General features: G+C 41.7%; 46 protein-coding genes (1 of these 46 running past the window's edge). 32 read left to right on the plus strand and 14 right to left on the minus strand.

What is annotated here, in order from left to right; all coding sequences use genetic code 11:
- The 13 genes from M23134_RS05145 to M23134_RS05210 all read left to right on the plus strand — a co-directional run.
- Positions 1–579 (plus strand): BKACE family enzyme (locus tag M23134_RS05145; RefSeq protein ID WP_045113053.1); only part of this gene is annotated, 579 nt, incomplete at its 5' end.
- 159 nt (positions 580–738) lie between these two features.
- Complete coding sequence (locus M23134_RS05150) at positions 739–2,325, plus strand: phytoene desaturase family protein (protein WP_002694371.1); 1,587 nt, start codon at positions 739–741, stop codon at positions 2,323–2,325.
- A gap of 225 nt (positions 2,326–2,550) precedes the next feature.
- Positions 2,551–2,913 (plus strand): four helix bundle protein, encoded by a 363-nt coding sequence (locus tag M23134_RS05155; RefSeq protein ID WP_002694372.1) that lies wholly within the window; start codon positions 2,551–2,553, stop codon positions 2,911–2,913.
- 229 nt (positions 2,914–3,142) lie between these two features.
- Complete coding sequence (locus M23134_RS05160; RefSeq protein WP_002694374.1) at positions 3,143–3,958, plus strand: SDR family oxidoreductase; 816 nt, start codon at positions 3,143–3,145, stop codon at positions 3,956–3,958.
- A 617-nt stretch (positions 3,959–4,575) separates the two neighbouring features.
- On the plus strand, positions 4,576–6,252 hold the full coding sequence (locus M23134_RS05165; RefSeq protein WP_002694375.1) for an AMP-binding protein: 1,677 nt from the start codon (positions 4,576–4,578) through the stop codon (positions 6,250–6,252).
- 266 nt (positions 6,253–6,518) lie between these two features.
- The gene (locus M23134_RS05170) at positions 6,519–7,697 is read left to right on the plus strand and encodes an acyl-CoA dehydrogenase family protein (RefSeq protein ID WP_002694376.1); all 1,179 of its coding nucleotides are present in this window, start codon (positions 6,519–6,521) and stop codon (positions 7,695–7,697) included.
- Between the two features lie 188 nt (positions 7,698–7,885).
- Positions 7,886–9,424, plus strand: coding sequence for an acyl-CoA dehydrogenase family protein (locus M23134_RS05175; RefSeq protein WP_002694377.1), 1,539 nt, complete (start codon positions 7,886–7,888; stop codon positions 9,422–9,424).
- A gap of 502 nt (positions 9,425–9,926) precedes the next feature.
- The gene (locus M23134_RS05185) at positions 9,927–10,649 is read left to right on the plus strand and encodes a hypothetical protein (RefSeq protein ID WP_002694380.1); all 723 of its coding nucleotides are present in this window, start codon (positions 9,927–9,929) and stop codon (positions 10,647–10,649) included.
- 196 nt (positions 10,650–10,845) lie between these two features.
- Entirely contained in the window at positions 10,846–11,514 is a 669-nt protein-coding gene (locus M23134_RS05190; protein ID WP_002694381.1) for a hypothetical protein, read from the plus strand.
- Between the two features lie 25 nt (positions 11,515–11,539).
- Complete coding sequence (locus M23134_RS05195; protein ID WP_157558352.1) at positions 11,540–12,121, plus strand: hypothetical protein; 582 nt, start codon at positions 11,540–11,542, stop codon at positions 12,119–12,121.
- Between the two features lie 111 nt (positions 12,122–12,232).
- Positions 12,233–12,937 (plus strand): hypothetical protein, encoded by a 705-nt coding sequence (locus M23134_RS05200; RefSeq protein ID WP_002694383.1) that lies wholly within the window; start codon positions 12,233–12,235, stop codon positions 12,935–12,937.
- Between the two features lie 117 nt (positions 12,938–13,054).
- Positions 13,055–13,666, plus strand: coding sequence for a hypothetical protein (locus M23134_RS05205; protein WP_002694384.1), 612 nt, complete (start codon positions 13,055–13,057; stop codon positions 13,664–13,666).
- Between the two features lie 902 nt (positions 13,667–14,568).
- The gene (locus tag M23134_RS05210; RefSeq protein WP_002694387.1) at positions 14,569–14,925 is read left to right on the plus strand and encodes a hypothetical protein; all 357 of its coding nucleotides are present in this window, start codon (positions 14,569–14,571) and stop codon (positions 14,923–14,925) included.
- On the opposite strand, the gene M23134_RS42445 is transcribed toward M23134_RS05210, so the two are convergent.
- Positions 14,922–15,053 carry a hypothetical protein gene (locus M23134_RS42445; RefSeq protein WP_002694388.1) on the minus strand — a complete coding sequence of 44 codons (132 nt, stop codon included), beginning with the start codon at positions 15,051–15,053 and terminating at the stop codon, positions 14,922–14,924. The genes M23134_RS05210 and M23134_RS42445 overlap by 4 nt on opposite strands.
- A gap of 116 nt (positions 15,054–15,169) precedes the next feature.
- Between M23134_RS42445 and M23134_RS05215 the strand changes: the two genes are divergently transcribed.
- From M23134_RS05215 to M23134_RS05230, 4 genes are all read left to right on the plus strand, one after another.
- Positions 15,170–16,045: a hypothetical protein gene (locus M23134_RS05215; protein ID WP_002694390.1), complete on the plus strand. Its 876-nt coding sequence runs from the start codon at positions 15,170–15,172 to the stop codon at positions 16,043–16,045.
- A gap of 572 nt (positions 16,046–16,617) precedes the next feature.
- The gene (locus M23134_RS05220; protein WP_002694392.1) at positions 16,618–17,124 is read left to right on the plus strand and encodes an RNA polymerase sigma factor; all 507 of its coding nucleotides are present in this window, start codon (positions 16,618–16,620) and stop codon (positions 17,122–17,124) included.
- Positions 17,114–17,989, plus strand: coding sequence for a FecR family protein (locus tag M23134_RS05225; RefSeq protein WP_002694393.1), 876 nt, complete (start codon positions 17,114–17,116; stop codon positions 17,987–17,989). The genes M23134_RS05220 and M23134_RS05225 overlap by 11 nt, the downstream gene beginning before the upstream one ends.
- A 432-nt stretch (positions 17,990–18,421) precedes the next feature.
- The gene (locus tag M23134_RS05230) at positions 18,422–20,929 is read left to right on the plus strand and encodes a TonB-dependent receptor (RefSeq protein WP_082226520.1); all 2,508 of its coding nucleotides are present in this window, start codon (positions 18,422–18,424) and stop codon (positions 20,927–20,929) included.
- Between the two features lie 213 nt (positions 20,930–21,142).
- On the opposite strand, the gene M23134_RS05235 is transcribed toward M23134_RS05230, so the two are convergent.
- The 4 genes from M23134_RS05235 to M23134_RS05245 form a co-directional block, all read right to left on the minus strand.
- Positions 21,143–22,621: a PepSY-associated TM helix domain-containing protein gene (locus tag M23134_RS05235; RefSeq protein ID WP_045113056.1), complete on the minus strand. Its 1,479-nt coding sequence runs from the start codon at positions 22,619–22,621 to the stop codon at positions 21,143–21,145.
- 18 nt (positions 22,622–22,639) lie between these two features.
- Complete coding sequence (locus M23134_RS05240; RefSeq protein ID WP_198144981.1) at positions 22,640–25,003, minus strand: TonB-dependent receptor; 2,364 nt, start codon at positions 25,001–25,003, stop codon at positions 22,640–22,642.
- Positions 25,004–25,290: 287 nt separating this feature from the next.
- Positions 25,291–25,485, minus strand: coding sequence for a reverse transcriptase domain-containing protein (locus M23134_RS40425; RefSeq protein ID WP_198144985.1), 195 nt, complete (start codon positions 25,483–25,485; stop codon positions 25,291–25,293).
- A gap of 437 nt (positions 25,486–25,922) precedes the next feature.
- Entirely contained in the window at positions 25,923–28,433 is a 2,511-nt protein-coding gene (locus M23134_RS05245) for a COR domain-containing protein (protein ID WP_002694398.1), read from the minus strand.
- A gap of 251 nt (positions 28,434–28,684) precedes the next feature.
- Between M23134_RS05245 and M23134_RS05250 the strand changes: the two genes are divergently transcribed.
- The 4 genes from M23134_RS05250 (at position 28,685) to M23134_RS05265 (ending at position 36,261) form a co-directional block, all read left to right on the plus strand.
- Entirely contained in the window at positions 28,685–29,515 is an 831-nt protein-coding gene (locus M23134_RS05250) for an acyl-CoA thioesterase (RefSeq protein WP_002694399.1), read from the plus strand.
- Between the two features lie 515 nt (positions 29,516–30,030).
- A complete protein-coding gene (locus tag M23134_RS05255) occupies positions 30,031–31,050 on the plus strand; it encodes a hypothetical protein (RefSeq protein WP_002694402.1) in 1,020 nt (339 codons plus the stop codon).
- A gap of 28 nt (positions 31,051–31,078) precedes the next feature.
- Positions 31,079–34,054, plus strand: coding sequence for a WD40 repeat domain-containing protein (locus tag M23134_RS05260; protein ID WP_045113057.1), 2,976 nt, complete (start codon positions 31,079–31,081; stop codon positions 34,052–34,054).
- Between the two features lie 344 nt (positions 34,055–34,398).
- A complete protein-coding gene (locus M23134_RS05265; RefSeq protein ID WP_002694405.1) occupies positions 34,399–36,261 on the plus strand; it encodes a T9SS type A sorting domain-containing protein in 1,863 nt (620 codons plus the stop codon).
- A gap of 50 nt (positions 36,262–36,311) precedes the next feature.
- On the opposite strand, the gene M23134_RS05270 is transcribed toward M23134_RS05265, so the two are convergent.
- The 4 genes from M23134_RS05270 to M23134_RS05285 all read right to left on the minus strand — a co-directional run bounded on the left by M23134_RS05270 (position 36,312) and on the right by M23134_RS05285 (position 39,175).
- Positions 36,312–36,851: an NUDIX hydrolase gene (locus tag M23134_RS05270; protein ID WP_002694406.1), complete on the minus strand. Its 540-nt coding sequence runs from the start codon at positions 36,849–36,851 to the stop codon at positions 36,312–36,314.
- A 111-nt stretch (positions 36,852–36,962) separates the two neighbouring features.
- Positions 36,963–37,304, minus strand: coding sequence for a hypothetical protein (locus M23134_RS05275; RefSeq protein WP_002694408.1), 342 nt, complete (start codon positions 37,302–37,304; stop codon positions 36,963–36,965).
- Positions 37,305–37,311: 7 nt separating this feature from the next.
- Positions 37,312–38,244, minus strand: a complete 933-nt coding sequence (locus M23134_RS05280; RefSeq protein WP_002694409.1) for a hypothetical protein — start codon at positions 38,242–38,244, stop codon at positions 37,312–37,314.
- A gap of 241 nt (positions 38,245–38,485) precedes the next feature.
- A complete protein-coding gene (locus M23134_RS05285; protein ID WP_157558354.1) occupies positions 38,486–39,175 on the minus strand; it encodes a hypothetical protein in 690 nt (229 codons plus the stop codon).
- Between the two features lie 413 nt (positions 39,176–39,588).
- On the opposite strand from M23134_RS05285, the gene M23134_RS37550 reads away from it, so the two are divergent.
- A complete protein-coding gene (locus M23134_RS37550; protein ID WP_053337249.1) occupies positions 39,589–40,212 on the plus strand; it encodes a hypothetical protein in 624 nt (207 codons plus the stop codon).
- A 264-nt stretch (positions 40,213–40,476) separates the two neighbouring features.
- Positions 40,477–40,863 carry a DUF1987 domain-containing protein gene (locus M23134_RS05295; protein WP_002694414.1) on the plus strand — a complete coding sequence of 129 codons (387 nt, stop codon included), beginning with the start codon at positions 40,477–40,479 and terminating at the stop codon, positions 40,861–40,863.
- 33 nt (positions 40,864–40,896) lie between these two features.
- Here the strand turns inward: M23134_RS05295 and M23134_RS05300 are convergent, their stop codons facing one another.
- Entirely contained in the window at positions 40,897–41,514 is a 618-nt protein-coding gene (locus M23134_RS05300) for a leucine-rich repeat domain-containing protein (protein ID WP_002694415.1), read from the minus strand.
- A 125-nt stretch (positions 41,515–41,639) separates the two neighbouring features.
- Positions 41,640–42,227, minus strand: coding sequence for a phospholipid scramblase-related protein (locus tag M23134_RS05305; protein ID WP_002694416.1), 588 nt, complete (start codon positions 42,225–42,227; stop codon positions 41,640–41,642).
- Positions 42,228–42,589: 362 nt separating this feature from the next.
- Between M23134_RS05305 and M23134_RS05310 the strand changes: the two genes are divergently transcribed.
- The 8 genes from M23134_RS05310 to M23134_RS05350 all read left to right on the plus strand — a co-directional run bounded on the left by M23134_RS05310 (position 42,590) and on the right by M23134_RS05350 (position 49,415).
- Positions 42,590–43,129 (plus strand): RNA polymerase sigma factor, encoded by a 540-nt coding sequence (locus M23134_RS05310; protein WP_002694417.1) that lies wholly within the window; start codon positions 42,590–42,592, stop codon positions 43,127–43,129.
- A 3-nt stretch (positions 43,130–43,132) separates the two neighbouring features.
- Positions 43,133–43,975 carry a hypothetical protein gene (locus M23134_RS05315; protein WP_002694419.1) on the plus strand — a complete coding sequence of 281 codons (843 nt, stop codon included), beginning with the start codon at positions 43,133–43,135 and terminating at the stop codon, positions 43,973–43,975.
- Between the two features lie 223 nt (positions 43,976–44,198).
- On the plus strand, positions 44,199–45,107 hold the full coding sequence (locus M23134_RS05325) for a cell division protein FtsX (RefSeq protein ID WP_232296780.1): 909 nt from the start codon (positions 44,199–44,201) through the stop codon (positions 45,105–45,107).
- 179 nt (positions 45,108–45,286) lie between these two features.
- Positions 45,287–45,730: a hypothetical protein gene (locus M23134_RS05330; protein ID WP_002694423.1), complete on the plus strand. Its 444-nt coding sequence runs from the start codon at positions 45,287–45,289 to the stop codon at positions 45,728–45,730.
- A 263-nt stretch (positions 45,731–45,993) separates the two neighbouring features.
- Entirely contained in the window at positions 45,994–46,263 is a 270-nt protein-coding gene (locus tag M23134_RS05335; RefSeq protein ID WP_002694426.1) for a DUF3098 domain-containing protein, read from the plus strand.
- Positions 46,264–46,368: 105 nt separating this feature from the next.
- Positions 46,369–47,163 (plus strand): undecaprenyl-diphosphate phosphatase, encoded by a 795-nt coding sequence (locus tag M23134_RS05340; RefSeq protein ID WP_002694427.1) that lies wholly within the window; start codon positions 46,369–46,371, stop codon positions 47,161–47,163.
- Positions 47,164–47,418: 255 nt separating this feature from the next.
- Positions 47,419–48,153, plus strand: coding sequence for a tRNA pseudouridine(55) synthase TruB (truB, locus tag M23134_RS05345; RefSeq protein WP_002694428.1), 735 nt, complete (start codon positions 47,419–47,421; stop codon positions 48,151–48,153).
- Positions 48,154–48,482: 329 nt separating this feature from the next.
- Complete coding sequence (locus M23134_RS05350) at positions 48,483–49,415, plus strand: bifunctional riboflavin kinase/FAD synthetase (protein ID WP_002694429.1); 933 nt, start codon at positions 48,483–48,485, stop codon at positions 49,413–49,415.
- A gap of 63 nt (positions 49,416–49,478) precedes the next feature.
- Here the strand turns inward: M23134_RS05350 and M23134_RS05355 are convergent, their stop codons facing one another.
- Together M23134_RS05355 and M23134_RS05360 are read right to left on the minus strand one after the other, a co-directional pair.
- Positions 49,479–52,613, minus strand: a complete 3,135-nt coding sequence (locus M23134_RS05355) for an Ig-like domain-containing protein (RefSeq protein WP_082226521.1) — start codon at positions 52,611–52,613, stop codon at positions 49,479–49,481.
- A 121-nt stretch (positions 52,614–52,734) separates the two neighbouring features.
- On the minus strand, positions 52,735–53,220 hold the full coding sequence (locus tag M23134_RS05360) for a hypothetical protein (protein WP_157558355.1): 486 nt from the start codon (positions 53,218–53,220) through the stop codon (positions 52,735–52,737).
- Positions 53,221–53,500: 280 nt separating this feature from the next.
- Between M23134_RS05360 and M23134_RS05365 the strand changes: the two genes are divergently transcribed.
- Complete coding sequence (locus tag M23134_RS05365) at positions 53,501–54,655, plus strand: ABC transporter permease (protein WP_002694432.1); 1,155 nt, start codon at positions 53,501–53,503, stop codon at positions 54,653–54,655.
- Between the two features lie 421 nt (positions 54,656–55,076).
- Here M23134_RS05365 and M23134_RS37555 read toward each other — a convergent pair whose 3' ends face one another.
- Positions 55,077–57,671, minus strand: the 3' portion of a protein-coding gene (locus tag M23134_RS37555; protein ID WP_002694433.1) for an alpha-2-macroglobulin family protein. Its footprint extends 2,040 nt past the window's final position; only the last 2,595 of its 4,635 coding nucleotides appear in the window; its start codon lies beyond the right edge, outside the window; it ends in the stop codon at positions 55,077–55,079.

Here is a 57,671-nt window from a genome sequence, read left to right on the forward strand (position 1 = left end):
GCCGATATGGCGGCTTTTAATATGGGCAGTATGAACTATGCAATTTACTCTAAAAAAGCCAAAAAATTCCACTGGAATACCATCTTCCAAAACTCGTTTGACGACATGATATTTTATGTGGAAAAAATGAATGAAGCAGGTACCATTCCTGAAATGGAGTGTTTTGATACCGGACACATCCATAATGCCCAACCCTTGCGCGAAATGGGGCTTGTGCCCGATAATGCTGTATACAGCCTGGTAATGGGGGTATTGGGCGGCATTCCGGCAAGTACCGAAAACTTGATGCACCAAATAAGACAAGTACCCGATGGCAGACACTGGCAGGTGATCGGCATTAGCCGCAAGCAATGGCAACTTGCTGCTGTAGCCATTACTATGGGGGGCAGCTTTAGGGTTGGTTTAGAAGATAACTTTTACTTGCCTAACGGCGAAATGGCAAAATCGAACGGCGAGTGTGTAGATGCTGGCGTGCACCTGACCCATACAATGGGGCGCGAGGTGGCTACTATAGACGAAGCTAGAGAGATGTTGAACATTCCATTGGTTAGTCCACAGGCAACAGTCAACAGTCAATAGTTTAGTCGGGAGTCCGTAGTCAGGAGTTAGCCTGAAGCGATTTAACAATTAGTCCAGAGTTGGGAGTCCGTAGTCAGGAGTTAGCCTGAAGCGATTTCTCAACTATGAGAACAACTCCCAACTACGGACTCCTGACTAAAGAACTAAAAAACTAAAAAAATGATACAATCATACAAGAAAAACTACAAAGCACTAGATCATTACGACGCTATTTTTATAGGGTCAGGTTTGGGTAGTTTGACATCTGCCGCTTTGATGGCAAAAGAGGGTAAAAAAGTATTGGTGCTGGAGCGCCACTATACTGCTGGGGGGTTTACCCATATTTTTAAGCGCCGGGGGTATGAGTGGGACGTAGGGATTCACTATATAGGAGAAGTACACCGTGAGCAAAGCGTGCTACGCAAGTTGTTTGACTACATTACCGATAGCCAGCTCAAATGGGCTGACATGGGCGAGGTATACGACCGCATCGTAATTGGTGAGAAAATGTATGATTTTGTAAAAGGCACCGCCAATTTTAAAGAAAAGCTCAAGGAATATTTTCCGGCAGAAGCCGACGCTATAGACCAATATGTAGACTTGGTGTTTAAGGTAACCAAAACCAGTCGTAATTTTTATATGGAGAAGGCAATGCCCCCCATGGTAAGCAAGATGTCGGGTGGTTTGATGCGCAACCCTTACCTAAAATATGCCACCCGTACTACCCAGGATGTGCTCGAAGAAATCACCCAAAACCAAGAACTCATCAAAGTACTTACCGGGCAGTATGGCGACTATGGTTTGCCTCCCAAACAAAGTAGTTTTGGTATGCATGCTTCTTTGGTTCGTCACTATTTTTCGGGGGGTAACTTCCCTATCGGAGGGTCGTCGCAGGTGGTAGACACTATAGCCCCTGTACTGGAAGCGTCGGGCAGTACTATTTTGGTAAGTGCCGAAGTAGATGAGGTGATCATAGAGAACAACAAGGCAGTAGGCGTAAAAATGGCAGATGGCAAAGAGTTTCGCGCCGATAGAGTAGTGAGTGGAGCAGGGGTAATGACTACCTACAAAACCCTGGTGCCTGAAGCAGTGGTAAAAAAACATCAGCTCGATGAACAAGTCACCAAGGTAAACAATTCGGTAGCCCACCTTTCGCTGTATATTGGGCTCAAAGGTTCGCCCGAAGAACTTAAGTTGCCCAAGGCTAATTATTGGGTGTACCCCGGAGATTTAAGCCACGACGAATGTGTGGAACGTTACAGCCAAGATACCAGTCAGCCATTTCCTGTGGTATATGTATCTTTTCCTTCGGCCAAAGACCCTGATTGGAGCAACCGTTACCCTGGGCGCAGCACCATCGATATTATTACCCTAATGCCTTACAATGTGTTTGAAAAATGGGAGAACACCCGCTGGAAAAAACGAGGGGAAGAGTATGAAGCACTCAAAGAAGAATATTCGCAACGCCTGTTAGAGGAACTTTTCAAACTAGAGCCTCACTTGCGTGGAAAAATCGATTGCTATGAGCTATCAACCCCTATTACTACCAAGCATTTTATCAATTATGAGAAAGGCGAGATTTACGGTTTAGACCATAGCCCTGAACGTTTTAAGCACAAATTTTTGCGTCCGCATACGCCCATCAAAAACTTTTACCTTACTGGACAAGACATTGTAACAGCAGGCATAGGTGGGGCACTGTTTTCGGGCTTGCTTACAACCTCGGCCATTACCAAAAAGAATTTGCTGAAGAAAGTGATGGGGTAGTTTTTTAGTCCGTAGTTGGTAGTCAGTAGGCGAGAGTTAGGAGTTGGGAGTAATTATAGTCTCAAGCTTTTTGAGTAGTTTGTTAAATACTCCCGACCCCCAACTAAAAAACTAAAAACTATGGGTAGATACTCCCAACTATGGACTCCCGACTCTCAACTAAAAAACTAAAAACTATGGGTAGATACTCCCGACTATGGACTCCCGACTCTCAACTAAAAAACTATGGCATTCAAGTTTGAAAACCTAAAGGTATGGCAAAGAGCACTTGATTATACATTGGCAATACACGAAGTGACTTTGGGTTTCCCTAAAAGTGAGCTAAGCATTCTCACAAGACAGGTAAAACGAGCCACTGACTCCATAGCACTCAATATTGCCGAGGGTTCAACCAATCAAAGTAATGCTGAGTTTGGGCGATTTTTGGGATATGCAGCAAGGTCAGGTATAGAAGTCGTAAGTTGTTTACACATTGCCAAAAAACGTAATCTCATTGACCAATCAAAGTTTGAAGAATTGTACAATGAGATAACCGAAATCATTAAAATGATTTATGGCTTAAAGAGGTCAATAGCTGGGAGTCAGTAGACGAGAGGTGAGAGTCGGTATTTAGGAGACGGGGACAAAAATTTAAAAACGCGAGTCTATCAATACTACGGACTACCCCAAAGCTTATCGCTAAAAACTAAATACTGTAGAAGCTTCTATCTGTTTATCTTATAAATGTTTGATAATCAATGTTTTGTAAGATGGATGGTATGCTTGAAAGCTGTAGAAGCTACCAACTACCAACTATTGACTAAAAAACTAAAAAAACATGTTTCAAAAAGATTTATTCAAAGATAAAGTAGTATTGGTGACAGGTGGGCGTAGTGGCATAGGCTATGCCATTAGCCAGATGATGCTAGAGCTGGGCGCCAAGGTGGTCATTGCTTCACGCAAAGAAGATTTGCTCAAACAAGCCGCCGAAGAACTGAGTCAATATGGCGAGTGTAGTTACCTGGCTTGCGACATCCGCGAAAGCGACCAACGCACGGCACTGATGGAAAAAATAAAGGCAGATAATGGTAGACTCGATATATTGGTAAACAATGCGGGAGGTCAGTTTCCGGCACCTGCCGAAACCATTAGCGAAAATGGATGGGATGCAGTGATTAATAATAATTTAAACGGCACCTTTCACATGAGTAGTTTAATGGCTCGCCACTTTTTTATTCCGCAAAAAGAAGGCTGTATCATCAACATCATTGCCAATATTTATAGAGGGTTTCCTTCTATGGTGCACACTGGAGCCGCACGTGCCGGGGTAGAAAACCTGACCAAAACTTTAGCGGTAGAGTGGGGCGATTATAACATTAGGGTAAACGCCATTGCTCCTGGTACCATAGAGTCTTCCGGTTTAGACACTTACCCAAAACCGGTGCAAGATATTTTGGGCGAAGCCAGGGCAGCGGTGCCCCTCAAGCGGTTTGGTACGGTAACAGAAATAGCCAACACTACTTGTTTTTTGGCAAGCCCATTGGCAAGCTATATTAGTGGAGTAAGCTTATATGTAGACGGTGCCCAGCACCTAAACGGTGGCGACCCCATGAAGTTGACCCGTTTGATGAGGGCTTTTACTAAAAGTCGGTAGTTGTTAGTCGGGAGTCGGTAGTTAGTAGTCAGGAGTTAGCGCGAAGCGATTAGTCGGGAGTCGGTAGTTAGTAGTCAGGAGTTAGCGTGAAGCGATTAGTCGGGAGTCGGTAGTTAGTAGTCAGGATTTAGCATGAAGCGATTAGTCGGTAGTCGGTAGTTAGGGAAGCGAAAAAAATAACTTCCTTGACTTCTATTTTTGGCATACGGAATTAGGGTTGTGCGAAGTTTTTAAAATTATTGATATACAAACATTTATGCATAAATCAAGTAGGGGCTACCCTTGTGGTCGCCCTAGCGAAGGAGTGCATACGCCGGCGGAAAGAAAGGCGCTGTTGGTCAGACACGACGCAAATGAGTATACTGTTTCAAAGTACAAGTGTGTATGCCATTTTTTTAAGTTGGGTAATTAATTACTTTCTTATCCCTTAGTAGTCAGGATTTAGCGTGAAGCGATTAGTCGGGAGTCGGTAGTTAGTAGTCAGGAGTTAGCGTGAAGCGGCTTTATCAATTTTCAATTATGAGAAAGGCTATCGACCATCGATTAAAGCGTACCAAGGACTTTGCAACCTACAAGAACTCCCGACTCCCGACTAACAACTAAAAAAACTAAAAGTTATGAAAAATCACCTGGAAACCCACATAGAAGCCTTTTATCGCTGGGAAAAACAAAAAGCCCAGCAACCTTTTTTGCGTCAGCCTTACGGCAAGCAGTGGAAAACCCTTACTTATGCTGAAGCAGGGCAAGAAGCCCGTCGTATGGTCAGCGCTTTGCAAGCAATGGGTTTGCAAAAGGGCGACCATGTGGGCATATTGTCTAAAAACTGCTACCATTGGATATTGACTGATTTGGCAATAATGATGGGAGGATTTGTATCAGTTCCTTTTTATGCCAGTTTGCCCGCTGACCAACTCAAGGTAGTAGTAGAAAAAAGCCATATCAAAGCATTGTTTTTGGGTAAGCTGGAAGAGTGGGATGAAGACAAATCCTTGGTATTGCCATCCGAACTCAAGGTGATCAGGTACCCACATTATGAGGGCAATGCCCGCATTGAAGAGGGAGAAGCCTGGACTGATTTGGTGAACGATCATGAGCCAATGCAGGGCGATCCATTACCTGATCCAGACGATTTGTGGACCATACTATTTACTTCAGGCACTACCGGGCAGCCCAAAGGTGTAATGCATACTTATGGCAACCTGGCGCGGGTATTTCAAGCCGAGTTTGCCACCAACTGGATAGGCATAGCCAAGCTCAAAGCCCAGCGGTTTTTCTCGTTTTTGCCGCTCAACCACGTAGGCGAGCGAGTAGGCATAGAAGGCTCTTGCCTATATATAGGTGGCACTATGTCGTTTGGCGAATCGCTAGATACTTTTGCCCACAACCTACAGCAAACCCAACCCACGGTGTTTTTTGCGGTGCCTCGTATCTGGACTAAGTTTCAAATGGGGGTATTGGGTAAAATGTCTCAGGAAAGGCTGGATTTATTGCTTAAAATTCCGATTGTATCGGGTTTTGTCAAAAAGAAAATAAGAAAAGCCCTCGGAATGGGCAGTGTCGAAGTAGTGGCAACAGGTGCCGCCATTACGCCCGAACATCTCAAACAATGGTTTTTAAAACTGGGTATTCGCTTGCGCGAAGCCTATGGAATGACCGAAGTGTGTGGCTCTATTACCAACACCCCCAAAGACAGCAACCGACCAGGCAGTGTGGGTAAGGTGATTCCGTTGGCTGAGATAAAAATACATCCCGACACTGGCGAAGTACTCATGAAGTCGCCCCAAATGATGACAGGCTACTACAACGAACCCGAAAAAACTGCCGAAGTACTGAAGGGTGAGTGGTTGAGCAGTGGCGATAAAGGGGTAATAGATGAAGATGGTTTTTTACATATAGTGGGCAGGGTAAAAGACGCTTTTAAAACCTCTAAAGGCAAATACATTGTGCCTAACCCTTATGAAGAAGCCCTTGCTGACAATGATGTGATAGAGCAGGTATGTGTAGCTGGGCTAGGGCTGCCCAATCCTATAGTGTTGGTCAATTTGTCGGAAATAGGGCAGGCAATTGAAAAAGAAAAGATAGAAACAAGGCTAAGGGAAGATTTGAGCAAAATAAACGAAAGTTTGCCGGGTTTTCAGAAACTGGCAACTTTGGTGATTACTCAAGAAACCTGGAGCGAAGCAAATAATTTACTGACGCCTACGATGAAAATACGTCGAAGTGCAATTGATGACAGGTATGCCACCAAGTATGAGCAATGGTTCAATGGACGCAAGATGATTGTATGGGAGTAAACTGGTATATAGCCTCAAGCTTTTAGCGCCAAGTCCTTAGATACCGATGTATATCGGTGCTGCAAGTTGAAAGCTACTTTCCAAGTTTCTACGGTTTTACAACTATTTGACTTTTAGCAGTTTATAGATTCAGGGATAGAAGTTGGAAGCCGGAAAATGGTGACCAAACTTGTCACTTGCCCCTTTAATGTCTACAGAGTAATCACTTGTCGCTTATGCCTTGCCCCTTTAAAAGCTACCAACTAAATAACTAAAGAAAAAAAAGCATGAAATCATATTATTTTACAGAAGAACATCAGATGTTTCGCCAAAGCCTGCGCGATTTTTTGGCAAAAGAAGTAACCCCTCATATAGATGAATGGGAAACTAAAGGCGAAATACCACGCGAAATATTTAAACGCTTTGGCGATATGGGCTACCTGGGCATCGCCTTGCCCGAAGCCTATGGGGGAACCGACCTTGACTATTTTTATTCGATCATTTTTAACGAAGAAATGGTACGGGTAAACTCAGGTGGCTTTGGGGCAGCTATAGGTGCCCACGCCTCGCTTGCCCTGGTACATATGAATGCTGAAGGCAACGAAGCCCAAAAGCAAAAGTACCTGGAGCCTGGCATCAAAGGTGAACTGATTGGTTGTCTTGCCATCAGCGAACCCTTTGGAGGGTCGGATGTGGCAGGTATGCGCACTACTGCAGTGCGTGAAGGCGACCATTACATCATCAATGGATCTAAAACTTTTATAACAAATGGGGTAAGCAGCGACTTTATTGTAGCAGCAGTAAAAACCAATCCTGACGCAAAGTCGGGCGGCATTAGTATGATCGTGATAGACCGAGATACACCAGGCCTAACCGCCACCAAACTCAACAAACTGGGCTGGAGAGCATCTGACACCGGCGAGATTGCGTTTAGTGATGTAAAAGTACCCGTGACCAATTTGTTGGGAGGCGAAAACCAAGGGTTTTACTACATCATGCAGCACTTTGCCCTAGAGCGATTGATGTTGGCGATTGGTGGAATGGCTACCGCAGACTATGCCTTAGAGGTGACCCTAAAGTATATGGACGAGCGCGAAGCTTTTGGGCGAAAAATTAACCGTTTTCAAGCATTGCGCCACCGCGTGGCTCAAATGGCAAGCGAGATAGAAATGAACCGGATGTTTATATACGCCATTGCCGACCGCTACCAACAGGGCGACTATGTGGTAAAAGAGGCTGCAATGGCAAAACTACTGGGTACCCAACTAAGCGACCGGGTGGTGTACGATTGCCTGCAAATGTTTGGGGGCTATGGTTTTATGGAAGACTACCCGCTGGCGCGCATGTACCGCGATAGCCGCCTGGGTACTATAGGCGGGGGCACCTCTGAAATTATGTGCGAAATTATCTCTAAAATGATGATAGATGACAAGGCTTATGAGAAGGCTACTAGTCTCAAGGTATGAGCTACAAGCTACAAGTAATACTGATTTTGCCTGAATAAGTAGCAGTTTAGTGTGGATGCTATAAAAACGCAATTGGCGATAAAAAGATGGCTGGTTGCTACCTAATCCTAATAATATATAAATTAAAATCAATCGCAATAAGAACTTGAAGCTTGTCGCTTGCTCCTTATTGCTAAAAAAATAGAAATATGAAATCAAATCACTTTACCGAAGAACACGAAATGTTTCGCGAAAGCCTCCGGGCATTTTTAGATAAAGAAGCACGCCCTTATATAGATCAGTGGGAAGAAGAGCGTCGTACCCCACGCGACATCTGGAAAAAAATGGGCGAACAGGGCTACCTGGGCTTGGGCTACCCTGAAGAATACGGAGGTTCAGGGCTAGACTTTTTCTACGATGTGGTTTTCAACGAAGAAATAGGCAGACTCAATTCGGGCGGCTTTGCCATTACCCAACAGGTAACCCAATATATGTCGTCACCCTATATACTTAAGTATGGGTCTGAAGAGCTCAAACAAAAATACTTGCCTGGTATTATCTCTGGCGACTTGGTGTCTTGCATTGCTATCTCCGAACCAGGAGCAGGGTCTGATGCCGCCAACATTCAAACCCGTGCCGTGCGCGAAGGCGACCATTACATTGTCAATGGGTCTAAAACCTTTATTACCAATGGGGTATATGGCGACTTTATCATTACTGTGGTAAAAACTGACCCTGAAGCTGGATCTGCCGGGGTGAGCATGTTGGTCATAGACCGCAACGCTGAAGGAGTAACCGCCACCAAACTCAAAAAACTGGGCTGGCATTGTTCCGATACTGCCGAGTTGAGCTTTGCCGATGTAAAAGTGCCCGCCAGCAACCTGATTGGGCAAGAAGGACAAGGCTTTTATTATTTGATGAATGGCTTGCAACTTGAGCGCCTTTGTGCTGTACCTGCGGCGGTTTCGGCAATGGAAAATGCCATAGAAGTATCACTGCAGTATATGTCAGAGCGCCAGGCATTTGGTCGCCCCATCAACAAGTTTCAGGTATTACGCCACCGTATTGCCCAAATGTCGGCAGAGGTAACGGCATTAAAAGCCTTTAGTTACTACTGTTGCCAGCTATATGCCGATGGGGTGTACGACGTAAAACAATGTTCGATGGCTAAACTACTTGTCACCGAAAAGGCTGAAGAAGTGGCGACCAAGTGTCTGCAGTTTTTTGGTGGGTATGGCTTTATGGAAGACTACCCCTTGGCGCGTATGTACCGCGATGTAAGGGTGGGCACCATTGGAGGTGGCTCGTCAGAGATTATGCGTGAAATCATTGCCAAAATAGTGATAGACAGCGTAGGCTATAAGTCGGCACAAACCGATTATGCCCCACCCAAAGCCAAAAAAGCAAGCAATGGCAGTGCACCAGCCGCTCCTGCCAAAGAAGAGAGCGTAGGCTCCGCCGCCGAGATGTTGTCTGTGATTCAGAGTCAGGTAGAAAAAGTGTCGGCGTTGGGCAATACAGTCAAGTTTAATTTTGGTGCCGAACAATTATTTATTGATGGCACTGGAGCTGCCAACACGGTGTCAACAGACGACAGCGATGCAGATTGTACCGTGAGCGTATCTTTTGACGATTTTCAGGCGTTGATGCAGGGCAAGCTCAACCCAATGAACGCCGTAATGAGTGGACAAATGCAAATAGATGGTGATATGGGTGTAGCAATGAAGCTACAGTCTTTGTTTGGATAGAGACCTTTCAGGTTTTGCTACGCTTATGCAGCAAGCAAAGCTTTTTTTTTACAAAAATTAAAAAAAGCCGTTGTTTATACAAAACAACGGCTTTTGCTTTTTTACAAAAAAAAATGAGTACCCAAGTTATTCCGTCATGACGCGTTAAAAGTACTTGTATATTGTCACTTTTTGGGGCAAAATACCGTATACAAAACCAGTAGTGATCAAACAGTAAAAATAAGATGAAAAATAGCCTGTCTTTCAAATATTGGACAAACACACCCAATGTTTTTACTCTTCAAAAGAAACACCCTTTAAAATATTCTTATCTATTAACTACGTTTTTTGTAAGTTGCTGAAAATCAACGTGATACAAAAGTGTAGTTACCTGTGGAACAGGGTCTAGCTTGTGACTTGTCGCTTGAAGCTTGCCCCCTGTCGGGGCTATTAACTCCCTAAAAGACTTTGAGTAGTTTTAATTGAAAAAAACAAGGAAGTGATTTTAAACCAAACTTAAATTATGCCAAACCAACACCACAAACAAAAACAAGCGACTCAATTATGGGCGCATTATAATGTTACAGACGAACGTGTTTTCTGGAAAAACTACGAGGCATTGCTGACGGGTAATGAGAAAGCAATCAATGATAAACTCCAGGCAAATACTTCAACAATGATGGGGGTGTATCGCCCACCGTGGCATGCTTATGTGTGGCGGGTAGCTTTGGTAGTATCTGGTATAGCAGCTTACCTTTTTTTATGTATGGTCGAGTCAGAGCCTTTGCCAGAGTCTTTGAGGCCTTCTTTTTGGATTAAAATTGTGGTAGAAGTAATAATTTTTGGCATTGCTGTAGTTACCCCTATATCGTTATTGCTCGAGGCTACTGTTTTGGAAATTACTGACAAGTCGATGGTACTTACCAGTGCTTTTGTTTTTACAAAAAGCTTCGATTTAGAAAATATTGAGCAAATACAAGTAATAGAAACATATAACAGTGGGATAAAGTGGTCACATGATTTATTGGTTATCACTGCTGATAAACAATATACATTTTCATATTTTTTGAATAAAAAAAGGCATTGGCAATTCTTAGATTTTTGGAAAAGCCAAGGTGTCTCTACCAACTATGAAGGCTCTCACTATTATGGTTGGAAAAATATTAGAAAATATTATGAGAAGCAGGGGTATGTGAGTTGTGCCAATAAAAATGTTAGTAACCCAGCTTCCAAGCAGTTAAAGTAGAGGTGGGAACTAGCATAGCCTTAGCAGGTTTCTCCGAGGTTTAGTCTTATAGGTGGGTTGGTTTAGCTTTGATGAGTACCGATATTCATCGGTATCTAAGGACTCGTAAACTCGGTTGTGAAGGCACAAATCATGGCGAAAAATAGTAGGGTAGAGCACCAAGGAACCCCTTACATTCTAATAAAAATAATTAATTATGGAGCCACTTAACCCTCAAAAACCATCAGCCGAGCAGCTATGGGCAAGCTACCAACCGGGCAAGTCAAACGAAGAGAAGTTTTGGGCAAAGTATGAAGCGTTGTTGCAACAACCCGCTGCCTTGGCAAAAAACAATGTAAACAAAACCCTTGCTAAAACAGCGAAAAAAGCCCCCAGTGCTGGGGTTAATAAAAAAACCTCCAACTTTTACCCTCGTTTAGAGATTTATTTATTTAGAACACTTTTCGTTATACTAGGAGTGATTTTTACCCTTGTTTTTAGTATACTAGAGAAGCCTGCTCCCAACGCTGACCAATTGGGCTATCAGGTAATGCTTGCGGGTGGTATTTTTTTATTTGTGTTTTTGCCAATAAGTTTGTTGTTTAGACTGCCTATGCTTTCGTTCAAATCTTCGGGCATTTATTTAAGCAAAAACCTTTTATTACCTACACATTATATAGCTTGGAGTAAGGTGGTTTCGGTAAATATTAGAAAATATGATGGTTTAGGGAGCCACCTGTTAGTAGTAAAAACCCTGGATCATAAAAATTATGATATAAGCTATAGCATATCGAAACGGGCTCATCAACGTCTTTCTGCTTGGTTAGATCAACAGGCTATTCTGTTGATAGTAAACAACAACAGCCATTCCCGTTATAGGAATTAAATTGAGTGATTTGAATTGTATGTCTATGAATACACCACCACAAATATACTCGCTCGCCGAACAAGAAGCGGCTCAACTATGGGCAAGTTATTCTGATCAGAATGCTGTCCATTTCTGGAAGAAATACAACGCACTATTAAAGGCACAAAAAACCTCTCTAAAAACAACCATAATAGTAAACCAGCCCCCCAAGAGTTTGTCTACTCAAGTATACCACTCTTCGTTTTGGCGGTTGGTGTTTAATGCTGTCATAGTTAATGTACTGGTGATTTGGGTGTGGACATCAGTAGAGTTCGTTGAATATAAAATAGACCCAAAATGGCTGCTGTGGGGGTTCTTGGTTGCATCCTGGCTAGAAGTAATCTGGAAGTATAACGCCTTTAAATTAGATGATTACGGGCTTGTTGTAAGCAAAATGGGAGGCAATTTCAAAAAAATTGCCTGGGGGCAGATACAAAAGGCAGAGTTTGTTACAATCAAGCAAAATCAACATTTGAAATTAACTACTCATAAGGGAGCGGTGGCTTTTAGGGCAGCCATGTCACGTCACAAACGTACCCAATTGCAAGAAGCTATCCAGCAATACTTAGATAAATCTGCTCCCTAAGGAATAGAAATAATTGATTCGACTGATTGTACCAAGAAAGTACCCATGCACGAACAACCATCAAATACCAATAATGGATAGTGGAGTGTGTATTTAAAACACTGTATAAATATGAAGAATGCTACCCCTCAAAAACCATCAGCCGAGCAGCTATGGGCAAGCTACCAACCGGGCAAGTCAAACGAAGAGAAGTTTTGGGCAAAGTATGAGGCGTTGTTGACGCACGCCATTCAGTCCAATTTATCAATAACCCCTGTCGCTCCAACGGGGCAAACCCAGCCCAAAAACCCGGCAACATCTATTCCTGCTTTTCCTCCACCGGGTGAGCCTCGCCTGGCGGTTTTTAAACCTCGGAGCATCTCTTATACACCGCGTTTGCTGGCGTCTTTGAGCGTACCACTGGGCATTGCGCTCTATGTGTTTTTCGACACAGGAATTGTGTTTAGTAAAGACCTGACCCTTCTTTCTGTTGCCTTTATGTTAGTTTTTGGTGTGTTGACACCGCTGCTATATGCCAGTAGTGCTTATATATTTTCAATCACCCATTCGGGGCTTTATATCAAGCGGCTGCTTTTTTACTCTAACGAACATTACTTTGCCTGGCGAGATTTGTACAGTGTAGACATCATAGAAGAACACCCCAAGGGAAAAGAAATACGGGGGAAACATCGGTTGGACATAGTGCCTGTTCAAGGTAAAAAACAATCGTTTGTGTACCATTTGTCAGACGACAACCATCGAGATTTTGTCAAAGCAGTGAGGTTTCGTGTCATACACTTTAGTTGTCAAAGCAAGCATTATTACCCGGTAAAGTAAATGAAGTGAAAGTACAGAATAGCTGCGAATAAGTACGAGGTGAATTTTGTTTTTGATACGTTTTAAAAATCGTACATAATAGCCCAAGGAGCCTCCTTACATTCTATAAAATTAATTATGGAGCCACTTACCTTACAAGAACAACAAGCCAATCGGTTGTGGAAAACTTACCAACCAAATAATGAAGAGGAGTTTTGGAGACAGTATGAGCCACTGCTGGATAAAACCCAAAATCTCGTTGATTATGGTATAAAAAAAGTGTTTTGCCCCACTTTAGTCTACCTGAAACGGATAGCTTTTGCCTTGGTTGCCTGGGGAACACTTGCGTTTGTTTTGAGTACCAAACCTTGGGAAAAGACATTAGCACCTCCTCCAAGAAATGTAAGAGAAATCGATAGCCTAGTAGTGTTTGTGATATTTTTTCTGTTTTTGATGGTTTCACCCGTAATAATGCTCAGAGATTTGCACACCTGGCGCCTTACCCAATCAGAACTTATCGTGGTAAGGTTAGGTGCTCGAAAACAAAGGTTTCGCTTGCGAGACATTCGCTTGGTAGAAGTTATTTCATCTGATCAAATAGTATTGCATGCCCAAAACAAGCAACTACAATTTAGCTATCATCTTAGCACAAGCGAACACTGGAGATTTCTTTATACACTTCGGCAGCTTAGAGTGCCTACTCAATGCGAAAATACAGTGCATAGAATAAACTATAAAAGTCAAAAATAAACCCTTCAATTTATCTGGCGTGTGCTTGTCCTGCCGCTCCTTTTTATACAGCACCTGTCCCATCATATCAGCAAGAAAACGCTCCCGCCTCTTTTTAAAATCATGTTACCAACTGACCTTTTGCATTGCTTTTTTTTGTTGAATTGGAGAGAACTATAGTGTTGGTTTATAAGTGCGTCAGCTAGATTCAGCCTTAGTTTGTTGTCGTTAAGAATCTGTGAAACGAAGCCGTAAAAACAGATCACTGTTTGAGCGAAGCGAGTTTGAGCTGTTTAGCCGAAAAAGGCAGAGCTTGGGCTTCGCCCTGCGGTTCGGCGTAGTGTAACAGATTTAGACAAAACAAACTACAGCTGTGGGGTTTTTGGTTACTTTTTTACCTATAGAAAAAAGTAACGGCTCACAGATACTCGAATCATTGTATTTGATGAACTTGCTTGAAGACTGAAATATTTTATTAAGCAAATTTTTCAACCTGTGAAAGGTCAGTTACCAATACTCATAAAAATTTGATTACTTCAAAAAGGTGCGCCAACAGGAAAAATATTTGAAAAAAAATGGGGAGGAACTTTATTATAAAAGTACAATTTAAAGGCGTATAAAAATGCCTGGTTCAATGATCAATTAATCATTGTGTGGGCGTAAATTCTTCTTGATTTTGCCGCCGCAAAATCAAGAAGAAACTATCCCATGCTGTTTGTTTTCAGTACGAACTGAAAGTGCCCTTTTGTCTCCATTTTTGTGCAATTTTTGATAATTTTTTTCAACTCCTTTACCACAAAACAAAGTCACAAATTTAGGGTGAGTATACGTAGGGGCTGTCAAATACTTAGAGAACCTTAACCAAACACAAACAAATGATGTTCAAACCCTTAATAATTTTACTTTTAGTAACGATTTCCTGCGTGAGTTGTAAGAAAAAAGAGGAAGACAGTTATATTGAAAAAATTTCTGGAGTACAATCAGCCCAAGTAGCGTTTAGTACCATCAACCGAGGCGATAAAGCATCGGTAAAGTTGCGTTTTGTTGCAAATAATGGTTGCGGCGAATTTAGCCGATTTGAAGAGACCTGGAGCGAAAACAAAACTACTTTAGATGTAAAGGTATACGTGCGTTATCCGTCAGATCCTAATACTGTTTGTACCCAAGTGATTACTCCCCTTAACAAAATATATGAATTTACTCCACCTGATAGAGGAACGTATACCATACGTTTTTTTGCTGGGGGCGCTTTTATTACCAAAACCATTACTGTGCGTTAGTATTGGTGGGTAGGGCGCACCCAACCCACAATGGTTTGACCATCGGCAGCGTGACTACGTTGCCGATTTTTTTTAGCAAAAAAATTGACTGATAATATGTTGTTTTTCAGTGGTTTACATTTTTTCAAAAGCTATTTTAATGAAAAAGTAAAAGTTTTTTTGAAAAAAAAGTAGGGTGCACGAGGGTTTATGCGGTGTAGAGGTAAACATTGCAAATCAATAAAGTAAAAATAAAGAAAAAAACATGAAGACATTAAAATCAGTATTTGCTTTCTTATTAGTCGTAAGCTTTTTTTATTCTTGTAAACAACAAGACAGTGTTACCCCTAATGCCTCAGGCGATGACGAGTTGATTAGCTCTATTCAATCTGCAGTAGACAAACAAACCGTGAGTACCGAGGCACTGCCCACCAGTTCGCAATCAGAAGTAAGCCACGATTGTTCTCAGAGCGAGAGTTACGTAGCCACGGCTCAGTTGGCACCTGATTTGGGTTACCAAGTAACTATGCGACGCTCAAGAGGAGCCGATGCAGGCGAAGAGTCGGAAGCTTATTTTGACCTCAACGGAAGAAGATTGGAAGCAGGGAGCGGAACGACAGACAAAATGGGGAAAAAGGGTAAAAAAGGAAGAAAAAAACCACGCGGTAAAGACTGCTTTGAATTGGTATACCCAGTGTCGTTTACTATGCCCGATGGCAGCAATATTACGGTTGCCGACAAAGAAGGCTGGAGTGCGGTTAAGGCTTGGCACGAGGCAAATCCTGACGTAAAAGAGCGTGGCGCTATTCAGTTCCCGGTAGACATTGCCTTTGAAGATGGCACCACCCAAACCATTAGCAATCAAGACGAAATGAGTGCCGCCAAAGCTACTTGTGGAGGTGGAATCACCAAATGTTTTGAATTTAGTTTTCCGGTAAATGTGACTATGCCCGACAACTCTACCATTACCCTCAGCAGCAAAGGCGACCGTAGCTTGATCAAAGCCTGGCACGAGGCAAACCCTGATGTTGAAGGACGTGGTACGTTGGTTTTTCCAGTAAGCATTACCTACACCGACGGTACTACAGCCACCATCAACAATGAAGAAGAAATGCGCGCTGCCAAGCAATCGTGCAAATAAGTGGCGAATTTAGTCAGTTCAAATAGTGTGATATAGTTTGAAAATTCCTAAATTCCTCAAAGCTTGTCTGGGTGTATGCCCAGGCTTGCTTTTTTAAACTAAAAATTTTCAACCTCCAGTTAAAAAACATCATATATGCAAAAAAGAGAACTAAGAACTTCCGATCCCCCAGCTTCCACCTAAGGGTTTAATAAACTGCTAAAAATCAGGGTGATATAAAACCATAGTGCACTGGGGATTCAATAAATGCGCTATTTATTCGAGGGTATTTTGTTTGCTGATGCACTTCAAAAAGTGCGCAGAGTTAGTTTACAATTCCGATGTATATCGGAACCGGAGCTACGTAAACTTTTTGAAGTAAAGTCAGCGAGCTAAAGACTCCGAATAACCGAGCCTATTTCTAAATCCCGATTCATTTCATCGGGGCAGCTCTGCTGTGGCGAGCTCTGCGAAGCTAATGTGATAGGAATTTAGTTTCCAGTGCAATAGAAACCTGAAGATCAGCATCAACTTGTCGCTTGTTGCTTGTTCCTTGAAGCTATATAAGCTCCCAACTAAAAACTTTCCTAACTTTGACAAGAGAAGAATTTAAAATTTGTTTTGACCGTTGGTTCGACGAAGTCCGCAACTACATTACTTACCGATGTTGTGACGAAGAACTTGCCACCGACATTGCCCAGGAAGCTTTTATGAAAGTATGGGAAAAGGGGGTTGCCTTTCAGCAAAACCAAACCAAAGGCTTGTTGTATAAAATAGCCAATGAGCTGTGGATTTCGCAATACCGAAAATCAAAGTCGGAGAAGAAATACAAACTCTCGTTTTCGTTGAAAGTAAACGTAAGTGCCAGCCAGCGAAACGATACCGAAGACCAGATGTATTACGAAGAGCTAAAAACAAAGTACGAACAAGCGGTGAGTCAATTGCCCGAAAAACAAAGGGTGGTTTTTTTGCTAAGCCGAATGGAAAACCTTACCTATAAAGAAATTGCCCAACGCCTGGAGGTAAGCGCCAAAGCGGTAGAGAAACGGATGAATCTGGCATTAAAAGACCTTAGAAAAATTTTGAATCATGACAGATAAGAACAACGAACATAATTTGACTCCAGAGCAGGAAAAAGAACTTTTTTCTAACTTAGAGCTGTCCTATTCAAGGTCTAAAAGCGATGTGTGGGATGCCCTGCAAGACAAAATAGACGCGCAAACCCCTGCCACTGCCAAGCCTACCAAAAACAGAGGCATAGGCAAGCGCCGCCAACTGACCTATTTGAGCGCCGCCGCATCTTTGGTGCTTGTGCTAGGGTTAGGCCTCTTTGCTCGTTTTTATACCACTCAGGTATCAGCTGCCGTAGGCGAGCTTACCAGTCATACCCTGCCCGATGGCTCGATAATACACCTCAACGCTGCCTCTACTATAGCGTATGCGCCCTATTGGTGGCGGTTTGGCCGTAAAGTAAACCTAGAGGGCGAAGCATTTTTTGAAGTGCAAAAAGGTAAAAAATTCAGCGTACACTCCCGTTTGGGCACTACCCAGGTGTTAGGCACCAGTTTTAATATATTGGCACGAGGCAATGCCTATGAGGTATTGTGCAAAACCGGCAAAGTAAGGGTGAGCAACCGCCAGAGCAACCAGGTGATATTGAACCCCGGCGAGTATGCCAAACTACAAGCCAGTGAGTTGGTAAAACAAACCGATGCACAATCTAAAAAAACCATGCTTGCCTGGAGGCTCAACAAGTTTATGTACAACAACACCCCTTTGACAAAAGTTTTTGCTGATATAGAACGCCACTATAATGTAAAGATTGACCTGAGCAAAGTCAAAGAGCATCATTACACAGGACTTTTTAAAAGAAGTGTACCCGTAGAAAAGGCTTTACAAATTATATGTTATAGCTTTGAGCTAAACTTTAAAAAGCAATCGGAAGGAGAATATGTGGTTTTTTAATAACTCAAGTTACGCAATTTTCTGAAGGTCACCTGTTTCTATTGTTGAATGGCTATATTGTTGCGCAATGCGTAGCCAACCATTGAGCAATAAAGCCATATAACCATCAAAATAAGTAGGTCTGCGTAACTTCAGTTAATAATTAATCCACAGCAATAATAGGTTCAAGGTTCAAGCGACAAGTCCTCAGATACCGATGAATATCGGTGCTACGCCCTGTTTTACCAACAATTAACAAGAGGGCTTTCTTATAAAAAATGAGCAACCTCTCTGAAGCTTGCAAAGTACGAGGTTTCGATCGGGCGTAGAGACACCGCCTGAGGCTGTTAAAAGTAAAGGTGATACAAAAGCCATAACCGCTTGTATAGCAAGGTGAAAAACCCAGTACCTAGAGCCCAGAACCTGCCAAAGGCTTCCGACTAATTTGCAAATATGAGAAAAAAGTTCGTCGTCCCAATTTGTTGGCTTTTTTTATTGGTGGTTACCAAAGCCCAAGGCCAGACAATAGCACTCAACTATAGTCAGCAACCCCTCAACGAGATATTGCTCGACCTCAACGATCGCTACAAAGTACAAGTTTCTATCAACTCCCAACTGTCGGCAAATTGTATCATTAGCATCAAGCAAAGCTTCCCTACGATGGAGTCCGCCTTGCGGCAATTGGCCAAAAAATGCAGGCTTACCCTCATCAAAATAAGCGATGTTTACACTTTCAGAAAAGACAAAACCGAGGTAAAACCTTCTCCCGAAAAAAAGCATATCGCAAAGAAAAAACTCTCTCCTAAAAAATACACTTACCAAGGACAGGTGGTGGAGCAAACATCGCTCGAACCGCTGCCCTTTAGCGTTATACAATTAAATAAAGGCTATGTAGTAGCCGACCAAAACGGTCGTTTTTCGTTCAAAACCCTCCGGCAAACACAAGTCGTGAAATGCCAACACCTGGGCTACAAAGTGATCGATACCTTATTGTTGCCCGGAGGACGACTTCGAGTGGTGCTTAAGCCCCAAATAGACCTTTTGCAAGAGGTAACTATTCGTAGCACCAGCGAAACATGTGTGGCACGTTTGGGCAAAAATGCGGGACGTATCAAGTTTAACGACCTAAGCAATTCGCTGGTGCCGGGGGCAAGCAACGACCTTATTTTTAACAATTTAAGGCTTTATCCTGGCATTATGGCTTCGGGCGAGTCTACCAGCGATTTTATAATCTGGGGAGCCTACCCAGGGCAAAACCACGTCTTGTACGACGGCATTACAATGTTTAACAGTTGGGGGGTAAACGATGATATTGGCAGGGTAAACCCCTTTATGATTAAAAACATGGAGGTATACAAAGGAGGCTATAATGTGCCTTACGGCGATAGGGTAGGTGGGGTAGTACTGATCAATACCAAAGCAGGTAACCGCGACAAAGCCACTGCCGACATTAGCCTCAACAATCGCCTGGCAAACCTTTACCTCAGCGTGCCCTTGTTCAACCACAGCGCCTCTCTACAAATTGCCGGGCGTAAATCTTACTACCAATTGCTCGACCTGTCGGTGAGCCCGGTAGAAGACAAAGAAGTAATTATTCCAAATTATGACTACAGCGACCTTCACCTGAAATTTTCCTCATCGTTTGCCAACCAAGACCAACTAGAAATCAGCTTTATTGCCAGCCGCGACAACTACGAAGGGGTTTTTAGAAGCAACCTGGCGGCAAGAAAAGACTTGGTAGAAGATGTAAACGTTCAATCAGAACAAATAGGCAGTTCGCTCAAGTACATTAAAAATTGGGGCAAGGCAGGGGGCGTTTCCACCCTGGTACTCGCGCAAAGCAACTATAGCCCTGAACTTACCTCTAACCACAGTTTACAAACCAACCTGTCTACCGAGCCCAAAGTAGTCAAATCTTTTACCTGGGGCAACCAAGTAGCCGAGTATTCGGGCAAACTCACCCATCAATGGGCATTGGGGCACACCCACCAACTAGAGCTCAATGCCGGAGTGGTGGCCAACGAGACGGTGCTCAAGTCTCAGAACCAAGACAAGGTGTTGCAAGACACCAGTACTTTGCAAACCCGCCTTACTTTTTATGCCCACGACCAACTACGGCTTAGTACCCGACTGCATCTACAGTTAGGCATGAAAGCCGATGTACCACTCACAGGCAATCAAGTGTATGTACAACCACGTATCAATGCCCGGTATGACTTGGGGGCACATTATAACATTCATTTTGGTTGGGGCAAATACTACCAGTTTGTGGCAAAAAACACCATTATAGATGCTTTTGGCAACCAAACCGATATTTGGCAGGTAAGCGATGGAGTCAATGCACCAGTTACCGAGGCAGTGCACCATGTGCTGGGGGGAGCTTATCTTACCAAGGGTTTTGAAGCAAGCATGGAGGGATATTACAAAACATCTTCGGGTTTTAGGCGTTTTGTGATTCGGCGCAATACATTGCCCACCCAGCTCAACCTGGAAGCGCGTAGTCTGGGGCTGGATGTATACATTAAAAAACGTTTTCGACGGCACGAGCTATGGTTTGCCTATTCGTGGGCACGGGTAGAAGAACGCCTCAACACAGGCAGACAAACAGCCGACTACAGGCTGGCGCCTCAGAGCCAGCAACACGAGTTGAAGGCAGCATTGGTGCTCAACTTCAGTCCTTTTCATTTATCATTGACCAACGTCAATGGTTCGGGTTTTTCTAATAGCCCCCTGGAACGTGCCAATTCCGTATTTCAGCCATACCATCGTACCGATATAGCCCTGCAATACCGTTTTCAATGGCAGCATACCTATTTTGAGGCGGGTTGTTCAATACTTAACTTTTTCAATCAAGTCAATGTTCGGCTCAACCAATCGGTCAATGTGCCCAACGACAACTCTATTGTCAATACCGTAGGCATACCTTTTACGCCCACGGTGTATTTGAATGCAAAGTTTTAAGAGAAGCAAACGTTCAGGCAAATTAACTTTTCTTTTGAACCAATGGCTGGCGCACGCGTCCTCGTGTGTGTTCCTAAAGCAGTTTATTTTTAACTTAAGATGTTGTTTGCCAGTAATTTAAATCCCTCAATTGAAAGGTTAAGTTGACGCCCATGCGAACTTGTCTTCGGGGCTTTGCCAACGGCTAATTTTAAACAAGCTCTAAAGTTGTCCCTACCTAAAATTAACTTTTCTTTTGAACCACTTCCAGGTAAGGACTAACCCAGTAATGCTTAAACTAGTGCCACCCAATAGAAGTATGATTACTATAATGTCCCAAAGAGGCCGCCTAAAAAATAAGGCAGGAAAATCCAGGCTATGTAAACCATGATATACCCACCGATTTATGCGACTGGTATTTTCATATTTCATTGCCACCTTCGCAGTTTTAGGGTTGATGTAGTAAGTAGTATTAGAATTATCAGCAAGATCTATCTTCAGCACGGGTAGAGGTTTAGTGCGATGCTTGTTATAATAGTAGGCATCATAATCAGTCAGCTCTTGCACTCGCAAGACCTTTACTTTGGGGTGAATGGCCTGTACTTGCTGGATGTAAGACTGATTATCTAAGCGTTCAAGCGGTGCATACTGGTGATTACCGGGCAGTAATTTGCTCGTGCCACTTGCCATCTGTATCTGATAATAAGGCTTTCCAGCAAAACGGGTCAGGGTTAATTCACTGACTTTTTCCTTCATGTTGGCTATAGCCTTGCCTGGGCTTATGCTAAATAGTTTTGGACTCAGTTTTCCACCTTGCCACACTTTTTTTGCTTGACTACTTAGGCTATTTGAAGGACTCCATTTCCAGGGATTCATAGAAAAAAGACCACTCAATATCCAGGTAAAGGTGAATAAGCCAAATATAAATCCAGTATAATGATGCCATTTAAACCAAACCTTTTTGTAAGGACTAAACGCCCATTTATTCCCTTTTTTTCGTCTTGTTCGGACAATACCCATGTACAACCCTGCCAGGCACATCACAACTCCCACAAGGCTAAGGGCTACTACCACATCACGCCATAGTTGGGTATGAATGCGCAAGTTTTTGAAATAAATCCAATGCGGAATAGGGCCTAGCCAAGCCCATATTTTATCGGCAGTATTGAGTTTTTGAAATAATTGACCAGTAATAGAGGATACATAACATACAGTACCTTTATGATCATCTAAGTACACCCGATAAGCAGGTAGATAAGGTAAAAAACGGGTACGTGGTGTCCACTGATCCAATTCTGTCATTTTTTCAATATGAGCTATCTTGACTTTATTGCCCGTAAATTGATTGACAATGCGCTTCGCCTCATTTTTGCCAAAAGCAGGGACTTTTTGACCTGTATCAGCAAAGAAGCAGTAAAACTTCCCTTGCGTATCCTGAAGTCTATAAATTGGCCTGCCGCTTATTGACACCACACTGATAGATTCCCAATGATGGTTGACGAGGTTGTGTTTCAGGTATAACTCCTGAGGGGTAACCCAATTCTTTGATGGTGCGATGCCTTCGGCGCGCGCTAAAGTTTCTTTTTTATTGAGATAAGGAAAACCCTTATACATCATTACAAAGCCCGAGAGAAACCAAAAAAGAAACAATAAGCTCAGGGCAAAACCAGTATAACGGTGTACCCAGAGCATTTTTTTGGTCAGTTTTTTCATCCTGTTTTTAGCCATCACTTATAATCTGTATCGGAGGGTCAGTAAATAATTTCTGGTAAGCCCTGGGAAGAACTGATTACCATAAATAGCATCTCGGAAATAGACCTTGTCGGTAATATTGTTTACATTTAACCTTATTTCTCCTTTTCCAAAGTTATAAAAGATACTACCATCCAATATGGTATAAGCAGGTAGTGCATAAGTGTTGTTGGCAGCTGTGAAGTTTTTACCCGTATGATAAAGTCCTGCGCTTATCCCAAATCCTCGGAGTAAGCCCTTGGGTATCTCGTAATTTGCCCAGAAATTGGCCAAGTGATCTGGAGCAAAAGCAATACGATTGCCTGCCAAAGGATTCGTCACATCTCCTCCAAACTTTCTTATACTGATATCAGTATAGGCATACCCTGCATTAAGAGTAAAGCCCTCTAGTGGAGAAGCATTCACTTCTACCTCTACTCCTTTCGAATCGGCTGAACCTACCTGTCGAAATACACCCCCCCCCAGATTTTCCACAATATTGTTTTTACGCAGATAAAAGCCCGAAAAGGTCATAGTAAGATAAGTACTGAGGTAATAACGACCACCTATTTCCGCCTGAAAACCTGTCTCAGGATCAAACACTTGCCCATCGCCAGTGATTCTGCGGGAAGGTTTAAAATAAGTAGAGTATCCGCTGAATATAGAAAATTGTTCAATGGGCTGATAAACTAACCCTGCACGATAAGTAAGTGCTTGTGAAGGAATGTTAGTTTTTTCACCCTCAGAAGTTACATTGCGACTGGCATCTACCTCATTATCAAAGTAAGTACCGTTAAAAATGTCATACCTTAAACCGATCAATGCTTTTAGGTGATTGCCTATACTGAGCCAATCTTGTACATAAATACCCTGTACGTTTTCTAACTTTGCCTGGTAGCGGGTATCTTGATGATCGATATAGCCCTGGTTCAATATCGGATTTTGTACGGCAACCGTGGTAAATTTACCTTCGCCAAAGATGTCACCTCGATACGTTTTACGGTCCATGAGGCTGATTGAATAACCTACCAATAGCTTCTGCTCTATGTTACCAATACTAAAATCGTGGGTAAGCTCCAATTGGTTTTGTAGTGGCTTGGTGCGGTGGTTGAAGTAAAACGGGAAAGAACGCGTAAGCGAATCCTGGGTAGCATTGAAAGTGAGTTCCTCGGTAGAGAAGTAATCTATATCATCCCAATAGTATGAAAGCTGATTAGAAATTTTGGTACTTTTAGATAATTGCTTTACATAACGTATTTGAAAATCGTAACGGGTATGATTAAGGAAATCCTGTGGATCATTATAGCGATTGTGAAGGTTCATGCCGGGCACCAGGGAGCCATTTTCCAATACGGGTAAACCAGTATCAGTATCATAGCTATCTTTATTTAAACCCATTCGAATATCTAATATTTCACCATCACGAGGGCGGTATTGGATAGCGGCATAAAAATTATTAGTATTGGTGCCATAGTTTCGAAAACCATCTGACTCTGAAAGCCCAAAATCAACACGGTATGACCACTTAGAATTAATCGGACCTCCCGCCCCAGCTTGCAGTCTTCGGGTATTGAAGCTACCATAAGTAGCTGAGAAGTTGGCGTTAAACACAGGACTAGGCTGGTTTCTTACAATATTGATCACCCCTCCCAAGGCAGAATGTCCGAAAAGCACAGAAGCTGGACCTTTCAATACTTCTATACGCTCTACGTTGGCAAGGTTGGTACTGGGGGCACTGGTAGAAATATTGTGTCGTTCGTCCCTTACCCCATCAGTAAGTAAGACAAAATTGTTGAATCCACGAATGTGAAAAGTTTGAAAGCCCCCATAACGATTGATTGGGCGAACTCCAGGAGTACTTTTGACCGCTTCGCCCAAATCATCTACTCCACGCTGTACCATCAGTTGTTTAGAGACAGTATGAGCTGTCACTGGCAAATATTTGAGAGGAACATCTATTTTGTTGAGGCTTTCACTTACCCACTCTCGTTTACCACGTACCTGTATTTCATTCAAGCGCGTGTTTTTTTCGCTCAGGTTCAAGTTTACTTCACTTGTAGCTCCAGCAGTAACGGTAACTTTTTGCACAATGGTTTGGTAACCAATTCTGGAAGCAGTCAGCTTGTAAGTACCCGTTGGAACATTGTCAATAGTAAACACTCCTAAGCTATTGGTAGTGCTGCCCAAATTGGTACCCTCCAGAAGTAAACTTACATAGTGAAGGTTGTTACCTTTTTTCGTCTTGACTGTGCCCGAAATGGTTCCTATATTTTGTTGGCAATAAGCGGAAAATGAGGTAAGAAGCATTAGAATCAAAAGGCAGCGCAGGCTATGAATCATTTGAGGTATATATTTATATAGCATAATAAAATATGTTTGAAATGTTGTAATACTATTCATCAGGTAATTGCCCAAAAGCAAATAGCCTCAAGAGTATTCTTAATTTGACACTGGTACTTGCTCTTCTTGTGTGATGAAGTCAGGGCAGAGAGCAGTGTGCTAAAACATTGCTGGTGCTGTAATTCACCAAGCTTCAAATGTATGTTTGTAGCATTTTTCATGATGCAAACCTAGCTAAATAATATCCTAAATGCAACATTGTTGTATATGCAATATTGATGCATTTTTGACTCTGTTTAGTTTTCAATCATTTATTTGGCAGGAAAAAGTGGGAGAAGTGTTGAGCTCTTTAGTAGATATTGATGGTTGATTTTATCGAAGCAATTACTGATGTCTGCATCCAAAACACATGCAGATTTTTTATTGATGCCGCAGAAAATCGCTTTGATAGCATCTTGGGGAGAGCGATCTGGACGGAACCCATAAGAATGAAGGGCAAGTCGGATTTTCTATGCTGGTTCCAATGCTAGTTTAAGTAAAGTTTGCTTGGCTTTTTCCTGTATAGTGGGTATATCCCATGGGTAGGCTGTTCAAAATTAGGTGACTTCTTCCCCTCATTTTTTCTTAATTTCTGTAGTAAATACCAAAGCAAATTCACCCAAAAAACACCCTTTCCACCTCAGTTGTGTGTTTTCACCAACCGAGCGATACCCCGAAAAACAGCGTTTAAGCGTAGATTCGTGTCGGTGTGTTACGCGACCGAGGAGAATGGCGTTTAATGACGTTTTTTGAAAATTGATTGGGCTCTGAATAAAATAGCCCCATATTGAGTAAATAAATTCGCCATAATAATTAAGGATGGCTTAAAACTTTGGGGCACTTTTTTAAAACTTGGAACAGCCTACCTGACAGGTGTTAATTACTTGTCACTTCTCTCTAGAGTTTAGCCTCTAGTTCCCCTATAAGCCCTGCTCACCCAAACTTTGAGCTGCTCAGTATATTGATAGTCGCTCATTCCTTCGTGCATAAATTTATTACGGAGTACATTCAAATCGCGGTCTTGTTTGCCCAATTGATCTGCTGCGGCAAAAAACTCAGAAATTTGATCCGTGTCAATCAAATGCAATAAGCGCTTGAGTGAAGCAGGTTGGTTTGTAATGCCGTGTAGCAGGTCGGCAATAGCCATGCGGGTACGATTGCGGCAACGAATGTGCGTGTCGCCATCTTGCAAACAGTTTTGCAGGTGTTGGTAGTCAAAGTTGTCCGTTTTGCCTGTAGTGCAAACTTCACAAGGGCAAGGAATCTTCTCGTGTAGCAAGTCTTTGCCCAAATGCAATTGTCGGTGGAGGTAGTCAAAATGTTGGCGAACAGAGCTCAATAGTTCGCTGGTCTGATTGCCCCAAATGGCTATTTGAATGGTTTTGATTGCAGGCACATCGTTTAAAGTGATCAAAGCCTGACTTTGATCAGCCTTAAGTACTACCCCGTTTTTCCAGAAAAGCTGTGCTTTGATTAAATAATGTATTCGACAAATAAATCGACTGAATATGCCTTTAGGCATAAACTCATAGTGGTACTCAAACCGCAAAACATTTGACAAAGGTGGGGTGTTGTCGGGCCGCGCAACAGGGGCAGGCGCCGATACCGGAAGACGTTCAGGCACAATGTATTCATCGGTGTTATTCAGGCGAAAGACGAGCTCAAACCGCTCCATAATGCCCAACAAAAAATGATGTTTATCGTCGAAACAAGCCTCATTCCAAACCTCATCTAGTTGTTCGTGGGTAAATTTTCCCTGTTCGAGAATCAAAGGGTGGTCGAGCAGTTGGTAAGCGGCTTTAGTAGCCCATTCGGGCTTAAGTACCACTGTATCTTTGAGTGCGGGGGCGTCTTTGAAGTGTAAAATTACCCCAATATCGTGGAGTTGCTGCGCTAAAAAACGCGCATCTTCGCGGCTCAGTCCTTGTTCTTGGCAAACACGCATATAGTCTTTGTGTCCCATGTAATCATCCGGGCGGTTTTCCAGGGTTTCGCGCACCGCAAAACGATCTTTGTTCCATATCTCATGGGTGTTGGGCAGTTTGAGTAGTTCATTTACCACCACTTGGCGCAAAGCCTCGATGCTTTCTCCTGTTTTGCACGAGGTTTTTACAAAATCTATAATGTTAGGAAATGCTTTGCGCCAGTTTTGGCGGTTAATATCAGTGTGGTACTCGTCTATCTTATTTTGCACTACAATAATAGGCGCTTTGTCTGATAACAGCGTAACAATATGGAGCCAATAATTAAATTTAGACTGGGCTTCGTCTTTGCGGGCGTCCCATACAAACACATATACCGAGTTTTTGGTTAGAAAAAACTGGTGGGTACCATAGTTGATCTCTTGCCCGGCAAAGTCCCAAATATTTGCCACAAAATTTACTGCCTTGTCTTCACGTTTTGCGTTGGGCAGCTTCCAATGCTTGATTTGGATGCCCTTGGTGCTTTTTCTGCCTTCCCGAAATTCATAGTTGGGTTGACTGAGCGCTTCGGTAAGTTCGGTTTTGCCTACTTCGCCTACTCCCACAAAAATAAGCTTGGCTTCATTGAGTTCGCGTCGTTTGGTTTTTTTGTTCACCGACACCAAGTAGTTTTTTATACCTTCTAAGCCTTGCTTAAGTATTTCAGCGGGTATATTGTTGAGCATATTGCCACCCAGGTTCAGGGTTTCTAAAGCAGGCAAAGCCTCCAGCCAGGGCAAAGAAACCTGCTCGATTTGGTTGAACCTAAGGTCTAGGTAAGTGAGCTGCTCTGTGATGCTTTTGGGAATTATTACTTCGGTGATTTGATTGTAAGAGAGCCAAATTGTACGCAAACGACGGCATTTGGGCAGGGCAAATACCTGAGCAATTCTATTATTCATCAGGCTTAATCTCTTGAGCTGGTGCAATCCTGTCAAAGCTTCTACATTGTCGATCTGGTTGGTGTCTAAAAACAACTCCTCTAGTTGAGTAAGGGCGGCAATGGGTTCTATTTCAGTAATTTGATTGTGGCTTGCCAACAGGTATGTAAGCTTGGGTAGGTTTTCTAATGCCTTAAGACTCATGAGTTGGTTGTGCCCTATATCCAGGTGCTTGAGCATTTGAAGAGGTAACAAAGGTTGCAGGCTTTTGATGCTCCAGGGAGCTTCACTGTTGCCTTGAGCAATGAGTGTATGCAAGCAAGGAGGCAAATAAGCGGGTAGTTGGGTAAGGTGGTTAGGGGCTTGGGTATTGCTGGAAAAAACCAAGGGAAATCTTTCTTCTACAACATCATTTACCCAATTGCTCGAAAAGTTCAATACCCTTACATCGATACATTTTGCCAACAACTTTAGTTCAGGCTCGGTACCCCTCAGCCCACAGTTGCCCAAGTCAAGCACTGGTTTTTTAAGTTCGATACTTTCAAGAATGAGTTGCTCAGCAAGTGTGCCCATACAGGTAATTTTATTGAATTGGTTCAAGCATTTAGAGGGGCAATATAAGCATAAACCTTAAACAAGTTCGATAAAAAGAATAGTAGAAAAAGACGATGAGCAGTGGGCTTTTAAAGGCACTTTGGGGAAGGCAAGTTAGTTTACACCCATTAGGATATGAAAAAGTCTAACTTTAGCTTACTTTTGCGCCCTTGGTAATATTACAACCTGGTGAGTAATGACTGTATACCGCCTGCAAAAAATAAAGAAATATGATAGAGAAACTGAAGCCCGAAAAGATCGAACAAAATATTTATAGAGGGGCAGCCTTTGGCACAGAAAAAGGAACCGTTTTTGGTGGTTTTGCTTTGGCACAAGCCTTGTATGCCTGCGGAATGACCGTGCCCGAAGACCGCTCTTTGCACTCGCTCCATTCATACTTCATTTTACCGGGCGATGCGACCGCTCCTATAGTATATGATATTGACCGCATCCGCGACGGTAGGAGTTTTACTACACGGCGAGTAGTAGCCATCCAGCACGGCAGACCCATTTTTAACCTATCAGCATCGTTTCAAATCAGCGAAGAAGGCCTAAGCCACCAAGTGAGCAAACCAGCCGTGCCCGTTCCCGAAAACTTTCGCCCTACTTATGAACTGGCAGCTAAAGATGATTCCCCTGCCCGTTTTTGGGTCAATTATATTACCCAACAAATTCGTCCGCTTGATTTTAGAATTGTACAACCCATTGACCGTGAACAGTTTCCAATAAAAAAACACGTATGGTTTAAGGCAGATCAAGCCTTAGGCGACGATTTATTGTTGCATCAAGCAGTACTGGCGTGTGCCTCTGACTATACTTTTTTGAGTTCTTCGCTAGAGCCTCACCTTAAGCAAAACCCCAAGCTTAAGTTTCGCCTGGCTACCATCGATCATTCGGTTTGGTTGCACCGCCCTTTTCGGGTAGACGAATGGCTCTTGTTTAGCCACGAAAGCCACAATGCGTATGGTGCACGAGGCTTCAACCAAGGACATATTTATGCGCAGGATGGTGCTTTGGTAGCTTCGCTCACTCAAGAAAACCTCATGCGGGTAGTGGAGTAGTGGGTTGGGTATTATAGGTTCAAGGTATAAGCGATAAGCTTCAAGTGGTGTTATAGCTTCAAGGTATAAGCGACAAGCTTCAAGTGGTATTATAGCTTCGAGGTATAAGCGACAAGGTTCAAGTGGTGTCATAGCTTCAAGGTATAAGCAACTGTAAGTCCACTTGTATGCATTGGTGCCTGTAAGGGCTTATGACCAATGCTGGCGTAACTGTGTTGAGCTCACTACGTTAAGGATTGAGTATCAAAAAAACAGACGCCTGAGCCATCTGCAACAGGCTAAAGCTAATGGCTAAAAGCTTTGTGAAGGAAATAGTATTGGGTTTGTAGCTTGCAACTTTTGCCTGTCGTATACCTTCTTTTTTCGAAAAAACTTTTGTATATTTAATTCACTCATTTTAAAGCATTTAAGATTCAATATTTGGGAACGTTGAAAAATAAATTGTAAAAAATACTCCAGTGCAAACCACCACCTTTGTATAGCTAATCAAACAAGTAAACTAATAAGGTGTATTTATGAGTAAGTTTAGTGAACCCATTTCTGACGAATATTGCGTAGAGCTGCTGGAAAGCAAGCAATACGATGCAATATTGAGGGAATACCAGGGTTACATCAGAGAGAAAGTAGAAGCTTACCTAAGGGGGTTTCCTTATTACAACCAATTCAAGGATGACTTTTTTCAGGAGGTATACTTACATTTATACTCCAGCTCTTTGCCCAGCCCTTCGTTTTTAAAAGCCTGTAAAAAAGGTATCTCTTTTAAGTTTTATTTGGCAAAATCTGTTCGCAACAAGCTCAATACACTATTGGCACAGGAAAAAAACAAACGCGAAAAAATTGTTTCGGTTAACAACCTGTTTGGAAGCGAAGAAGAAGAGCGCAACGACCGGAGCCACAACCTGATGCCTGATAAAAGTTATAAGAACCAAACCGAATCGCAAGATTTATTAGGACAACTTAAAACAATGTTTGGAGGCTTCCTTACCTCATTTTTGGCAACCTTTCCTAAAATTGGCTATAAACTCATTTTACTGTTAAAGCTTCAGGCAAGAGCTATCATTACCGAGTTTGACTTGTTGAACTGCTTCCCTGGAATGAAAACTCAGGACATGAAAAAGTTGCAGGAAGCCTTGGGTGAAGATGCCGACTATCGACACAAAGAAGACCGTGACTTGTTTCACATCATTCATCCTTACTTTCAGAAGTACCGCCAGGAAAAAGGGTCACCTCAAGCGATTCAGCGGTGGGTAAACCAGCACATAAGTGGCGATAAATATAAAAAGGGAATAATAGATGACCTGGAGATCAAAGATGGTGAACAGGTGTTTAGAATCAACGATAAAAAACTTTTTGCTGATTTCTTATATGAATACTTTAGTACCTCTAGCGACCATTCAGCACAAGCCGCCAACACTGTCGAAGAAGAGCCAGAGCCTAAGGTGATTGCCCTCAAGCCCAGAACAAGCGCTTCGGCAAAACGACAGATCATCGGAAGAAAATTTTCGCTTGCTGCATTAAGAATAAGTATTAGCTGATTAATTGAAAAAAGCAAAAACATTGAAAATGAAACGCAATTTAGCCATAAATAAAAAACCCAAAAAGCCCGATCCTGTAGCCCTTGATAAGGCGATTAAGGAGGAGTTTTTTGATGGTGAGCATCTCAACGATGCCGGAACCACGCTATATGTGGAGGCTATGCTTATTGATCGTCGCTCAGATTTGCCACAGGTAATGCAAGACCATGTAGCTCATTGTGCGGCTTGTCAGCGTGAAGTATATGAGTTTTATCAATTTATGCAAGACGAAGATGTGAGTAATTCTTCGGTGCACGCTTTTCTCGATGAGCACAAACAATCGCTTAAGCCTGCAAGTATGGTAAGCAAGGGTTTAGGCAAACGAATTAGAAACATAGCTGCTGCCGTGGTAGTTTTGGGAACTATAGGTTGGTTGATGTTACAAAACCCATCAAAGGCTGATCAATCGATGATTTCAAAAATAGAAACGCCTTTTATCAACCAATCAATCAATGTGCAGTTTGACGAACTAGACGTAAGCAATGAAGAAGCTAAAACCATCAAGTTAGAAGATGGCACCATTATAAATATTCCAGCCTATAGCTTTGTTGATAAAAAAGGGAAACCCATCAAGGGTAAAGTGAAAATTGAGTACAGGGAATTACACAATACTGCAGACATTATAGCCAGTGGCATACCATTAGAGCAAGATAGTCTTGGAGTTACAAACAACCTTGAGACTGCCGGAATGTTTGAGATTAGAGGCAAAAAAGGCAAAGAGCCTGTATACATAGCTCAAGGCAAAAACATTGATATTCAGTTTGCTTCCCGTCACGACGGCAATGGTTTCAACCATTATTACCTCGAAGACGGCACTCAACCACTGACCCTTAATTATTTGCGTACTAATCAGGCAGGCATCATTCCAGGGGCTTTTGCCCAAAGCAGTACTGCCAAGGTATCGCCCCAGTGGCAATGGATTGGAGCCTCAGCAATTACCTCCAAAATAATTGTAGAAAAACGTATCCAAGAGGCAAAAACTTATAAAAAAGTTGACAAGCAACGCATAGATTCTCTGAAAGAAGTAATTGCCCAAATGAAGTCTAAACACCATACCGACTCAATAGAGTACATTGAAAAACTGTTGGCACAACAAAAGAAAGACTTAGCACAAGAGCAGAAGGCAAAAGCAGACTATTTTCAGTTAGACTTTAATATGGAAAAAAACCCACACCTGGAGTTTTTCAAAGATGTGGTTTGGCAATATATTGGAGAAAACAAAGAGCAAAGCCCTACCAAACGTAACAGTTGGGTATTTAACGAAAAGTGGGACGATATTAAATTGACAAGTCTTAAGTACCTCCCGGTGTCACTTACAGGGCACAAAGCAGCTGTATTTTCGGTAAACTTCTCGCCCGATAGCAGGTATGTAGTATCCGCTTCGGCCGATGCCACCGCAAAAATATGGGACAACCAGGGGAGACTTGTGCAAACCCTTATAGGGCATAGCAAAGCCGTAACCAAGGCGTTGTTTTCTCCAGATGGGCAAAAAGTGTTGACTGCTTCCGACGATTTTACGGCAAAGCTTTGGAATAAACAAGGCAATTTGCTGGCAAATCTCAGCGGGCACAAAGGCAAAGTATTGAGTATTGACTTTTCGGCAAATGGCAAGCTAATTTTAACCGCAGCAGCAGACAACACCATCAAGTTATGGAACAATCAGGGGCGTTTACTGCATACTATGCAGCACAAATACGCCCTGAAAGAAGCCCGGTTTGCTCCTAACAGCAAAAATGTGCTGAGCGTGTCTAAAAAAGGCCCAGTCAAGATTTGGTACATAGATGGTAAACTACTACATACACTAGAGGGAGATCATAACTCAGTAGGGGTGTCTAAAGATAGCAAATATTTGGTAACCACTTCTGTAATATCGGAAACAGGTTCAGGGGTTTGGTCAAGCGATGGCGAACTATTACATAGCATCAAAGGGTCAGCTAATCAGGCTATATTTTCAAACGATGGCACCCACCTTATTACCATTGCCAATCGTACTGCACACTTGTTTTCTATTTATCAGAAAGGGGTACGTACCGTATTGATTAAAAACATGGGAGGAAGCTATAAAGGCAAAGGACACCTGCAAAAGATCAATAACATTCAGTTTTCGCCCAGTCAGCACGCCATTGTTACCGCGTCTGACGATTATCTGGCAAAGATTTGGGATGGAAGCGGTAACTTTCGCTATAATCTAAGGGGGCATACCAACAAGGTAAACCACGCTACGTTTTCGCCCAATGGTTTGCATATAGCGACTGCTTCGGCAGACAATACTGTAAAACTTTGGGTAGAAACTTCTCAAAAAGACATTTACGAATTAGAATTGATCAAAGAAAGAAGGGTAGTAGAAACCAACGGTCGAAGGGTGGAAATAAGGGGTAAAAACTTTGTAACGATTGTAAGAAAAGCTACTTCAGACGAAATTCCTGAGGAACTTCAAACCAAAGGGTTGGTACATAAGTCGTTTACCCAAAACAAAGACTTGTCGGATATGATTGCCAGGTATGAGCAAGCCGTCAAACAAAAAGCCAACAAGCAACGCGAATTAAAGGCAAAAAAACCTAAAGTAAGGGCTAAAGTGTTGAGAAGTTTTACCGTCAGAAGATTTGGTGTGTATGGTGCTCACCGAGTATTCAAGATGGAGGAAAACATCATTTGTAAAGCCGAATTTGACTTTGGACCTGGGGTAGATCATCAAGACGAAAACATTAAAGTATACCTGATTACAGGGGAGCAGGGAACAGCAGTAGTGCCTTATACCCAAAGAAGTTGGCATCGTTTTCAGTTTGATCCAAATATGGCAAATAAATTGATTGCTATATTACCCAACGACCGCCTGGCAGTGATCGAGAAAAGGGAGTTTGCCAATATAGATGTCGACAAGGTTGATCAGGCAGGCAGTTATACTTTTAAATTGCACCCACGTCCTATACAGTCTAAGCAAGACCTGGACTTTGTGCTTAACTAAATTTGTAAACTTTTACTAAAACTATATATAATCCATACTATTTTAATGAGTGCTTGTTTGAATACATTTTAAACAAGCACTTCACCAAAAACGGGCAGAAGCTTTCAGACTTTCTGCCCGTTTTTTATTGCCCACATTTTGGCTTCTCATACCTGAAATAGCACTATACCGTTAGCATTTTTCATTCTTATTCTTGCTTACATCCAATCTAACTCAATACCCTTAAATGTTCAATTGTTTTTTGATAATATTCTGCTATATTTGCCGGCTATTTTTTTATAAATATTTGAGGGATAGGTAGTTATACTGATATTACTGCTAACGTTACAAAATATAATTACTAAATGAAGTTACATTTTATTTATTTAAGAAACCATTACATCATCACCACAAAATTAATTGCAAGTATTTTACTGATTACCCAAGCATTGGGTGTAGCACAAAACCCCATGGGTTGGCAAAAGCTAGGCAACAAAATTAAAGGAAGCTTAGGCAACGAGAATGCAGGCAAAACGGTGGCTATGTCTGCCGATGGTTTAACTGTAGTTATGGGGTCGCCCGATTACGACCAAAAAGGCAATGACCGAGGAAGGGTAGTGGTGTATGCCTGGGATAAGGATAAAAATGACTGGCAACAAAAAGGCAAATCTATCATTGGCGAGGCTAGAGTAGACCAGGCTGGGCGAACCTTGGCTATATCGGGCAACGGCACACGGTTGATTGTAGGAGCACCAGGCAATGACGGCAATGGAGAGAGCAGCGGACACGCCAGGGTGTATCAATGGAATGATTTGGCGCAAGCCTGGCAACAATTAGGCGCTGCTATAGAAGGCATACGCTTTGGCGATAGAGCGGGCTATTCGGTAGACATAGCCGCCAATGGCAATGTAGTGGCAGTGGCAGCAAGGCTCCACAATGGCAAAAACGGGAGCAATAGTGGGCATACCAGGTTGTTTGAATGGAACGAAACAAAGGAGAACTGGCAACTACTTGGTACTGCTATAGACGGAGAGGCGGCAAGCGATGGCGTATCTGACTATGCTATAGCCTTGTCAGCCACTGGGCAAAGGGTAGCTATAGGCGTGAGTGCCAACGATGGCAATGGTACCAACAGTGGACATACCCGTATTTTTGAATGGAACCAAACAAGTAGCCACTGGCAACAACTGGGTGCCGACATAGATGGTGCAGCCAGGGGCGATTTATCGGGCTATGCGGTAGACCTTTCGGCAGATGGCACAGTGGTGGCCATTGGTTCGCCTGCCAACGATGACCAGGGGAGCAACAGCGGGCATACCCGTATCTACAAGTGGAATGGTACCGTCTGGCAGCTTTTGGGCAATCCCATTACCGGAGAAGCTGCCCGTGACAATGCTGGGGCAGCAGTGGCTTTATCAGCCAATGGTTTAACGGTGGTTGTGGGTGCCCCCGAAAACGATGGCAATGGAGAAGATAGCGGTCAAGTACGGGTGTATGAGTGGAGCAACACCGTGGCAGGTTGGGTGCAACTAGCGGGCGATATTGATGGCGATACCGCAGGAGACTTTTTAGGCAATTCGGTGGCAGTGTCGGCAGATGGCACTATAGTAGCTACCGGGGTGCCATTTAGCGATGACATAGGGCTCAATAATGGAGCATTACTGGCTTATAGATTGATGAACCCAGCTTTAGCTACTTTGCTGCATTCGTTCAAAGTACAACAAACAAGCGCACAAACGGTGTTGCTAAGTTGGATAATGAATGCTGCTCATTACCTGAAGGGTTTTATGGTAGAAGCCAGTTACGATGGAGGTAGTTTTGAAGCAGTAGGTTTTGTGCCTATTCACCAAGGTGGGCAGCCTTATTATCAGTATCAATTACCCATTTCCAGAGGAAAGTATTACCGCATCAGGCAAATGAGCCAACAAGGAAGTGAGCAGGTATCTCAATGGCAAACGCTTACTTCTACCCCTTATGCCTATACTATGCAGTTGTCGCCCAACCCTTGCCAAGGCAGGGTAAGCCTGCGGGTGAACCTCCCAGGGAAAAGTTTTAAACTCATGGTGTACAATCTACAGGGGGTAACATTGCTTATCGCCCAAGGTGATTTGTTGGCGCTGAACCAACAGCTCAATAGCGGCTTAAGCCAATGGAAAAATGGCGTGTATCTTTGTCGAGTAATCGCCCAAAAGCAAGTGATACAGCAAAGGTTAGTACTGGAAAGGTAAGCCTGCTTTTTCCCCTGTAGACTTTGATTGTTTTGCAGGGGGAATATTACCTATCCGTTTTTGTCATCGCTTTCGCTGATAAACACCTCATTGGTAGGGTTTTCAAGGGTTTTGAGGTAGCTTTTCAAGGCAAACGTATTAGACTTAAAAGCAAGTTTGTCCCAAGGAATCTTGTTTAGCTCAAATAGTTGAATTGCTACACTTTCTTTGTTTAAACTAAAATCAATATTTTCGAGGCGTGTTAAAAAATGTAACATGACCTGGTTTTTTTGCCGGGCAGTATATACCGAATGCAGGCGTATTATTTGACCACTTAATCCTGTTTCTTCTTTAAGCTCACGCAAAGCTCCAGCGGTTACGCTTTCGTTGAGCTCCATAAAACCTGCAGGCAAGTTCCAGTAGCCCTTGCGTGGTTCTATGCCTCGTTTACAAAGCAATACTTGTTGTTGGTAAACAGGCACACAGCCTACTACCAGCAGTGGGTTTTTGTAATGAATGGCATCACAGGCTTGGCAAGCATATCGTACAAAACTTTCTTGTTCTAAATGAAGGTGGACATTATCTGAACCACATTTACTGCAAAAGTTCATGGTGTATAATTTAAAGTAGGCATTTGTCGCTCTGCCAACCCCGCGAAAGAAACGGGTGGCTGGAGCATCTTAGCAATAAACAGTATTGATTGACCATCAAAAGCCAGCACGTTAAACAATCTCTACATAATGCGATATACCCCCCGATTGGTCACCATCGAGCCATCGCCAGCTAAACTCCAGCGTAAGCAAACCTGCGTCATTTTGTCCAATAGTACCTTCCGATTGCCCACTCATTAGTATGCCTGCCTGCGTAATGCATTGAAACCGCAACATTATTTGATTAGGAGCGGTTTGTTTGCCTACCAATAAACCTGTTTTTACCTCACCACCTTTATAGCTTCCGCGAATGGTGTCACCTTCTTGAAAATAATGGAAAATAGTGTGAGCAGACGATAAGCCCGACTCATTGTGTGTAGTTACAAACCTTTTATTGTCTAAGTTGTAGCGCATCGCATGTTTATTTTTTAAATTGAGTAACTGTTATATCCAGGGTTTTTACCTGAAACAAAGGGTCTACAGCCCGGTTTGTGCCCAACCATTTTTGAAACTTTTCTGGTGTAGTTACTTTAAGCCCGGTAGTATGGTTAGATAACAAGGGCTTCTTGAATGCCTTTTTAGAAAACACAACAAATATACGATTAAACAATTGAGATTTACCTCCAGTAGTCATTATATACTCCATAATCTCATCGGGAGTAGAGTTTTTGAAATAGTCGTAATGTTTCTCAGAAAACAAGGTATACGCCTGATCCGCTTTTACAGGCACAGCGTTTTCGTAAGACTCGTGCATGTTGGGGTAGGGCAGTAATCGGTACACTGTGCCCGACTCTTCCATAAACACGCTCAAGTACCCTTTAGAGGCTGTTTTAAAGTGCATGTACAGTTCTTCACGGCTTTTAAACTGCTCAGTTTTGCATTTGTCAGGGTTGTTATTACAATTCATTGTAAACACCTCAAAATCAACCTTGCTGTCTTTAATCTCACGGGCACTTCCTTTTATTTCACACATCAGCCACAGCTCTTGCCCTCCCTTGGGCTTTTCTCTTACTACCCATTCCATCGTTGTTTTTTTTGTTTTTACCCATTCGCCCTTTACCATAGAGTTGGCAATGGTGTTCATTTTGGTGTTGGTTTTCACCTTTTCACCTGTAATAATATTTTCTACATAGGTACTTGTCCCTTGCACAATCACCCGCCCGTAGGCTGTTTCAAGGGCGTTTATTTTTGCTTGGTCAACCGCCATTCGTTTTACCTCGCCTATACAGTAAGAGTCATTGAGTAAGATTTGTGATTTACCGCCCACAGCAATGGTGCGTTGTGCCTGCAAACTGCTGGCTAGTGTGAGCAGTATGAGGATAAAAAAAGCAGTATGTAAGTGATCGTTTTTCATTGTATGGAAGTTGTTTTAGTGATGCATGAACGGGTTTATTACCCAATAAAAAAAGGTTAGATCTATAAAAGTATCTAACCTCAATATTTAGTAAAAATATAGTGTAAAAGTGTATTGTTGGTTCAAATTTGCATTATTTTTTTATAAAATGGGCTTGGTTTTTTTAGTATATAAGGGGCATACCCTCTTCAAGTTAAATAGCTTATCACAATAAAACCATTTAACCATTCTAACCATCTATTTAGTTCTTCTTTTTCAAGTCATTTACCTCTTTATGAATATCTTCTACCTCTTCTTTCAAAGCCTTCTTCACTTCTTCTTCTACAATCGCTGCGGCTTCTTTTTTGTTGTAAAACAACATTACCTGTACTTCAATGTTTCCATTTTCTACCTTAATACCACGCCTTCTTTTCTTACGACGGACAGTTTCGGTTACCTCACGGTAAATCTTGTAAGTAGGTTCTACATTACGCAAACGGGTAATAATGGTATTTTTGGCAGCAGTTACTACCTTGGTTACAGTTTCTGCTTTGGCTTTGGTTCTTTGGTTGTTGGCTATAGACGTTTTTGCAATAGCTGTTAAATTACTTTCCAGTTGTCCGGCAAGTTGAAGCTTGGCTACCTCCATTGCTTGCATGTTGGCAGCTGCCTGTGAGCCTGCTACTCCATTACCTGCCGCCCAAATATATTTTGCTTTACCGTAATCATCTTCACCAAGTTGTTTTCTCCACGAACGATCCAGCAGTTTTTGCATAGGCAATGATCCAGGGAGAACTCTCCAACCTTCTTTTTTAAATTTACGAGCCTCTCTTCGAGCCATTTTTCCGGCTTTCACTTCACGTTTTTTCACTCGCTGAGCTTGTCCTTCATGCGTAAAAGCTATCAAAGACATCATAAAGATTATAGAGAATAGATGCGCTAATTTTTTCATAATGATTTAATCGGTTATGTGATTTTTACTACTAACAACGCTCCCTTCAGTATACGGTTTATCTTCTTATACATTCATACCCCATCTATATACAACCTACCACTTTATGTAGATCAATACGAAAGAGTTTAGAGGAGGAAAAGGCAACACAAAATAGGTGTTTTATTTGCCTTATGGTGTATACGTTGATGGGTAAACAGATGGCTCAAAAAAGCCAGCTTTTTAACCAAAGAAAGGAGGAGTTTTTGGTGAATTAATTTTTTGCCCAATACCAGCGAAGCAAGCATTAGTGCGTGAACTCAGGTTTTATTACTGTTTCACTTGTTTTTGCCCAGAAGGGGTTTATTTGTAATTGAATAACCATTTCTTTTTTGTTATTTTGTAGTGATTGAAAAACCAAACCCTATAAAATTATGTCCTCCCATCATGTAGTGAGAGATGAGCAAGAGCCAGCCTTGTTTATCATAGAGCCTGAAGCCAGCAATCTGGAGTTTATCCAACAGTTGCTAGAGTGGAGCCCCACCTTGGTAGTGGTAGAGCAAGCCCTTGACCAGGTACTTCAGTGGGGCATCAAGATAGACGTAGTAGTATGCCAAGAGACCAGTTTTGAAAACATTCGTACGCAAACTGCCAACCAATATCCTATAGAAATAATAGCAGTAAATGATAACCTGGTAGAACATGGTTTGAAATACTTATACCACCGCAACCACGTATCAGTCAATATCATTACCCAATTTGATCAAGACTTGGTTAAACGCGATTTTCTGGAAAAAATGGACGTCATTGTGTTTAGTCACGAGTTTAAAGCCTTTTATGTAGCACAAGGTGCCTGGAAAAAGTGGGTCACAGCCGATACTCTCTTCAAAGTATTGCCAATTGCTACCGAAATTCCGCCTCAAACCGAAAACCTAATGCCTTATGTAGATGTTGCGGACCAACCCAACAAGCAATACCTTAAGCCTGAGCATGAAGGTTTTATTCAGGTAAGTCATGATGACCACCCTTTTTGGGTATTTGAGAAAGTAGGGGGGTAAGGTAATTTTAAATAGTCTTTGTTGCCTTGGGGTAGTTTTGCCACTACAACGTAGCCGGAGTAATATCATACAACCTAAGTGGCTTTGTGGGTGTGTTAAGCTCTGTGTTTGGTGATAACTTACATTTACTTTTAATATTGACTTTTAAGGCAATTATTTTTTAAGTAATCTTGCAAAAAAAAGATACTCCTATTGAGGAAGTATAATACAACAACCCTTCATAAATTAGGTTAATTGGGCAAGATTATTAATAATATTTGTGTTATGAAAAGTTTACTCATCGAGTCAACTCCTTATACCCCTAAGGTGTGGCTGGATACAAAAACTAATATTTTTGAAATATCAGGAGAGTCATACAGTGATGATACTGTGGCTTTTTTTGAGCCAATCATGGAGTGGTTGCAAGAGTTTTTGACCAAAAACACCCAACCTATTGAGTTTAATTTTTGCATGAACTATCTCAATACTGGGACTTCTAAAAGGTTTGTGATGATCATTAGTATTTTGGAAGACTACTATAAGTCCTCTAAAGTGTGGACAGAGGTGAATTGGTTTGTGCATACCGACGATGCTGATATAATGACCATTGGAGAAGATTTTCAGGAATATTTTGAGACTATTCCTATAAATATAAAGTTTATCAGGGAGTAAAGACATACTCCCCGATAACTCACCACCCTTGTATTAGGTGTATACCTCACAGTTGGGTAAGTACTGGCGAACCATTGCCAAAGCCCCCTTAGACATCAAGTTACCCTGATATACCAATTCTTTTAATTTAGGTAAACTCTCAAGTTTGGGCATGCCACCCAAAGGGTTGTGCGACAAGTCTAGTGCTATCAGGTTGCTCAATTGTTTAATTTCGGCAGGCAAGCACTGTAGTTGGTTATTACCCAGGTACAGCACCTTTAGCTTGGTTAGTTTGAGTACCTCCATTGGGAACACACTAAACTGGTTAGCAGATAAATTGAGCACCTCCAGTTGCGTAAAACGAGCAATATCAGGGGGTAGCTTGTCTAGTTGATTGTGTGCCAGGTTAAGTTGGGTTAAACCTTGAATAGGGAGTATTTCGGAAGGAAATTCATTGAGTTGAAGGCGGGTAAGGTATAACTTTTTTAACTGACTGATATAAGCTGTTTCCAGTCCGTATTTTATGCATAAGTAAGGATGTTTTCTTAATTCTTGGCTTATCTCCTTGTTAAAGCCTATTTTTTGAGTTAAAATTAATTGAAAAGCAAGCTCTATGCTTGCATCACTTTTTAGCAAAGTCAATATTTTGCTATTGTTTTTCAAAAAAATCATAATTTTATATATGCCTGTATGTCTTACTATGAAATTATATTTCATTATAACGACAAATAATATACTAACTTTTTGAATTAGTTGATTTTACTTTGTGGTGTGTTTAGTTTAACTATTGTTAGATACTATTCATACAGTACCATATCTATACATAACACTGCGGCAAGAATCAATGCCCTTACTGGCTCATTAGGGGGCACTGTTACCATTATCTGAAGCAAGTAGTTGTCAGCACTGGTTAATAGCTCTTTGCTGGCTCCTGCCCACTTTTTACTAATGTTTGCCAAGGTTTGACTGCCTTCTGAAAATACAAATTCCTGGTCATTTGACTTGTTAATCATATAGGTTGCCTCATTGGCTGAGTTGAACACCTCAAAACTGTTTTTCGGTGTTTTTTGTGGCTGAACCCTGCCAATCAGCTGATCGGCAGGGTTGTACACTTCAATGGGGGTAACGTGGGGGTTTATGGTAGCCTTGCGTGTTATATAAAACAAGGTTTCTCCTTCGTTGTCGCTTACTTTCAGGTGAAAACTACTTCTGGTTTTGAAGGGGGTAAAACGAGTGATTTTAGTCAAAAAACTGAGGTTTTCTTCTTGGCAGGTCAGGATAAGCGCCTGTGTCCTGGGGTTGTACACATCATAATTATTGGCTGCCCTGAGCAAGCCCACTTGCTCTTCAATAAAAAACAAATTTTGATTTAAAACTTCGTGCATCTCTATGGCTTTCTTTTGTTTTGAGGGGGCAATAATACATAATTTTGACGAGAGCGAACCCTTTTATGTCTGCCTTATGCCAGTAAATAAATCTGTAATTTACCCAAAATCATTACTTGTATACCTATAATGCACCATTCAACTGTCTAAAGGCTTGTTATTTAAAAAGTAACATTTTATCTTGTGTAGCCGTTTGTTTACTGTAGAGCGAAGTTCTAATAAGTTTACCACAACATAGTGCCTGATGGGAATAAAAGTCACTTCGTAAAAATTTGATAGAAATATTTATTTACTTTTTTTCTCAATATCAGGTTACCATTTTTTCTCGCGTAGTATTTAAACATAAGCGCTGCTTTTACATAATGAGAGATAGTGAAATAATAAAAAGGATTAAACAGGGAGATGAAGGTGCTTTAGATTATCTTTATAAGAAAAATTATAAGATGATGACACGCATGGTTCTAAATAATAATGGAACCGAGGAAGAAGCCAAAGATGTTTACCAGGAATCGGTGATTATTTTTTGGCAAAAAGCCACTAAACAAGATTTTGTGCTTACTTCCAAAATAAGTACTTTTATTTACAGTATTTGCCAAAACCTGTGGCGCAAAGAATTAGAGCGCAAAAGTAGGCTTTCCAATGAGGTGAAAGACGGCAAAGAATATAATACTTTTGATAAGGAAGAACGCGAACTTATTATACACAAGTGTATTAATAGTTTGGGTGACACCTGCAGAAAGGTATTGATGTACTATTACTTTGATGGTATGTCAATGAGTAACATAGCAAAGAAACTTGGTTTTGCTAACTCTGACACCGCCAAAACCAAGAAATACAAATGCAAAAAAGAACTTGATGCATTGATAAAATCAAAATACAAAGCTACTGATTTTTTGGACTGACAAATGATGAACAAATATTTTTACTCAGATAAGATAGAGAACTACATTCTAGGCAATCTTTCCGAAAGTGAAAAAATTGCCTTCGAAGAACTGATTGAGCAAGACCCTGTATTAAAAAATGAGCTCGACTTGCAACAAGAAACGATTCAGTCGATGCAAGACCAACGCAAGGCTCAGCTGAAACATCGCTTGAATAATATTCAGGTAGAACCAGTGTCTTATAGTCTTTCTCGCATCAATTTACTCGAAAGTGTACTTTTGGTAAGTATTGTGGCCACCACCATTACCTTATTTGCCCTTTTTTATGGAACAAAAAGCAATATTTCCGCCGAAAAAGCTGCTCCTGCCAGCTATTACAATGAGCTGAGTTTTGTTCCTTATATCAAGCTAAAGCATACCCCAGTAGCTGAACAACACAAGAAAGAAAAAGTAGTCATTGCTACTATACCTTCTATTTCCCGAATCACCCAAACCCCTCAACATAATTATCAGAATGCGTTGTTGAAAAAAATAAAACAAGAACAACAACTCAAAAAGAAGAACACACCACGTGAGATAGAGGCTCGAAAAGAAGAATCAAGTGGGAGTTCTGCTGCTGTTCCTCAAAACAAAGAGTTGCTCTATCAATATTACAACGATGGCTTATTTTTAACCAATAGCGAGTCTAAAGGCTATCAAATACCCCTAGAGTCACACGGTATCACTAAGCACTATTTATATTACCAAGGCAAGGTATACGAATTAAAGCCTAACCAGGTAGAGCCTGTTCCTCCAAAACAAGTAACCGACCAGAAAATTATTGATCAGGTGAAAAAACGCAAACAAATGTTTTTTGGTGGAGATTAAACGCGCACACACATTTATTTAAAATTTATATATAACAATAAAGCCTTTTGAGTCAAGTAGCTCAAAAGGCTTTTTGTTTTGTATTGCCTAATATTTATGTATTTTTGGCGGCTCTCTTCATAAACATCTTTCTTGAAGTTTTTAAATTGAGTAAAGAACCAATGGTTTTTTACCAAAAAATGAGATGAGTTCATGTACTAACCCTTAAAAACAGTTGGATAAAGTGGTAGCCAAAAACAAGAAAAATAACCGAAAACCACCAAAAAATAAATCTTCCAGACTACAACTTATCAATGTAGTGGTAAGCATTACTACTGCTTTGTTTATGTTGGGTTTGTGTGGGTTGTTAGTGCTCCAGACACATCAATTGGGGCGTTTGATCAAAGAAAACCTGGAAGTGCAGGTTTTTTTGAAAAAAGGTACAACCACTACCCAACAACAACAAGTAAAGGAGCAGTTGTCCAGCAAAAGTTTTGTGGCAAAAAATAATCAACAACCTGCAATTACCTTTGTGTCAAAGGAAGAAGCTGCCCGACAATTGACTGAAAAAGTAGAAGAAAATTTTCAGGAGTTACTCAATGACAATCCATTGCACGATGCTTTTTTGCTAAAAATAAAGCCTGAGTTGTATGAAAAATCTGCCTTGAAAAAAATAAGGGCTGAGTTAGAGCGTATACCCGAAGTGTATGAGGTAAGCATTGTGGAAAACATGGTTAAAGAAATCAATGATAATGTAGCCAAAATAGGCTTGTTCTTTTTAGTGTTTGGTGGGTTTATTATGCTTACAGTGTTTATGTTGATTGATCATATTATCAAGATTTCATTGTTTGCTCAAAGGTTGGTCATCAGAAGCATGCAATTGGTAGGAGCCACCGATGCTTTTATTCGCCAGCCCTTCATTAAGCAGTTTGCTGTTCAAGGAGGCATGAGTGGTGCTTTGGCAAGTATACTTTTGTGGTTATTTTTGCAATACTTACAACTACAAGTCAAAGAGCTGGCAAGTTTATATTCTTTGAGCCACTTTGTAGTATTATCGCTGGGATTGATTAGCTTGGGGGCATTGGTAGGGGTTTGGAGTACTTACCGGGCTACCAACAAGTATTTGCAAATGCCTTTGGATGCGTTGTATTGATCAGTAGGCTTTGTAATAAATTCTGCAAAAATTAAGAATCATTGCTGAATGTTTTAGTAAGTAACACTGTTTGCTCTTATATATTTGCTCAATGGTTTGTGTTGTTTTAACAATCATTGACTGGTTTGCGTTTAATAATTCAGACAGAGAGTTTAAAGACACCAAACCTTTAAGATATTATGAAGCGAATATTCCCAGTTTTTCCTCAGAAATTAAGCCTGACATTAGTATTGGTTACTTTTATGGCATTACCTACCCTGGGGCAACGAAAACTACAGCAGTCGCGTCACACCCGGATACAAATGTCTGGCGTGATTTTGCATAAAGATTGGACAAAATCGACCCAGAGTTATTGCGCCCACAAATCTGACTATCTAGTGATTCGTACCGACAAGGGTAAAGAGATCGTGTTGCAAGGACATGGAAAAAATGTCAAGGGTAAGAAAATGCTTGCTTTTGCAGGTAAAAAGGTAGCAATCGACGGATATATTAAAATCAAAAATATAAAACCCGATCCCAATCAAATATCACAACGTCCGGTAAGTTACCACCCCATCACAGGTAAAAAGTCCGAATCTTTCTCCTGTAAGGTGTTTGTAGTACAAAATATCCGATTGAAGTAAAACTTATGGTATTGTATCAATCATACAAAAGCCTGTGATCCACAAGTGATCACAGGCTTTTTTGTGTATTTGTCCAGCTGTTTTTTTAATTTAAGTTTTTTTAACAAGCCATAATTCAATTCTTTTAGTAGATTTGCAATTGATAATTTTGGGTGTGAGACTTGAGTTGGAAGCTTAAAAACCAAAACCTACCAGGTTTGAGGTGGGTCTTACACCCTTTTACACAAATATACATTGTATCGATAAATTAGCTTATTGAGATTATGGGAGAGAAAAAAGATCAGATGCCGTTTACCCGCGAAAACTATCTGTTAATGTTAGGTGGTATTGCTTTGTTAGTGATTGGTTACCTAGTAATGTCTGCTGATAAAACAGAATTTGGCTTTGGTTTTATGGGACTTACTTTTGGACCTATTTTAGTTTTTTTGGCGTTTATGGTACCTTTTGTCGCTATATTTTTCAATAAGAAAAAGAGCAAAAACCAGCGCGACGAAATGGCAATGAAAAAAGAAGCAGAAAAAACAAATCGTTAGACTCAATTTTCAGCACCCTGATCAAATACAACAACTTTTACTGTTTTTGTTTTAGGTCAGTCATTTCCTCTATTCCAACAAACTTTTTCTGATTTATACTATAATATGACTATAGTACAAAACCTCATTTTGGCAATTATTGAGGGTATTACCGAATTTTTGCCCGTATCTTCCACAGGGCACATGATCATAGCATCTTCTGTTATGGGAATTAATGAAAACACTTTTGTAAAAACCTATGAAGTCTCTATCCAATTTGGAGCTATATTGTCAGTAGTGGTATTGTACTGGCGACGGTTTTTTCAAAGTCTTGATTTTTACTTTAAACTATTTGTAGCTTTTTTGCCTGCAGCAGTGATAGGTTTACTCTTAAACGACTACATAGATATGTTGCTCGAAAGTGTAATAGTAGTAGCGGTAATGCTGGTACTGGGAGGCATTTTGTTGATCTTTGTAGACCGTTGGTTTACTTACGATCCTGAAAAAGACCACGATATTGAGTTAAAATACCCTACAGCGCTTAAGATTGGCTTTTTTCAATGCATTGCTATGATTCCGGGCACCTCTCGTTCGGCGGCTACTATTATAGGGGCTATGACCCAAAAACTTAACCGTAAGCAAGCAGCCGAATTCTCATTCTTTTTGGCGGTACCCACTATGCTTGCTGCAGCGGGTTATAAACTGCTTAAAACCTACAAAGAAAGTCCTGCTGCCATTACCGAAAATATAGAAGCCTTGGTCATAGGCAATGTAGTGGCTTTTGTAGTCGCTCTGTTGGCTATCAAGTTCTTTATTAGTTTCTTGACCAAGTACGGTTTCAAAGTATTTGGTTACTACCGTATTGTAGTAGGGTTGGCTATTCTTATTATGTGGGCAATGGGGGTAAAGCTACAGGTATAAAAACTGCCTTTAGGTATTATGGTATATTTCTAAGGAATGGTGAGCAATTAAATTGCTATTCTTGAGGTAGAGGTTTTGTTTTGAGACGAGGCTATTTTTTGCGCCCATAGCAGCGCTACAGGCAATAACCGATGGCTACAGCTACGCTGTGCCGAGCTCTGCCAACGGCGAAAAATAACGAAGTATCAAGGCGAAAAATCACCTCTCAGAGTGTAAATTTATTTTTGAACCATTCCTAAGTATTGAGTTTCGTTCATGAAAAAAACAAATCTTAACGAGTTGCTCTTCAAAGAAGGGGAGGTGCTATTGTTAGACAAGCCTCTGGAGTGGACATCGTTTGATGTAGTGGCAAAAGTAAGAAATCTGATTCGCAAGAAAGAAGGAAAGGTAAAGGTTGGACACGCTGGTACGCTTGACCCACTTGCTACTGGCTTGTTGATTTTGTGTACTGGCAAAAAAACCAAAACCATTGAGGCATATCAAGCCCAGCAAAAAGAGTATACTGGAGAAATTACGCTGGGTGCTACTACCCCTTCGTTTGATGCAGAGACAGAAGTAAACCAAACTTTTGATATTGCTCATATTGACGAAAGTATGATACAAGAAACAGTACAACGTTTTGTTGGGGATATTGATCAGATTCCTCCTATGTTTTCGGCAGTAAAAGTAGATGGCAAACGGCTGTACAAACACGCTCGCAAAGGGCAAGTAGTAGAAATAGATCCTCGAAAAATAACTATTCACGCATTTGAAATTATTGATATTACCCTGCCTACACTCCGCTTTCGGGTGGTTTGTTCTAAAGGAACGTATATAAGAAGCCTGGCGCGTGATTTTGGTAAAGCAATGAATGCTGGAGCATATTTATCTGCACTCAGGCGAACTAAAATAGGTGATTTTGAGGTAAATGACGCCTATACTGTAGAGGAGTTTATGACTTTATTTGAGCATTTGCAAACCCCTGCAAAGGGGGCGTCTGATGCTAAGTGATGTGTTTGTAATAACTGTTCGTTTTTAGTTTAAATTTCTTTGTCAGGCATCGTTAAAAAATAGCCAAATTAGTTGCGTTGAGCTCCGAATTGAGTTCGGAGTTTAGAAACTCGCCAGAGCAGGTAGACTCTACAGAGTGGTCAATTTTTTGCCTTATTGGCTTTTGAATTCTTTCTAAATTCCGGATACCTATTTTGAACCTGCCATTAAAAACTAAACCTGTCAGAGTCTCGACTTTTACTAATGGTCAGATTATGTATATTTGTGGCAGTTTTTTGACAAGCAACCAATAGGGGTGCCAAGTACCCTTAAGACGTATCTTAATTTATATGAAAATACACAGGGGATTAGCCTCATTTACTCCCGGAGAATATACTATAGTAACCAGTGGTACTTTTGATGGTGTGCATGTAGGACATCAGAAAATTCTTGCTCGTATCAGAGAAATAAGTAGCAAAAGTAAGGGCGAAACCGTTCTTATTACATTTTGGCCACATCCCCGCATTGTGTTGTCTGATGGCAACACCGACCTGAAGTTACTATCTACCATCAACGAAAAAGCCCGATTACTTGAAAAGCATGGCATTGATCATTTGGTAGTATTACCTTTTACCAAAGAGTTTTCTCAGCTGAGCCCTGATGCTTTTATCAAGCAGGTATATGTGCAGGGGGTAGGTACTCAAAAACTAGTCATTGGTTATGACCATCGTTTTGGCAAAAACCGAGAAGGAGGATTTGACTATCTCAAAGAACACGCGTCGAGCTATGGTTTTGAAATTGAAGAAATTTCGCGACATGACATAGATGATGTGGTCATTAGCTCTACCAAAATACGCAATGCGCTTTTAGAAGGAAATATTGAAATTGCCAACCAATATTTGGGATATGCTTATAGCATCGAAGGTAAAGTAATGCATGGTGATAAGATTGGACGAACGATGGGTTTTCCTACGGCTAATCTGAATATTCCTGAAACTTTTAAGTTGATTCCGGCAGATGGTATTTATGCCGTAGAGGCAATACTGGGAGACGAACAACTCAGGGGAATGTTGTATATTGGCAATCGTCCTACTTTGTCAGGGGCAACCCAACGGCGTATAGAAGTGAACCTGTTTGACTTTGACCGTGATATATATGAAGAATCTTTAAATCTTTGCCTGGTAGCTAAAATCAGGGGAGACGAAAAACTGGATTCGTTGGAAGCGCTCAAGCTTAAATTGAAAGATGATGAGCGTAAATCGCGGGCAATTTTTGGAATGTAAAATATATAAAAAAGGGTAGCCATTGTGGCTACCCTTTTTTACGTGTTGTACTGATGAGCGCAATTACTGCACTACCAAAGTGCGTGAAATTACTTGTTTAGGAGTGATTACCTTGAGCACATAAGTGCCTTTGGGAAGTTTGCTCACATCTAAGCCACCCTCTACGTCATTGTTGCGTACTTGTCTGAGTAGTTTTTCAGCCACCAACTCACCTTTACTATTGTATAGTTCGGCTTTGGCAAGCTCTACGTTTAGTTTTTCTAAACGGATAGATACCTGACGACTTGTAGGATTAGGGTATATTTTGAGGAGTTGTTGTAATGAACTACTAATGCCTACCGCAGAACTGGAAGTAGTAAAAGCCCAGCTATTTTTGCCGCTGATTCCAGCAAAAGAAGTTCCACTTCCATTTTTGAAAGCGCCTGAGGCTACTTCAACATAAAACTTAGTACTGGTAGCCAGGTTGTTGGTTGGGTCAATGGTTACTGTAGCGTTTGATACGCTCACCTGACTGCTGGTAACATCAATGGTAGCTACTACGGCATCGTCTGTGTCTTTTTTGATAGTAATATTACCAGTACCTTTTGCTACATTTTCGTTGAAGGTGATTACCAGGTTGGTGGCCACCGATATATTGGTTCCATTGTTTGCTGGCAACAAAGTATTGGCAATGGGAGCATTGGTGTTGTTACCATCGGTCACTGTAGCACTAAAAGCACCTTTACCATGAGTTCCTACTGCGATCAAACCATCCACTGATCTGGTCTTGATCATAGACACGGGTACATTACCTATTACATCGGCGCTTACCTGAGTCCACGAAGTACTGGTACCATTGAGCGCATTGGTAAAGTACAACCCAGTACTTGTACCCGCATAGTATAGTTTGTTTCCAGTAGCAGGCTTATGTATGGCAAGCCAACGCACCGAAGCTCCATTGCCACTTCCATCAGTATTTTCTTCCAAGTTACCACTTACATCTGTCCAGTTGCTGCCCCCGTCGGTAGAGTGAAATACACTTTTTACCTTGTAGTTTGAGAAAGTTACAAACACATTATTAGCATCCTCTTCGTCTACGGCTATACAGCTTACGTGTGCCCCAGATGGAAATCCTTTACCCGTATAAATATTGGTACGGGTAGGAGAAGTTCCCGTGTTGGCATTTGTTAGTTTGTATAGTTGCCCATCGGTAGTACCATAGTACAATACATTGGCGGTACTTTTAGACACTGCCAGTACAGATATTTTTCCAGAACCAATAGAGGCAGACGTGAGTTGTTCCCAGCCAGTAGCTTTGGTACCGCTAAAGTTCCACCCTGTATTGATTGATTCTACATCTTTATGTCTCCACAACTCAGTACCAGCTGGATAGTACATGATTTTTTGATCATTTTTATCCAGTATAAAAGGGTTTACAAACAACTGCCCTGAAACATTGTAGCCCCCACTTGCAATACTTTCTTTTGAAGGATGTACGTGGTTGTTAGATGTCGGATTTTGTGGATCGGTTCCTTCGATACGTGCTACCGACCCATTCTGAGTACTGATGTAACGAATATTCTTTCCGGCAACTATGGCAGTGTAACACCCGTCACCTCCGCCTACTTCTTCGCCCCATACAGAAGTGCTTCCGGTAGCGTTTACTGACCAGTTGCCATTGTCTTGAAAGCCCATGATCAGTCGGTTGTCGCCACTGGTAGTAGGGTCAATGGCTATAGAATAAGCCTGTGTGGTATAATATCCATTATTGAGGGCTGTCCAGGTAACAGGGTGAGGTTTGCTTCTTCCGGTGGGAGTACCATCAGTAGCCGTGATGTCTCCTTTACTTACGCCTCCATCGTGTCCACACAATACTTCGGTGTTGCTGTTGGGCATAAATATAAAAGAGTGTATATCGGGGTGGTGGTTGGGGTAGCGGCTAATATCATTGTCGGGAGAGTAACCACCTATCCATCGAGAGTTTCCTGTGTTGTTGGTGTTTACTGCGGTGGCAAAGCCATCACTGGAGCGATAAAGACTGGTGCCCCCAATAAAGACATAGTTTTCATTGTCTGGTTTTACAGACATGATCATGTTATAAGAGCCTTGAGTATTGAGGTTACCCACATTGCCCCCTACAGCAGGTAAGTTTGCTGAGCGGTCTGTCCAGCCTGCACCTCCGGCTTCATACTTATAAAGCTTATAAGTTTTAGATTGGTTGGATACAAAAAACCACACGATGTTGGAGTTAGAAGGGGCTATTGCTACTTCTATGCGTTCCCAGGAAGTAGGCATAGATCCTGGAGAAGTGATTTTAGTCCAAGTAATTCCATCAGTTGAGGTGAAAAAACCTTTGTTGGTGCCTGAACTGTGAGTACCTGCATAGTATACCTTAGACGAAACTCCTGTTTTAAGCACGTCCATTTGGGTCAGGTCTGTTGTAAAACTAGCTTTAGCATCCAGTACTTGAGTCCAGGAAGTACCCCCATCTGTAGAGCGGTAAACCCCTTTAAAGTTGGCAACCAACACAGCACTGTTGATAGGGTCTATGACAATGTCGTGGCAAAACTGCCACTCTGCCCTGGTACCTCCTCCGAAGGTAACACTGCTGGTGGGTTTAGTACTTGACAATTGCGACCAGGTGGCGCCGTTATCAGTAGATTTGAATACCCCATCGCCTAGATAAGTAGCACCTCCCATATTGGTAGATACAGTACCTATAGCCTCACCTGTAGTGTAATACCAAGTGTCTTGATTGATTGGGTCTTGAGCTATACCAGTAATAGATGGATTGGTGTTAGGGCTTGATACCATTGTCCAGCTGGTACCTCCATTGGTAGAACGATAAAGTCCTCCTGAGGCTCCGCCTATCATTATAATGCTGGTGTTACGGGTATCTACCCCAAGGGCACGGGTACGCCCTCCTACATTGTAGGGCCCTCTTATACTAAAAGCTCCGCCAGTAGTACGGGCATTGGGGTTGAGCGAAGGTAACAAACGTGCTCTGGAACTATATACATAATTGAGTTCTTTCTCTCTCATGTTGAGCGGTATTTTACCTGTGGCAGGGTCGCGCAACATCATTGTTTCGTGCTTTAGCCGTTCTATGCGGTTTTCTTTTACCTTCTTGACTTTGGTTGTTTGTTGAGCCTGGGCAGTAATCCACCCAAAAACAATGAAAATCATTAGGGTATTGAATAGTATACAATGTTTTTTCATAAAATGTAAATATTTACTTTGCCTAAGTAACTGTAAAAATAATGTGTCCTGAAAGAGCGAGAATGACTACCCTCAGGAATAGGTGATTCTGACAGAGCTGTTGATGAATAATTATAAAAAGTTATTTCGAAAGAGGTTGATAAGAAACTACTTGATAATTAAGATTGTTGGCTGCTTTGCGACTATATATTATATCTGCTTCAAAGCGATCTCCTTTTTTTAAACCGGGAAAATGTTTTTTAAGCTCAGGAAAAACATCTTTGGTTGCGCCTAATGTTTTTATAAAATAAGTGTCGAGTTGTTGTCCCTGGTTTACTTCTCCCACAAAAAAAGCACCTTTGCCTACTATTTTTTCTACGGCAATGGTTGCCTCACAAGGGTTTTTGCTACAAGCAGTATTTCGGTCTGATGTGTTGATAGGTTTTACTTTTACTAGTTTGGCTATTACTCTAATGGTGCCTCTTGCTACCGGGCGTTCTTGATCAACTACAGCTTTTGTTTCGTTACTTTTGGTAGTAGTGCTGGTGTTGGTAGTGGGTGTTTTGGTTTTACATTGCCAGCAACTCATCACTATCATCACGAAAATTAGTTTCTTTAATGTATGCATATTTGCTTCAATAAGTGATTTATGTTTGTATTGATGAATAAATGCTTTTCTAAAAGTTAGTTGAAAATCACCCAAAGTATAGGTGGGTTTTAGTGGAGCAGCAGGTGTTTGATTATGATACTTACTAACGTAATTCGTTTTTTTTGGTTAAACCTTACATACAAAATGTTCCTATATTTTTACAATATCAGATTAGGTATACAAAAAACGCACTATAGGTTTTGAACATAGTCTTTATTAGCATTTCTTTGTCCGCTTATTCGCACCATTGACCTTGATCATGTTCAATTTATTGTCTTACGCTTTACATTCATTATTGCGGCGCTGGCGCAAACAGGTGGCTCTAGTAGCTATTTATGCCTTGGTAGTAGCCTTTTATGCTTCGGTTGTTTTTTTTACTACTTCGCTCAAGCACGAAACCCGTACGGTATTAAAAAACGTGCCCGAACTATGGATACAAAAACTTGCTGGGGGGCGTTTGGTGCCTATGCCTAAGGCTTTTGTAGACTCATTGCAAGACATTCGTGGGGTACAAGCAGTAATACCCAGGGTGTGGGGGTATAACTATGACTCGCCTACTGGAGCTGTGTTTACCGTGGTGGGTTCCGATTCTTTGGTGCAAGGGCTTTCTATGGTGCAAACCTCACGTCAAGGAAAACTACAAGCAGGGATGGCCTTGTGTGGCACTGGTTTTTTAGAACTGAGAAAACTAAAAGTAGGCGATAGACTCACTGTATATGATGATACCGGAGAGGCAAAAAGTTTTGAGATTGTGGGAGCATTTACGGCGGCATCTGACTTACTCACCCGCGACTTGATTGTATTGCCTACCAAGGCAGCCCAAGAGATATTAGGGTTACAGCCCAATGAGGTAACTGATGTAAGCTTAAGAATTAGCAACAGCAACGAAATAGAAAATATTGGAAGAAAACTTGACCTAAGGTTTTCGGGCATTCGGGTAGTTACTAAAGACCAACTGGGGGCTACTTATGAAGCATTGTTTAGCTGGAGAGGCGGTATTTTTATTTATGGAACTATTTTGGCGATTTTTGCCTTTTTGATTCTCGCTTGGGAACGTGCCAGTGGGCTAAGTGCCGAAGATCGCAAAGAGTTGGGCGTACTTAAGGCGGTAGGTTGGCAAATATCAGATGTGCTATGGATGAAGTTCTGGGAAGGAGTCATTATATCTCTTTCGGCCACCTTGAGCGGGATGATCATTGCCTATGTACATGTATTTGTATTCCATGCACCTTTGCTCAAGCCTTTTCTTATTGGTTGGTCAGAGTTGTACCCATCTTACGATTTATTTCCGGTATTTGACCTGAGTAGTTTTTTGGCAATATGTTCCTTGTCGGTTATTCCATACCTTACAGCTACCTTGGTGCCTGCCTGGCGTGGGGCTATTACTGACCCTGCCGAGGTAATGCAAGACTAAATAACCTGTAATGGGTCTTTGTTAGAAGCCTCAACAGGGTTCTAGGTACACCCTATTTAACTGCGTTGAGCTCATCACAGCAAGTTGCTGTAGATTCGGTTCATAGGTAGCTAATAATTCATAGGATGCTTATTTTTAGTTATAAAAGAATTGCGAGTAACTGTTTTTAAAAGCAGTTACTCGTAAATCTCATGTTTCTAATGCTTGGGAATTGTTCAAAAATAAATTTACGCTCTGAGAGGTGATTTTTCGCCTTGATACTTCGTTATTTTTAGCCGTTGGCAGAGCTCGGCACAGCGTAGCTGTAGCCATCGGTTTTTGCCCGTAGCGCTGCTATGGGCGCAAAAAATAGCCTCGTCTCAAAACAAAACCTCTACCTCAAGAATAGCAATTTAATTTCTCACTATTCCTTGGCTTAGCCCTAATTCACTTCTTTATTTTTTATCACCACATGTACTCCAGGTTGCCAGTGTTTGTACTCACTGGTATAATAAAGGTAAGCATTACTTGCCTTTGCCCGGTATACTCCTGGCACATCTGCCTTGAGGTCAAGGTGAATTTTTCGACTTGCCTTGGCAGCAATGCCTCTGAAATAAAATATTACATAACCTTTATTGAGCTCATAGTAAGCAAACCTGCCTTCTTCCTGAAGTTTTTTCAGTTGCCAAGGTTGGGCACTCAAGCCTGAGGGTATACCCACCAAAGCCATGGGCGAAGGCACCCCCTGTGTCTGTTGGTTGGTTACTACGGTGGTTAGGCGCACAGTTTCGTTTACATTTACGGTATTGGTTGCCAGGGTGGTTTTTAGGGCAAGGGCACACTTTGGATTCGACGCTGGTTGATAAGTGTGGTAATTGATATCGAGCGAAAATGGAATTACCTGTTGTTTTGACCCAAATTTTACTGAAAGGTTTTGCGCTCCTTTTTGCAGAAATTTTTCCAGACCAGAGATGCTTATTTTTCCTAATTGTTTTTTAGCGTAAGTAGCACTACCAATCAGTTGGTTATCACGGTACACCATCAGCTTACCATTCTCTTGCCCCGGCGGCTGGTGTTTTGCGTAGGTAGTCAAAGCTTTGAGCGCAAGTATAGTTCCTTGAGTAGAGCCAAAGTATCCTCCACTTCGTTTACTGAGCATAAAGTTGATCAGTTTTTGTACGTATCCCAAGTCTGGCAATTTTTGCTGAAGTTCGGCAAGTACCATCAGGGCACTGGTTTCTATCTGGCGAGATACTCCCCCCGCCCGTACTATCGTTTGTTCGGTATTGCACTTGCCTACTCCCTGGCTGGCAAGTTGTTGCTTGAGCAAGCGTTGTAGACGCAACGTTTGACGGGTTTTATTTAGCTTTACCGAAGCAAGCGCCAGCAGTGCCATACGGTAGGCATCTTTACTTTTCACGGCTTCTTTATAGGCTTTTCTGTACTCCTTTTCAATTTCTTCAGTTACCCCGGCAAACGATAACGCGTATACAACATAGGCATTGTTTACAGTTTGACTGGCAGCAGCAAAGCCATATTTACCTCGGTTTTGTTTAAAATTACCTTGGCCATCACGTCGTGATAGCAACCACTGCTTGGTTCTTTTTATCAAGGCAGGGTCTACACCATTGTATACTTTCTGCATTTCCAAAAACTCCATCAAGCCATAGGCTGTCAAACCCTCGTGGGGAGGCGTTTGGCCATACCAATCAAACCCCTTTTCACTGGTTTCATAAGCCGCAAGTTTTTTGTATCCATCAGCGATGTATTTCAAGGCTTTTTCTTTTAGTTCAGGAGCTGTTCTTTTAGTTTGTTCTAAAAATTGTAACGCAATAATGTTAGGGTAAGTGCTGGAAGACACTTGCTCGAAACACCCATAAGGACGACGGATAATGCTTGCCACGCCATCTATCAAATCGCCCAATGCGTTGGGATATGCGCTTAACTCTACCTTAAAAGTGCTGTTGACTACTTCTGGAATGTTTACCTTAAAAGTGTTGTTTTGGGCGTTTCCGCCAAAAGACTGAGCCACTGGAAAACCTTTGGCAAACACCTCAATGGTTTCGCTGACACTTTCTGGGTATCGTTTATTGGCAAAACGAATGCGCAATTGATTGTTTTCTTTTGCTTTCAGTGTACGCATTGTCACCCCTGACAAATACACAGTACGGGTAGTGTAGGGCAATACTTCGGTAGTTACACCAGTGCTGTTAAACCTGATAGCATCTGGTGTTTGTACCACTAGTTTTCCCACAATTGGTCGGTCAGTATTATTGGTGAGGTATACCGGAATGCTGATTTCATCATTTACGGTAAAGTACATTGGTATTTTTGCGGTGAGCTCAAAAGGTAATTTGGTAAAATAAGTATGTTCAGCACGCCCCAGTTTTTGGTTCACGCCTACCCCTTCGGCTATTATTCTAAAAGAAGTAAGTGCGTCATTGTTCCAAAAAGTAAGGGTGGCTTTCCCTGTTTTATCTGTGATTACCTCTGGGTTCCAGTAAATAGTATTTCTGAAGTCAGTGCGTACCACATTGCGTGGTTGTGGGGCAGTATATTTGACAGCTTGATACTTTTTTACCCGTGAAAAGTTGAGTTGGGCGGCACTGACGTGGGTGCTTGCTGTGACCGCTACATAAGGGCTCATTTTATAATTTGCCTGATTAGCATTCTTCAGCCAGCGTACTGGTTTTTTGGTGGTAATTGCCAGTACTTTGCTGGAGCTTATGTGATGACCATATTTTGCCCGTGCTATTTTGCTCGTTTCAGTTTTGAGGGTTTGAATGTTATCTGGGTCAATGGCTTTGAGCATTCCCTTATTTTTTATTACCTTTCCATTGATCACCAAGGTAGCATTACGCATCGAGTTTAGGGATTCTCCCTTGTAATACTTGGGCAGTATGCTGTCTTTACTACCTGGCAAGTTCTTGTTGCTAGAGATCGGTTGTTGATTGTTGACCGCGCTTATTTTGGGCAGTTTTTTGGGCGCTTTCTTTTTTACTGTATTTACTGCCTTATTTTGTTGCTTGCGTCTTTT

The sequence above is a fragment of the Microscilla marina ATCC 23134 genome (genome assembly GCF_000169175.1).
In the GTDB taxonomy this organism is placed as follows: domain Bacteria; phylum Bacteroidota; class Bacteroidia; order Cytophagales; family Microscillaceae; genus Microscilla; species Microscilla marina.

Coding starts and splice junctions, on each gene's coding strand:
- M23134_RS05150 (WP_002694371.1), top strand. CDS start 739: ATGATACAATCATACAAGAAAAACTACAAAGCACTAGATCATTACGAC.
- M23134_RS05155 (WP_002694372.1), top strand. CDS start 2,551: ATGGCATTCAAGTTTGAAAACCTAAAGGTATGGCAAAGAGCACTTGAT.
- M23134_RS05160 (WP_002694374.1), top strand. CDS start 3,143: ATGTTTCAAAAAGATTTATTCAAAGATAAAGTAGTATTGGTGACAGGT.
- M23134_RS05165 (WP_002694375.1), top strand. CDS start 4,576: ATGAAAAATCACCTGGAAACCCACATAGAAGCCTTTTATCGCTGGGAA.
- M23134_RS05170 (WP_002694376.1), top strand. CDS start 6,519: ATGAAATCATATTATTTTACAGAAGAACATCAGATGTTTCGCCAAAGC.
- M23134_RS05175 (WP_002694377.1), top strand. CDS start 7,886: ATGAAATCAAATCACTTTACCGAAGAACACGAAATGTTTCGCGAAAGC.
- M23134_RS05185 (WP_002694380.1), top strand. CDS start 9,927: ATGCCAAACCAACACCACAAACAAAAACAAGCGACTCAATTATGGGCG.
- M23134_RS05190 (WP_002694381.1), top strand. CDS start 10,846: ATGGAGCCACTTAACCCTCAAAAACCATCAGCCGAGCAGCTATGGGCA.
- M23134_RS05195 (WP_157558352.1), top strand. CDS start 11,540: ATGAATACACCACCACAAATATACTCGCTCGCCGAACAAGAAGCGGCT.
- M23134_RS05200 (WP_002694383.1), top strand. CDS start 12,233: ATGAAGAATGCTACCCCTCAAAAACCATCAGCCGAGCAGCTATGGGCA.
- M23134_RS05205 (WP_002694384.1), top strand. CDS start 13,055: ATGGAGCCACTTACCTTACAAGAACAACAAGCCAATCGGTTGTGGAAA.
- M23134_RS05215 (WP_002694390.1), top strand. CDS start 15,170: ATGAAGACATTAAAATCAGTATTTGCTTTCTTATTAGTCGTAAGCTTT.
- M23134_RS05225 (WP_002694393.1), top strand. CDS start 17,114: ATGACAGATAAGAACAACGAACATAATTTGACTCCAGAGCAGGAAAAA.
- M23134_RS05230 (WP_082226520.1), top strand. CDS start 18,422: ATGAGAAAAAAGTTCGTCGTCCCAATTTGTTGGCTTTTTTTATTGGTG.
- M23134_RS05235 (WP_045113056.1), bottom strand. CDS start 22,621: ATGAAAAAACTGACCAAAAAAATGCTCTGGGTACACCGTTATACTGGT.
- M23134_RS05240 (WP_198144981.1), bottom strand. CDS start 25,003: ATGCTATATAAATATATACCTCAAATGATTCATAGCCTGCGCTGCCTT.
- M23134_RS05245 (WP_002694398.1), bottom strand. CDS start 28,433: ATGGGCACACTTGCTGAGCAACTCATTCTTGAAAGTATCGAACTTAAA.
- M23134_RS05250 (WP_002694399.1), top strand. CDS start 28,685: ATGATAGAGAAACTGAAGCCCGAAAAGATCGAACAAAATATTTATAGA.
- M23134_RS05255 (WP_002694402.1), top strand. CDS start 30,031: ATGAGTAAGTTTAGTGAACCCATTTCTGACGAATATTGCGTAGAGCTG.
- M23134_RS05260 (WP_045113057.1), top strand. CDS start 31,079: ATGAAACGCAATTTAGCCATAAATAAAAAACCCAAAAAGCCCGATCCT.
- M23134_RS05265 (WP_002694405.1), top strand. CDS start 34,399: ATGAAGTTACATTTTATTTATTTAAGAAACCATTACATCATCACCACA.
- M23134_RS05270 (WP_002694406.1), bottom strand. CDS start 36,851: ATGAACTTTTGCAGTAAATGTGGTTCAGATAATGTCCACCTTCATTTA.
- M23134_RS05275 (WP_002694408.1), bottom strand. CDS start 37,304: ATGCGCTACAACTTAGACAATAAAAGGTTTGTAACTACACACAATGAG.
- M23134_RS05280 (WP_002694409.1), bottom strand. CDS start 38,244: ATGAAAAACGATCACTTACATACTGCTTTTTTTATCCTCATACTGCTC.
- M23134_RS05285 (WP_157558354.1), bottom strand. CDS start 39,175: ATGAAAAAATTAGCGCATCTATTCTCTATAATCTTTATGATGTCTTTG.
- M23134_RS37550 (WP_053337249.1), top strand. CDS start 39,589: ATGTCCTCCCATCATGTAGTGAGAGATGAGCAAGAGCCAGCCTTGTTT.
- M23134_RS05295 (WP_002694414.1), top strand. CDS start 40,477: ATGAAAAGTTTACTCATCGAGTCAACTCCTTATACCCCTAAGGTGTGG.
- M23134_RS05300 (WP_002694415.1), bottom strand. CDS start 41,514: ATGATTTTTTTGAAAAACAATAGCAAAATATTGACTTTGCTAAAAAGT.
- M23134_RS05305 (WP_002694416.1), bottom strand. CDS start 42,227: ATGCACGAAGTTTTAAATCAAAATTTGTTTTTTATTGAAGAGCAAGTG.
- M23134_RS05310 (WP_002694417.1), top strand. CDS start 42,590: ATGAGAGATAGTGAAATAATAAAAAGGATTAAACAGGGAGATGAAGGT.
- M23134_RS05315 (WP_002694419.1), top strand. CDS start 43,133: ATGATGAACAAATATTTTTACTCAGATAAGATAGAGAACTACATTCTA.
- M23134_RS05330 (WP_002694423.1), top strand. CDS start 45,287: ATGAAGCGAATATTCCCAGTTTTTCCTCAGAAATTAAGCCTGACATTA.
- M23134_RS05335 (WP_002694426.1), top strand. CDS start 45,994: ATGGGAGAGAAAAAAGATCAGATGCCGTTTACCCGCGAAAACTATCTG.
- M23134_RS05340 (WP_002694427.1), top strand. CDS start 46,369: ATGACTATAGTACAAAACCTCATTTTGGCAATTATTGAGGGTATTACC.
- truB (WP_002694428.1), top strand. CDS start 47,419: ATGAAAAAAACAAATCTTAACGAGTTGCTCTTCAAAGAAGGGGAGGTG.
- M23134_RS05350 (WP_002694429.1), top strand. CDS start 48,483: ATGAAAATACACAGGGGATTAGCCTCATTTACTCCCGGAGAATATACT.
- M23134_RS05355 (WP_082226521.1), bottom strand. CDS start 52,613: ATGAAAAAACATTGTATACTATTCAATACCCTAATGATTTTCATTGTT.
- M23134_RS05360 (WP_157558355.1), bottom strand. CDS start 53,220: ATGCATACATTAAAGAAACTAATTTTCGTGATGATAGTGATGAGTTGC.
- M23134_RS05365 (WP_002694432.1), top strand. CDS start 53,501: ATGTTCAATTTATTGTCTTACGCTTTACATTCATTATTGCGGCGCTGG.